This is a genomic window from Paracoccus contaminans (genome assembly GCF_002105555.1).
Taxonomy (GTDB): domain Bacteria; phylum Pseudomonadota; class Alphaproteobacteria; order Rhodobacterales; family Rhodobacteraceae; genus Paracoccus; species Paracoccus contaminans.
The window spans coordinates 694,401-750,596 of the sequence record NZ_CP020612.1 but is presented as its reverse complement, the minus strand read 5'-3'; the positions used below and the strand labels follow the sequence as shown (position 1 = coordinate 750,596).

The 56,196-nt window shown below is 68.3% G+C and carries 53 protein-coding genes and 2 tRNA genes (2 of these 55 running past the window's edge); 39 read left to right on the top strand and 16 right to left on the bottom strand.

Annotation, left to right across the window (positions count from 1 at the left end; all coding sequences use genetic code 11):
* The 4 genes from rfbC to rfbA all read left to right on the top strand — a co-directional run.
* On the top strand, positions 1–577 hold the 3' portion of the coding sequence (gene rfbC / locus B0A89_RS03605) for a dTDP-4-dehydrorhamnose 3,5-epimerase (protein WP_085376961.1). It extends 2 nt beyond the left edge of the window; the window shows 577 of its 579 coding nt (coding positions 3–579); the start codon is cut by the window's left edge — 1 of its three bases falls inside, at position 1; its stop codon occupies positions 575–577.
* A complete protein-coding gene (gene rfbB, locus B0A89_RS03600) occupies positions 574–1,611 on the top strand; it encodes a dTDP-glucose 4,6-dehydratase (protein WP_085376960.1) in 1,038 nt (345 codons plus the stop codon). Before rfbC ends, rfbB begins: the two co-directional genes overlap by 4 nt.
* 63 nt (positions 1,612–1,674) lie before the next feature.
* Positions 1,675–2,526, top strand: a complete 852-nt coding sequence (rfbD, locus tag B0A89_RS03595) for a dTDP-4-dehydrorhamnose reductase (protein WP_085376959.1) — start codon at positions 1,675–1,677, stop codon at positions 2,524–2,526.
* On the top strand, positions 2,523–3,398 hold the full coding sequence (rfbA, locus tag B0A89_RS03590) for a glucose-1-phosphate thymidylyltransferase RfbA (RefSeq protein ID WP_085376958.1): 876 nt from the start codon (positions 2,523–2,525) through the stop codon (positions 3,396–3,398). Before rfbD ends, rfbA begins: the two co-directional genes overlap by 4 nt.
* A 127-nt stretch (positions 3,399–3,525) precedes the next feature.
* Here rfbA and B0A89_RS03585 read toward each other — a convergent pair whose 3' ends face one another.
* Together B0A89_RS03585 and B0A89_RS03580 are read right to left on the bottom strand one after the other, a co-directional pair.
* Positions 3,526–4,245 carry a response regulator gene (locus tag B0A89_RS03585; protein WP_085376957.1) on the bottom strand — a complete coding sequence of 240 codons (720 nt, stop codon included), beginning with the start codon at positions 4,243–4,245 and terminating at the stop codon, positions 3,526–3,528.
* Positions 4,242–4,793 carry a MarR family winged helix-turn-helix transcriptional regulator gene (locus B0A89_RS03580; protein WP_085376956.1) on the bottom strand — a complete coding sequence of 184 codons (552 nt, stop codon included), beginning with the start codon at positions 4,791–4,793 and terminating at the stop codon, positions 4,242–4,244. Before B0A89_RS03580 ends, B0A89_RS03585 begins: the two co-directional genes overlap by 4 nt.
* A gap of 152 nt (positions 4,794–4,945) precedes the next feature.
* Between B0A89_RS03580 and B0A89_RS03575 the strand changes: the two genes are divergently transcribed.
* The 7 genes from B0A89_RS03575 to B0A89_RS03545 all read left to right on the top strand — a co-directional run bounded on the left by B0A89_RS03575 (position 4,946) and on the right by B0A89_RS03545 (position 12,697).
* A complete protein-coding gene (locus tag B0A89_RS03575) occupies positions 4,946–5,818 on the top strand; it encodes a branched-chain amino acid aminotransferase (protein ID WP_085376955.1) in 873 nt (290 codons plus the stop codon).
* A 113-nt stretch (positions 5,819–5,931) separates the two neighbouring features.
* Positions 5,932–7,080, top strand: a complete 1,149-nt coding sequence (locus B0A89_RS03570) for a GNAT family N-acetyltransferase (RefSeq protein WP_085376954.1) — start codon at positions 5,932–5,934, stop codon at positions 7,078–7,080.
* A gap of 97 nt (positions 7,081–7,177) precedes the next feature.
* Positions 7,178–8,089: a hypothetical protein gene (locus B0A89_RS03565; protein ID WP_157115230.1), complete on the top strand. Its 912-nt coding sequence runs from the start codon at positions 7,178–7,180 to the stop codon at positions 8,087–8,089.
* A gap of 32 nt (positions 8,090–8,121) precedes the next feature.
* The gene (locus B0A89_RS03560; protein ID WP_085376952.1) at positions 8,122–10,266 is read left to right on the top strand and encodes a calcium-binding protein; all 2,145 of its coding nucleotides are present in this window, start codon (positions 8,122–8,124) and stop codon (positions 10,264–10,266) included.
* 91 nt (positions 10,267–10,357) lie between these two features.
* The gene (gene argB, locus B0A89_RS03555; protein WP_085376951.1) at positions 10,358–11,257 is read left to right on the top strand and encodes an acetylglutamate kinase; all 900 of its coding nucleotides are present in this window, start codon (positions 10,358–10,360) and stop codon (positions 11,255–11,257) included.
* Between the two features lie 84 nt (positions 11,258–11,341).
* On the top strand, positions 11,342–11,860 hold the full coding sequence (locus tag B0A89_RS03550; protein ID WP_085376950.1) for a SixA phosphatase family protein: 519 nt from the start codon (positions 11,342–11,344) through the stop codon (positions 11,858–11,860).
* Between the two features lie 180 nt (positions 11,861–12,040).
* Positions 12,041–12,697, top strand: a complete 657-nt coding sequence (locus B0A89_RS03545) for a L,D-transpeptidase (protein ID WP_085376949.1) — start codon at positions 12,041–12,043, stop codon at positions 12,695–12,697.
* 327 nt (positions 12,698–13,024) lie between these two features.
* Here the strand turns inward: B0A89_RS03545 and B0A89_RS03540 are convergent, their stop codons facing one another.
* Positions 13,025–14,308 (bottom strand): PP2C family protein-serine/threonine phosphatase, encoded by a 1,284-nt coding sequence (locus tag B0A89_RS03540; protein WP_085376948.1) that lies wholly within the window; start codon positions 14,306–14,308, stop codon positions 13,025–13,027.
* 114 nt (positions 14,309–14,422) lie between these two features.
* Here B0A89_RS03540 and B0A89_RS03535 point away from each other — a divergent pair, with 114 nt between their 5' ends.
* A complete protein-coding gene (locus B0A89_RS03535; protein ID WP_085376947.1) occupies positions 14,423–14,794 on the top strand; it encodes an Hpt domain-containing protein in 372 nt (123 codons plus the stop codon).
* 8 nt (positions 14,795–14,802) lie between these two features.
* Here B0A89_RS03535 and ilvA read toward each other — a convergent pair whose 3' ends face one another.
* Positions 14,803–16,050 carry a threonine ammonia-lyase IlvA gene (gene ilvA / locus B0A89_RS03530; protein ID WP_085376946.1) on the bottom strand — a complete coding sequence of 416 codons (1,248 nt, stop codon included), beginning with the start codon at positions 16,048–16,050 and terminating at the stop codon, positions 14,803–14,805.
* A 193-nt stretch (positions 16,051–16,243) separates the two neighbouring features.
* On the opposite strand from ilvA, the gene B0A89_RS03525 reads away from it, so the two are divergent.
* The 8 genes from B0A89_RS03525 (at position 16,244) to ptsP (ending at position 24,248) form a co-directional block, all read left to right on the top strand.
* Positions 16,244–17,470, top strand: coding sequence for an argininosuccinate synthase (locus B0A89_RS03525; RefSeq protein ID WP_085376945.1), 1,227 nt, complete (start codon positions 16,244–16,246; stop codon positions 17,468–17,470).
* Positions 17,471–17,521: 51 nt separating this feature from the next.
* Positions 17,522–17,983: an OsmC family protein gene (locus B0A89_RS03520; RefSeq protein WP_085376944.1), complete on the top strand. Its 462-nt coding sequence runs from the start codon at positions 17,522–17,524 to the stop codon at positions 17,981–17,983.
* A gap of 106 nt (positions 17,984–18,089) precedes the next feature.
* Positions 18,090–18,163: transfer RNA gene (locus tag B0A89_RS03515), tRNA-Cys, on the top strand.
* A 742-nt stretch (positions 18,164–18,905) separates the two neighbouring features.
* Complete coding sequence (locus B0A89_RS15060; RefSeq protein WP_240558625.1) at positions 18,906–19,694, top strand: 3-deoxy-D-manno-octulosonic acid transferase; 789 nt, start codon at positions 18,906–18,908, stop codon at positions 19,692–19,694.
* Between the two features lie 20 nt (positions 19,695–19,714).
* A complete protein-coding gene (locus tag B0A89_RS15055; RefSeq protein ID WP_240558624.1) occupies positions 19,715–20,185 on the top strand; it encodes a hypothetical protein in 471 nt (156 codons plus the stop codon).
* Entirely contained in the window at positions 20,182–20,604 is a 423-nt protein-coding gene (locus B0A89_RS03505) for a DUF1178 family protein (protein WP_085376943.1), read from the top strand. The genes B0A89_RS15055 and B0A89_RS03505 overlap by 4 nt, the downstream gene beginning before the upstream one ends.
* Positions 20,605–20,689: 85 nt before the next feature.
* Entirely contained in the window at positions 20,690–21,946 is a 1,257-nt protein-coding gene (locus tag B0A89_RS03500; protein ID WP_085376942.1) for an aspartate kinase, read from the top strand.
* Between the two features lie 52 nt (positions 21,947–21,998).
* Positions 21,999–24,248 (top strand): phosphoenolpyruvate--protein phosphotransferase, encoded by a 2,250-nt coding sequence (gene ptsP, locus B0A89_RS03495; RefSeq protein WP_085376941.1) that lies wholly within the window; start codon positions 21,999–22,001, stop codon positions 24,246–24,248.
* 3 nt (positions 24,249–24,251) lie between these two features.
* Here the strand turns inward: ptsP and B0A89_RS03490 are convergent, their stop codons facing one another.
* Entirely contained in the window at positions 24,252–25,247 is a 996-nt protein-coding gene (locus B0A89_RS03490) for a zinc ABC transporter substrate-binding protein (RefSeq protein WP_085376940.1), read from the bottom strand.
* Between the two features lie 75 nt (positions 25,248–25,322).
* Between B0A89_RS03490 and B0A89_RS03485 the strand changes: the two genes are divergently transcribed.
* From B0A89_RS03485 to B0A89_RS14790, 13 genes are all read left to right on the top strand, one after another.
* Entirely contained in the window at positions 25,323–25,781 is a 459-nt protein-coding gene (locus tag B0A89_RS03485) for a Fur family transcriptional regulator (protein ID WP_085376939.1), read from the top strand.
* A complete protein-coding gene (locus tag B0A89_RS03480; RefSeq protein WP_085376938.1) occupies positions 25,778–26,533 on the top strand; it encodes an ATP-binding cassette domain-containing protein in 756 nt (251 codons plus the stop codon). Before B0A89_RS03485 ends, B0A89_RS03480 begins: the two co-directional genes overlap by 4 nt.
* Complete coding sequence (locus tag B0A89_RS03475) at positions 26,533–27,351, top strand: metal ABC transporter permease (RefSeq protein WP_085376937.1); 819 nt, start codon at positions 26,533–26,535, stop codon at positions 27,349–27,351. The genes B0A89_RS03480 and B0A89_RS03475 overlap by 1 nt, the downstream gene beginning before the upstream one ends.
* A 552-nt stretch (positions 27,352–27,903) precedes the next feature.
* Positions 27,904–28,374 (top strand): MarR family winged helix-turn-helix transcriptional regulator, encoded by a 471-nt coding sequence (locus B0A89_RS03470; RefSeq protein WP_085376936.1) that lies wholly within the window; start codon positions 27,904–27,906, stop codon positions 28,372–28,374.
* Between the two features lie 87 nt (positions 28,375–28,461).
* On the top strand, positions 28,462–29,817 hold the full coding sequence (gene hmgA / locus B0A89_RS03465; RefSeq protein ID WP_085376935.1) for a homogentisate 1,2-dioxygenase: 1,356 nt from the start codon (positions 28,462–28,464) through the stop codon (positions 29,815–29,817).
* A 31-nt stretch (positions 29,818–29,848) separates the two neighbouring features.
* Positions 29,849–30,778, top strand: coding sequence for a formylglycine-generating enzyme family protein (locus tag B0A89_RS03460; RefSeq protein WP_085376934.1), 930 nt, complete (start codon positions 29,849–29,851; stop codon positions 30,776–30,778).
* A gap of 35 nt (positions 30,779–30,813) precedes the next feature.
* Positions 30,814–32,520, top strand: a complete 1,707-nt coding sequence (locus B0A89_RS03455) for an arylsulfatase (protein WP_240558623.1) — start codon at positions 30,814–30,816, stop codon at positions 32,518–32,520.
* A gap of 60 nt (positions 32,521–32,580) precedes the next feature.
* Positions 32,581–33,795: a fumarylacetoacetase gene (fahA, locus tag B0A89_RS03450; protein WP_085376933.1), complete on the top strand. Its 1,215-nt coding sequence runs from the start codon at positions 32,581–32,583 to the stop codon at positions 33,793–33,795.
* Positions 33,762–36,824 carry a maleylacetoacetate isomerase gene (gene maiA, locus B0A89_RS15370; RefSeq protein WP_157115229.1) on the top strand — a complete coding sequence of 1,021 codons (3,063 nt, stop codon included), beginning with the start codon at positions 33,762–33,764 and terminating at the stop codon, positions 36,822–36,824. The genes fahA and maiA overlap by 34 nt, the downstream gene beginning before the upstream one ends.
* A gap of 23 nt (positions 36,825–36,847) precedes the next feature.
* On the top strand, positions 36,848–37,876 hold the full coding sequence (locus B0A89_RS03440) for a TRAP transporter substrate-binding protein (RefSeq protein ID WP_085376931.1): 1,029 nt from the start codon (positions 36,848–36,850) through the stop codon (positions 37,874–37,876).
* A 62-nt stretch (positions 37,877–37,938) separates the two neighbouring features.
* Positions 37,939–38,439, top strand: coding sequence for a TRAP transporter small permease (locus B0A89_RS03435; RefSeq protein WP_205949769.1), 501 nt, complete (start codon positions 37,939–37,941; stop codon positions 38,437–38,439).
* A 12-nt stretch (positions 38,440–38,451) separates the two neighbouring features.
* Positions 38,452–39,744 (top strand): TRAP transporter large permease, encoded by a 1,293-nt coding sequence (locus tag B0A89_RS03430; protein ID WP_085376930.1) that lies wholly within the window; start codon positions 38,452–38,454, stop codon positions 39,742–39,744.
* 306 nt (positions 39,745–40,050) lie between these two features.
* Positions 40,051–40,290 (top strand): alpha-hydroxy-acid oxidizing protein, encoded by a 240-nt coding sequence (locus B0A89_RS14790; RefSeq protein ID WP_169712128.1) that lies wholly within the window; start codon positions 40,051–40,053, stop codon positions 40,288–40,290.
* Positions 40,291–40,859: 569 nt separating this feature from the next.
* Here B0A89_RS14790 and B0A89_RS03420 read toward each other — a convergent pair.
* The 4 genes from B0A89_RS03420 to B0A89_RS03410 all read right to left on the bottom strand — a co-directional run bounded on the left by B0A89_RS03420 (position 40,860) and on the right by B0A89_RS03410 (position 44,624).
* Positions 40,860–41,183 carry a PDDEXK family nuclease gene (locus B0A89_RS03420; RefSeq protein ID WP_240558622.1) on the bottom strand — a complete coding sequence of 108 codons (324 nt, stop codon included), beginning with the start codon at positions 41,181–41,183 and terminating at the stop codon, positions 40,860–40,862.
* Positions 41,184–41,696: 513 nt separating this feature from the next.
* The gene (locus B0A89_RS14540) at positions 41,697–42,047 is read right to left on the bottom strand and encodes a DNA cytosine methyltransferase (protein WP_338045746.1); all 351 of its coding nucleotides are present in this window, start codon (positions 42,045–42,047) and stop codon (positions 41,697–41,699) included.
* A 1,013-nt stretch (positions 42,048–43,060) separates the two neighbouring features.
* A tRNA-Arg gene (locus B0A89_RS03415) sits at positions 43,061–43,137 on the bottom strand.
* Positions 43,138–43,220: 83 nt separating this feature from the next.
* Complete coding sequence (locus B0A89_RS03410; RefSeq protein ID WP_085376927.1) at positions 43,221–44,624, bottom strand: sensor histidine kinase; 1,404 nt, start codon at positions 44,622–44,624, stop codon at positions 43,221–43,223.
* A gap of 245 nt (positions 44,625–44,869) precedes the next feature.
* Between B0A89_RS03410 and rpmH the strand changes: the two genes are divergently transcribed.
* From rpmH to B0A89_RS03385, 5 genes are all read left to right on the top strand, one after another.
* Positions 44,870–45,004, top strand: a complete 135-nt coding sequence (gene rpmH / locus B0A89_RS03405; protein WP_085376926.1) for a 50S ribosomal protein L34 — start codon at positions 44,870–44,872, stop codon at positions 45,002–45,004.
* A gap of 13 nt (positions 45,005–45,017) precedes the next feature.
* A complete protein-coding gene (gene rnpA, locus B0A89_RS03400; protein ID WP_085376925.1) occupies positions 45,018–45,500 on the top strand; it encodes a ribonuclease P protein component in 483 nt (160 codons plus the stop codon).
* A 59-nt stretch (positions 45,501–45,559) separates the two neighbouring features.
* On the top strand, positions 45,560–45,799 hold the full coding sequence (gene yidD, locus B0A89_RS03395; protein ID WP_085376924.1) for a membrane protein insertion efficiency factor YidD: 240 nt from the start codon (positions 45,560–45,562) through the stop codon (positions 45,797–45,799).
* Between the two features lie 184 nt (positions 45,800–45,983).
* On the top strand, positions 45,984–46,895 hold the full coding sequence (gene ttcA, locus B0A89_RS03390; RefSeq protein WP_085376923.1) for a tRNA 2-thiocytidine(32) synthetase TtcA: 912 nt from the start codon (positions 45,984–45,986) through the stop codon (positions 46,893–46,895).
* A 165-nt stretch (positions 46,896–47,060) separates the two neighbouring features.
* Complete coding sequence (locus B0A89_RS03385; RefSeq protein ID WP_085376922.1) at positions 47,061–48,431, top strand: phosphohexomutase domain-containing protein; 1,371 nt, start codon at positions 47,061–47,063, stop codon at positions 48,429–48,431.
* On the opposite strand, the gene B0A89_RS03380 is transcribed toward B0A89_RS03385, so the two are convergent.
* Together B0A89_RS03380 and B0A89_RS03375 are read right to left on the bottom strand one after the other, a co-directional pair.
* A complete protein-coding gene (locus B0A89_RS03380; protein WP_085376921.1) occupies positions 48,428–49,102 on the bottom strand; it encodes an ABC transporter ATP-binding protein in 675 nt (224 codons plus the stop codon). The genes B0A89_RS03385 and B0A89_RS03380 overlap by 4 nt on opposite strands.
* An 18-nt stretch (positions 49,103–49,120) precedes the next feature.
* On the bottom strand, positions 49,121–50,233 hold the full coding sequence (locus tag B0A89_RS03375) for a KpsE/RkpR family capsule polysaccharide export protein (protein WP_169712127.1): 1,113 nt from the start codon (positions 50,231–50,233) through the stop codon (positions 49,121–49,123).
* 686 nt (positions 50,234–50,919) lie between these two features.
* Here B0A89_RS03375 and B0A89_RS03370 point away from each other — a divergent pair.
* The gene (locus tag B0A89_RS03370; RefSeq protein WP_085376919.1) at positions 50,920–51,681 is read left to right on the top strand and encodes an ABC transporter permease; all 762 of its coding nucleotides are present in this window, start codon (positions 50,920–50,922) and stop codon (positions 51,679–51,681) included.
* Between the two features lie 6 nt (positions 51,682–51,687).
* On the opposite strand, the gene yihA is transcribed toward B0A89_RS03370, so the two are convergent.
* The 5 genes from yihA to B0A89_RS03345 form a co-directional block, all read right to left on the bottom strand.
* Positions 51,688–52,344 carry a ribosome biogenesis GTP-binding protein YihA/YsxC gene (gene yihA / locus B0A89_RS03365; RefSeq protein WP_085376918.1) on the bottom strand — a complete coding sequence of 219 codons (657 nt, stop codon included), beginning with the start codon at positions 52,342–52,344 and terminating at the stop codon, positions 51,688–51,690.
* The gene (locus B0A89_RS03360; RefSeq protein ID WP_085376917.1) at positions 52,341–53,096 is read right to left on the bottom strand and encodes an MOSC domain-containing protein; all 756 of its coding nucleotides are present in this window, start codon (positions 53,094–53,096) and stop codon (positions 52,341–52,343) included. Before B0A89_RS03360 ends, yihA begins: the two co-directional genes overlap by 4 nt.
* On the bottom strand, positions 53,093–54,943 hold the full coding sequence (yidC, locus tag B0A89_RS03355) for a membrane protein insertase YidC (protein ID WP_085376916.1): 1,851 nt from the start codon (positions 54,941–54,943) through the stop codon (positions 53,093–53,095). Before yidC ends, B0A89_RS03360 begins: the two co-directional genes overlap by 4 nt.
* 138 nt (positions 54,944–55,081) lie before the next feature.
* Positions 55,082–56,083 (bottom strand): 1-phosphofructokinase family hexose kinase, encoded by a 1,002-nt coding sequence (locus B0A89_RS03350; RefSeq protein WP_085378726.1) that lies wholly within the window; start codon positions 56,081–56,083, stop codon positions 55,082–55,084.
* A protein-coding gene (locus B0A89_RS03345) for a metallopeptidase family protein (protein ID WP_085376915.1) crosses the window boundary here: on the bottom strand, positions 56,080–56,196 show its final stretch. It continues 291 nt past the right edge of the window; only the last 117 of its 408 coding nucleotides appear in the window; its start codon lies beyond the right edge, outside the window; it ends in the stop codon at positions 56,080–56,082. Before B0A89_RS03345 ends, B0A89_RS03350 begins: the two co-directional genes overlap by 4 nt.

Here is a 56,196-nt window from a genome sequence, read left to right as displayed (position 1 = left end):
GCAGATCCAACAGACCGCGCTGCCCGGCGTCCTGATCCTGATCCCGCCCCGGTTCGGCGATGATCGCGGGTTCTTTTCGGAAAGCTGGAACCGCCGCACGCTGGATGCGGCGGGGCTGAGCCTGCCGGACTTCGTGCAGGACAACCATTCGCTGTCGGCGAAAAGGGGCACGCTGCGCGGGCTGCATTATCAGGCGCCGCCCCATGCCCAAGGCAAGCTGGTGCGCTGCGGCCGGGGCAGCCTGTTCGACGTGGCCGTGGACGCCCGCAAGGGCAGCGCGACCTATGGTCAGTGGGTCGGGGTCGAGCTGAGCTTTGACAACGGCAGGCAGCTTTGGGTGCCGGCGGGGTTCCTGCACGGTTTCGTGACGCTGCAGGATGACACGGAGGTCGTCTATAAATGCACCGATCACTATGACCGGGCGGCCGATGGCGCCGTCCGCTGGGACAGCCTCGGGATCGACTGGGGCATCGCCGAGCCGATCCTGTCCGACAAGGACCGCGCCGCGCCGGCCTTTGCCGACTGGCAGTCGCCCTTCGACCTGGCCGATTTTCCCGCGCCTGCGGTGCGCGCATGAAGATCCTGGTGACGGGCGGGGCGGGCTTCATCGGCTCGGCGGTGGTGCGGCGGGCGATGGGCGACGGGCATCAGGTCGTCAACCTTGATGCGCTGACCTATGCGGCAAACCTTGAAAACGTGGCCGATGTGGCAAAGCTGCCCGGCTATGCCTTCGAGCATGCGGACATCCGCGACCGCGCCGCGCTCGACCGCGTATTCGCCCGGCACCGGCCCGACGCGGTGATGCATCTGGCCGCCGAAAGCCATGTGGACCGCTCCATCGACGGGCCCGGCGCCTTCATCGAGACGAATGTGAACGGCACCTACAACATGCTTGAGGCGGCGCGGACCTATTGGACCGGGGCGGGGCGCCCCGAGGGGTTCCGCTTTCACCACATCTCGACCGACGAGGTGTTCGGATCGCTGGGCGAGACGGGAAAGTTCACCGAGGACACCCCCTATGACCCGCGCAGCCCCTATTCCGCGTCCAAGGCCGCGTCCGACCATCTGGTGCGCGCCTGGCACGAGACTTATGGCCTGCCCGTCATCCTGACCAACTGTTCCAACAATTACGGCCCCTTCCATTTTCCCGAAAAGCTGGTTCCGGTGGTGATCCTGCGGGCGCTGGCCGGGCAGCCGATCCCGGTCTATGGCGATGGCGGCAATGTGCGCGACTGGCTGTATGTCGAGGATCATGCCGATGCGCTGCTGCTGTGCCTGCAACGCGGCCGCGTCGGGCGCAGCTACAACATCGGGGGCGAGAACGAGGCGCGCAACATCGACCTGGTGCGCACGATCTGCGCGCATCTGGACGCGCTGCGCCCCGAGGATGCGCCCCATGAGCGGCTGATCACCTTTGTGACCGACCGGCCCGGCCATGACCGCCGCTATGCCATCGACCCGGCCCGCATCCGCACCGAACTGGGCTGGCGCCCCTCGGTTACGCTCGAGGAAGGGCTGCGCCGGACGGTGGAATGGTATCTGGCCAACGAGGACTGGTGGCGCCCGCTGCTGGGGCGCGAGGGCGTCGGCAAGCGGCTGGGGCAGGGCTGAGTTGGGCGGCTGCATGGGTATTTGGGCCAGGAAGAAGCCCGCCGGAACACAAGGAACCGATGGATGAGCGATCTTCTGGTCTTTGGCCGGACGGGGCAGGTGGCGATGGAACTGGCGCGCCTGGTTCCCGAGGCGCGGTTTGTCGGCCGGGGCGAGGCAGACCTGGCCGATCCGGCGGCCTGCGCGGCGGTGATCGGGGCCGCGCGCCCCGCGGCCGTCATCAATGCGGCCGCCTATACGGCGGTGGACAGGGCCGAAAGCGATGAGGTGACCGCGCGGGCCGTGAATGCCCTGGCGCCGGGCGCGATGGCTGCGGCCTGCGCCGGGCTGGGCGTGCCCTTCGTCCATATCTCGACCGACTATGTCTTTGACGGATCAGGCGATGCGCCGCGCGCCGAGGATGCGCCGACCGGGCCGCTGGGCGTTTATGGCGCGACCAAGCTGGAAGGCGAGCGCGCCATCGCCGCGTCCGGCGGGCAGTGGGCTGTCCTGCGCACCAGCTGGGTCTTCAGCGCGCATGGCAACAACTTCGTCAAGACGATGCGCCGGCTGGGGGCTGAACGGCCGCGCCTGACCATCGTCGCCGATCAGGTCGGCGGGCCGACCTCCGCCGCGGCCATTGCCGCCGCCGTCGTGACGATGGCGCGGGCGATGCAGGCCGACCCGGCGCTGGGCGGCATCCATCATTTTGCAGGCGCCCCGGATGTCAGCTGGGCCGATTTCGCGCGCGTCATCTTTGCCCTTTCGGGAATGGCGACCGAGGTCGAGGAGATCCCGACCAGCGCCTATCCGACTCCGGCGCGCCGCCCGCTCAATTCGCGGCTGGACTGCACCGCCATCGCCCGGGACTTCGGCATCGCCCGCCCGGACTGGCGCGCGGATCTGGCTGCCGTCATCAAGGAACTGAACGCATGAGCAGCAGCCAGCGCAAGGGCATCATCCTGGCCGGGGGATCGGGGACGCGGCTTTATCCGATCACCATGGGCGTCAGCAAGCAGCTGCTGCCGGTCTATGACAAGCCGATGATCTATTATCCCATCTCGGTCCTGATGCTGGCCGGCATCCGCGACATCGCGATCATCACCACCGCCGAGGATCAGGCGCAGTTCCAGCGCCTTCTGGGCGACGGCGGCCAGTGGGGCATCCGTTTCACCTGGATCATCCAGCCCTCGCCCGACGGGCTGGCGCAGGCCTATATCCTGGCCGAGGATTTCCTGGACGGCGCGGCCTCGGCCATGGTGCTGGGGGACAACATCTTCTTCGGCCATGGCCTGACCGAGCTGCTGCGCACGGCCGATGCGCGCGCGGATGCGACGGTGTTCGGCTATCACGTCGCCGATCCCGAACGCTATGGCGTGGTCGCCTTCGACGATCAGGGCCGCGCACAGCAGATCATCGAAAAGCCCCAGGTGCCGCCTTCGAACTATGCGGTGACGGGCCTTTATTTCCTTGATGCCGACGCGCCCCGCCGGGCCCGGACGGTCGCGCCCTCGCCCCGCGGCGAGCTGGAGATAACGACCCTGCTGGAAACCTATCTGCACGAAGGGCGGCTGAACGTCGAAAGGATGGGCCGGGGCTATGCCTGGCTGGATACCGGAACCCATGCCAGCCTGCTGGATGCCGGCAATTTCGTGCGCACGCTGGAACGGCGGCAGGGGATGCAGTCCGGCTCGCCCGACGAGATCGCCTATGACCAGGGCTGGATCGACGCCGAGGCGCTGCGGGCGCAGGCCAGAAAATTCGGCAAGAACGATTACGGGCGCTATCTGGGGCGGCTGCTCGACTGACGCGGGCCGCGGGTGTTTCGCGCCCCGCCCAGAATGGCCCCGGCATGCGGAAGAACGCGCCCCCGCCCGGATCATTCTTCTGCATGGCAATATCCCGGGGTCCGGGGCAGGGCCCCGGTCCGGCGGCTCAGTCCGGGACCAGCATGTAGCCCGCCCCGCGCACCGTCTGAAGATAGCGCGGCTCGCGCGGGTCGGGTTCGATCTTGCGGCGCAGGCGGGTGATCTGCACGTCGATGGCCCGTTCCGAATTCTCGCCCCCCTCGTCGGGATCGCGGCCCAGCTCCTCGATCAGGGCGGGCCGGCCGACCGCCTCGCCGGGGGTTTCGGCCAGCCGGCGCATCAGCGTCTGTTCGCTGCCGGTCAGGCGGACCAGGGTTTCGCCCTGCCACAGCTCGCCCTTGGCGGTGTCATAGCGCATCGCGCCCAGCGTCAGGAACTTGGGGCCGCGCGGCTCGGCCGCGGGCACGCGGCGCAGGATCGCGGCGATCCTCAGCAGCAGCTCGCGCGGCTCGAACGGCTTGGGCAGATAGTCGTCCGCGCCCGATTCCAGCCCCGTGATGCGGTCGTCGGTGCCGCCCTTGGCCGTCAGCAGCAGCACCGGGGTCTCGCTGCGCCGCCGCAGATCGCGGGTCAGGGAAAACCCGTCCTCGCCCGGCATCATCACGTCCAGCACGATCAGGTCGAAATCCAGCCCCGCCAGCAGCCGCCGCGCCTGCGCCGCGTCACGGGCGGTGGTGACCAGATAGCCGCTGCGGACCAGAAAGCGGCGCAGCAGCGTGCGGATGCGGTCGTCGTCATCAACGATCAGCAGATGCGTTTCGGGGCCTTGCGCGGCATGAGCGGTCATCCGCGCACCCGCAGCGCGGTTCCCTCGGCCGCGACATCGCGCAGGGCCTGAAACTGGGCGCGCATGTCGCGGTCCATCATCGCCTCGAGTACCTGCCGGAAGCCCGCCACCGCCTGCGGCCCGGCGGCGCGGTAGGCAGCCTTCATCCGCGATCGCTGCGCCTCGGTCAGACGGCGTTCCAGCGCCGCGCCCCTGTCAGTCAGCGTCAGCAGCCGCTCGCGCCGGTCGCGCCGCCCGACACGGCTGTCCACCAGCCCGTCCTCGATCAGCGTGCGCAGGACGCGGTTCAGCGACTGCTTGGTCACCCCCAGCACGTCCAGCAGCGCCGTCACGGTCAGGCCGGGGTCGCGGCCGATGAAATGCAGCGCCCGGTGATGGGCGCGGCCATAGCCGATTTCCGCAAGGATCAGGTCGGGATCGGCGGTGAAGGCGCGATAGGCGAAATACATCGCCTCGATCCCCCGCCTGATCTGTTCGTCGGTCAGGAACAGCAGGCTCTCGCCCCCTGCCGGTCCTGTCAGGCCGTCTCTCGATCCGCTGCGCTGCATCCCGTCCCCGTCGTGGTCTGCGGCCAAGGATAGGGCAGGCATGTTGACTTTCCAAGAATCAATCTCTACCGCTGGGTTCGCCGGCGCAACTTTCTGACCGCTTGAGAGGATGCCGACGAAACATTCGAAATGAACGCGGCCAAGGGACTGTCATGGCACAGAGCTACGAGGATCGGGACGGCAAGATCTGGATGGATGGGGAACTGGTGGACTGGCGGGACGCGCGCGTGCACATCCTGACCCACGCCCTTCACTATGCCAGCGCCGTGTTCGAGGGCGAGCGCTGCTATGACGGCAAGATCTTCAAGACCCGCGAGCATGCCGAGCGGCTGCTGAAATCGGGCGAACTGATCGACATGGAGATCCCCTGGACGGCCGACCAGATCGTCGCCGCCAAGGAGGAGGTGCTGCGCGCCAACGGCTTCACCAACGCCTATGTGCGCGCCATCGCCTTTCGCGGCGCGGGGCCGGACATGGGGGTGGCGGCCAGCCACAACCCGGTGCGGCTGGCGATCTGCACCTGGGAATGGGGCAGCTATTACGGCGATGCCAAGTGGCAGGGCGCGAAACTTGACATCAGCAAGTGGAAGCGGCCCAGCCCCGAGACGATCCCGGCCGAGGCCAAGGCGGCGGGCCTTTACATGATCTGCACCATGTCCAAGCACGCGGCGGAAAAGAAGGGCTGCTCGGACGCGCTGTTCATGGACTATCGCGGCTATGTGGCCGAGGCGACGGGCGCCAACGTGTTCTTCGTCAAGGATGGCGAGATTCACACGCCGCTGGCCGACGCCTTCCTGAACGGCATCACCCGGCAGACGGTGATCCAGATGTGCAAGGACCAGGGGATGGTCGTGCATGAGCGCCATATCCTGCCCGAGGAGGTCGCGGAGTTCCAGGAATGTTTCCTGACCGGCTCGGCCGCCGAGGTCACGCCGGTCGCGCAGATCGGGGACGAGTGGCATTTCCAGGTCGGGGCCACCACCCGCGGGATCGCCGAAAGCTATGAGGCGCTGGTCCGGGCGTGACCGTTGCGGCGGGGGCTTCGCGCCCCCGCGCCCCCGCGGGATATTTTCATGCAGAAGAAGCACCCGCCGCCGCCCGCGTTGAACGGCGGCGGCGGGTGATTATCTAGGCGGACATGGCTGAAACAACCGTCTCTGTCCTGCCCTCGATCGCCTCGGTCCCCGCTGCCGAATGGGACGGATGCGGCGCGGGGGGCGATCCCTTCACCACGCACCGCTTTCTTGCGGCGCTTGAGGAATCGGGGTCAGTCGGCAAGGGCACCGGCTGGCATCCCAGCCATCTGGTCGCCCGCATCGGGGGGGCGGTCGCCGGCGTCGCGCCGCTCTATGTCAAGACGCACAGCCAGGGCGAATACATCTTTGACCATCCCTGGGCCGACGCCTATCAGCGGGCCGGCGGGCGCTATTACCCCAAGCTGCAATGCGCCGTGCCCTTCACCCCCGCCAGCGGCAGCCGCCTGATCGCGGCCGATCCCCAGGTGCAGGCGGCCCTGCTGGCGGCGATGGAGCATGTGGCGGGCAAGGCCGGGCTGTCCTCGGCCCATGTCACCTTCTGCACCGCGGCCGAACGCGCGCTGGGCGAGGAACAGGGCTGGCTGGGCCGGACGACGACGCAGTATCACTGGCAGAACGCCGGATATGGCAGCTATGACGATTTCCTCGCCGTCCTGTCCAGCCGCAAGCGCAAGGCGCTGCGCAAGGAACGCGAAAGGGCGAATGCCTTTGGCGGGCGCATCGTCAGCCTGCGCGGCGACGACATCCGCCCCGAACACTGGGACGCGATGTGGGCCTTTTATCAGGACACCGGCGGGCGCAAATGGGGGCGCCCCTATCTGACGCGCGCCTTTTTCGACGCGCTGCACCGGACCATGCGCAACGACTGCCTGCTGATCATGGCCGAACGCGGCGGCGTTCCCGTCGCGGGGGCGCTGAACCTGATCGGGCGCGATGCCCTCTATGGCCGCTATTGGGGCTGTATCGAGGACCATCCGTTCCTGCATTTCGAGCTGTGCTATCACCGCGCGATCGATTGGGCGATCGCGCATGGCCTTGGGCGCGTCGAGGCGGGCGCGCAGGGCGAACACAAGCTGGCGCGCGGCTATCTGCCGGCCCAGACCCATTCGATCCACTGGGTTGCCGATCCGGGCTTTCGCCGCGCCCTGAGCGGCTACCTTGACGAGGAGATCGCCGCGGTGGGCGACGACATGGCCGAGACGGCGGCCTTCGGCCCCTATCGGCGCGGGCCGCAGCAGATGGTATTTTAGATAAATGCCGGCCGGCTGACGGCACCGGGCTTACCAGCCGTTAATCCTTGGCCGGCAACAACGATCCGGGATGTGGCAGGGATCGGGCAGACAGCAGATGACAGCCTTCCAGTTCGTCGGGACGATCGTCCGGGGCCGTGTTGCCAATATGACCGACCTGACCCTTGGCCAGGTCGGGGGGCAGATCGTTCTGCTGGGCAGCACCGCCCATGGCGGCGGGATGAGCCGCTGGCGCGTGACGGATGCCGACTCGGCCGCAAGGCTGGTGGCGAATTACGACTACCCCGACCGCCTGACCCATATGGCAGAGCCGCAGGCGGTCCTGCTGTATCGGCCCGGGGGCGGGGTCACGATGATGGCTGCCGGTCTTTACGGCGCGGCCGAGCTTGCAAGCCAGATCAGGCCGAACAGCGGCATTGTCGAAAAGGATGTTCCCCTGATCCGGTCGCATCTGCCGCGCGACCTGCTGGATGCGGGCAGCCTTTCCAGCGCCGGCGGGCAGTCCTTCGTCTGGACGACCCGGCATGAGCGGGCAGAGCTGTCGCTGTGGAAGCAGGCCGCGGACGGCACGCTGGGCGCGCCGGTCACGGCCCCCGTCCTGCCGGGGCTGGTGCGCGGCGCGCAGATCGACAGCGTTTCGACCATCCGCATCGGCGCGACCGATCTGATCCTGTCGGCATCGACGCGCGGCAATTACATTGCCGCCCATGTCGTCGGCCCCGATGGCCAGCTCTCGCCCGGACGATTCGTCAGCGGGGCGCGGGGCACCGGCTTCAACGGGCCGCGTGACATCGCGGCCGTCGAGGTCGAGGGCAAATACTATGCCATCGTCAGTTCGGCCTTCAGTTCGTCCCTGACCACGGCCCGCATCGTGCCGGGGGGCGGGCTTGTCCCGGTGGATCATGTCGTCGACGAACGCACCACCCGCTTTCAGTCGGCTACGGTGATGGAGGTGGCGCAGGTCGCCGGGCGGACTTTCATCATCGTGGGGGGGCTGATGACGGGCTGAGCCTGTTCACGCTGACGCCCGACGGGCGGCTGGTGCATCTGGACAGCATTGCCGATGAACAGGGCAGGTCGCTTGCGGATGTATCGGCGCTGGCGGTGCGCGAGATCGGCGGCAAGATCGTCGTCTTTGCCGCCTCCGCCACCGAATCCGGGGTCAGCCAGTTCTGGATCGACCCCGGCCGCATCGGGGTGACGCGCCATGTCGCCGAAGGCGCCCATGTCGGCACGGACGGAAACGACCTGATTCAGGGCGGGCTGAACACGACGCGGATTGATGGCGGGCCGGGGGACGACATCCTGATCGGCGGAACGCGCCCGCTGTCGCTGGCGGGGGGGCGGGGGGCCGATGTCTTCATGCCGACGCCCGTGAAGGGCGTGGTGACGATCCGCGATTTCGAGGCGGGGACGGACCGGCTGGACCTGTCGATGATGGGCATGATCCGGTCCACCTATCAGCTGCGCTTTGTGCGCCAGTCCTGGGGCATCACCATCCAGGCCGGCGAAACCCGCATCGACGTGCACCGGAGCGGCGGCGGCAGGCTGAGCGCGGAGATGTTCACCGACGCGATGTTCCCCATCGCCCATTACCAGCCGCCGGACGTGCGCTCGACCATCCTGGGGACCGGGGTGGCCGATGTGCTGCGGGCCGACGAGGGCGGATCGTTCATCTATGGCTTCACCGGCAACGACACGATCTTCGGCAGCCAGCTTGAGGATTACGTCCTTGGCGGGGCGGGCCACGACCGGATCACCACCCAGGACGGCGAGGACACGATCTGGAGCGGGAACGGCAACGATTTCATCATGGCCGGCGGGATGAACGACACCGTCCTGGCCGGAAACGATCACGACACGGTCATGGGCGAGGGCGGGAACGACCTGATGGCCGGCCAGGCCGGCAATGACCTGATCATCGGCGGTGCGGGCGATGACCGGATCAATGCCGGGGCGGGCGATGACTTTCTGTCGGGCGACGACGGGAACGACCGCCTGTTCGGCTTTGCCGGCAATGACCGGATGGTCGGCGGCGCGGGCGACGACATCATGCTGGACCTGGACGGCGACAACGTCTTTCGGGATAGCAGCGGGAACAACATGATGTTCGGCGGCGCCGGCCGCGACCGGATGTTCGCCGGCACCGGCAGGGACACGATGCGATCGGGCGCGGGCGACGACTTTCTGGCGGGCGGTGCGGGAAACGACAACATGATGTCGGGCGCGGGCAACGATATCGTGCTGGGCGAGGCGGGCGATGACCTGATCCTGGGCGTCGGCGGCCGCGACTGGCTGCATGGCGGGGCCGGCAACGACACGATCTGGGGCGGGGACGAGGCCGACCGCCTGGCGGGTGGCGAGGGGCGCGACGTGCTGATGGGCGAGGCCGGCAACGATGTCGTGCTGGGCGGCGCCGGCAACGACACGGCCCGCGGCCACGGCGGCAACGACAAGCTGTTCATGGGCGATGGCGACGACCGGGCGCTGGGCGGGACCGGCGCGGACACGATCGTGGGGGACGAGGGCAACGACATCCTTCTGGGCGAAGGGGGCGCCGACATCATCGTGGGGGGCGGCGGGAACGACACCGTGGATGGCGGCTGGGACAATGATGATCTGTGGGGCAATGGCGGGAACGACTTTCTTTCCGGCGGCGGCGGCGCCGACCGCCTGCGCGGCGGGATGGGGCAGGACAGCCTGTCGGGGGGCGATGAGGCGGACAGTCTCAACGGGCAGGCAGGTGACGATCTGCTGGCGGGGGATGGGGGCGATGACCAGCTGATCGGCGACTGGGGCGCCGATACCCTGAACGGATGCGAGGGCAACGATGTCCTAGCGGGGGGCGGCGACGGCGACGTTCTGACGGGCGGCGTCGGGCTGGACCAGCTGATCGGGGGGGACGGGGCCGATGTCTTCGTGTTCCTGGGCGTGGGCGATGCCTCCGGCGGGGCCGACACGATCAGCGACTTCGTTCACGGGACAGACCGGATCGACCTGTCGGCGCTGGGGATCGCCGCGGTTGCCGGGGCCGGGCGGCTGACGGGCGTGCCGATGCAGCTCGCCTGGCTGGCGGACGGGGATGGCATGCGCGTCGTGGTGGACGCCGACGGCGATCGAAGGGCGGATCTCGTGATCCGCGTCGAGGGCGCCAAGGCCCTTGGGGCGGACGATTTCATTTTGTGAAACTGATGCTTGCGGCGCCTATGGACCTTGGCCCCCGCTTTGCCTAGCGTCCGTGCAGACCAGACGGACAGCCCCGATGAGACAGCAAAGCATGGACCGTGATTTCGTCAGCATCGCCAGCACCCTGACCGAGGCGCTGCCCTATATGCAGCGTTATGCGGGCGCGGTCGTGGTCGTCAAGTTCGGCGGCAACGCCATGGGCGACGACGAGGCGATGGCCGAATTCGCCCGCGACATCGTGTTGATGAAGCAGGTCGGCATCCACCCGGTCGTCGTCCACGGCGGGGGGCCGATGATCAACGAGCTGCTGGAGCGGCTGGGCATCGAAAGCCGCTTTGTCCGCGGCAAGCGCGTCACCACCAAGGAGGCCGTCCAGGTGGTCGAGATGGTCCTGTCGGGCCTTGTGAACAAGCGCATCGTGCAGGCCATCAACGACGCGGGCGGGCGCGCGATCGGGATTTCGGGCAAGGACGATGACCTGATGGTCTGCGAGGTGGACGACCCCGAACTGGGCTTTGTCGGCCGCCCGGTCGAGATGAATGTCCAGATCATCCGTGATCTTTACGCGGCGGGGCTGATCCCGGTGATCGCGCCGGTGGCGACGGGCATGGCCGACAACGAGACCTTCAACGTCAACGGCGACACGGCTGCGGGGGCGATCGCCGGGGCGTTGCGGGCCGATCGTCTGCTGCTGCTGACCGATGTGGCGGGGGTCAAGGATGGCTCGGGGCAGGTGATGACGCAGATCCATCCCGACCAGATCTGCGGCATGATCGAGGACGGCACGATTGCCGGCGGCATGATCCCCAAGACCGAAACGGCCCTCAAGGCGCTGGAGGAGGGGGTGCGCGCGGTGGTGATCCTGGATGGCCGGGTGCCGCATGCCGCCATGCTGGAACTGTTCACCGAACAAGGCGCGGGCAGCCTGATCCGCTCTACCGAGCCGCGCGTCAAGCCGCATGGGCTGCGGCAGGGGGATAGCGGGCTGTAACTGCTTTGGGCCTTGCCGATCGATGCTTGCCGGGCGCGAATCGCGGTGGCAGTCTGGGCGGGCATAGCCGCGGAAAGGACGAGGATGACACCGCCGGGATACTGCCGCCTGATTCTGACGCGCCATGCAAAGTCTGACTGGGACGATCCGTCCCTTCCTGACGAGGCCCGCCCCCTGAACGAACGCGGGCGGCGTTCGGCGCGCGCCTTGGGCGACTGGCTGGCAAGCCGCGGGCATGACCCCGAGGAGGTGCTCTGCTCGCCCGCCCGCCGCACGGTCGAGACCTGGGAAAGGATGGCGGGCGCCGTGTTCGAGACGCGCCCGGCGCTGCGGCTGGAACAGGCGCTCTATCATGCCACGCCCGAAACGATGCTTGAGGTCTTGCGCAGCGCAAGGGCGCCGACGGTGATGATGATCGGCCACAATCCCGGCATTGCCGCCTTTGCCGCGATGCTGCCGGCCAGGCCGCCGCTTTCCCCCGAATTCCGCCGCTTTCCCACCGCCGCGACGCTGGTCGTGGATTTCCAGGCCGATGGCTGGGCCGACATCCGGCCCGGACAGGGCAGCATGCTTGATTTCGTGCGCCTTGACGGCCGCGGCTGACCGCGGCCTTTTTGCGCTTTTCATGACCTGCCTGTGACCTGTTGATCGCAGCATCGCGCGATCTGCGGCGGTGACGCGGCTTTGAATTGCAAAGGGCGCAATCGCGCCTATCTGCTCGGCCCCATGACCACGCCGGTTGCCCAACAGCCGCTGACGGCCGACAGGACAGGAGACGACAGGATGACCCGCAACACCCCACGCGACCTCGGCAGGCGCCGCTTTCTGGCCGCCTCGGTCGGCCTGGGCGCAGCCTCGCTGGCCGGTGCCGCCGCCGCGCAGGCGACCGATCCCTATTCGGGCCAGACGCTTGAACGGACGGGTCCGGCAGGGGCGACGCCCGATGCGGGTGTGGTGCAATATGATACGTCGGACACCCGGCGCAACCAGTCGAGCTTTCGCATGCATGACTGGCAGCAGTATTTCGACAACCTGAACAACGGCGCGATCCTCGTCGATCTGACCTCGCGTGCGCTCAGCTTCTGGTCCGAGGACCAGTCGGTGTTCCGCTTGTATCCCACCTCGATCCCGGTCAGCGACGACCTGACCCGCCGCGGCCGCACCGAAATCATCAAGAAGGTCGAAGGCCCCACCTGGTCGCCCACGCCCGAGATGAAAAGGCGCAATCCCGACTGGCCCGATTTCGTCCCTGCCGGCCCGGACAATCCGCTGGGCACGCATGCCCTGTGGCTCAGCTGGCAATATTACCGCATCCACGGCACGCATGACACGCGCAAGATCGGGCGCAAGTCCTCGAACGGGTGCGTGGGGCTGTATAACGAGCATATCAAGGAACTCTATGGCCTGACCAAGATCGGCACGCAGGTGCTGCTGATCTGAGCGGCCGCAGAGGGGGCGCGCCGACCAGCCCCGGGGGCAGGGGCGGACGGGGCCGGCATGCCGGCCCGCACAAGGGCAGCGCCGCGCAGGCCGATCGGCACGGGCGCCGCGCCAGGCCGCCCCCAAGGCAGCGCCGCCCAGCCCAGGAGCAGCGCCGACGCCCACAGGGGCAAGCGCCGCCGAGCACAAGAGCAGCGCCGACGCTTACGGGGGCAGCGCCGCCCAGCACAAGAGCGAGGCAAGACGGGCCGGCCTTCCTGTTTGCACCGCGCGGGGCGACGCGTTGTCCGCCCCTTTTACCCAAGGCATGCGGACAGGGGGGATGACCTAGTCCGCTTTCCGCCCCTCGGGCCTGCCCGGTCCCGCAAGGACGGGGGCGGGGCGCAGATGCTCGACCAGCAGCGCCGAGACATCGTCCTGCCGCTCTCCGGACGAGAACTCGGACACCGACCAGCACATCGATTCCAGCAGGCCGAAGCCTGACAGGGGGGCATTCAGTTGCAGGATGGTGTTCAGCCCTTCCTCGCCCAGCAGCATGCCGCGGGCGCTGGCGGCATCCGTGATCCCGTCCGACACGATCAGCAGCCTGTCGCCGCTGCCCAGCGTCAGGGCGGTTTCCTCGAACCGGGCGTCGGGCAGCACGCCCACCGGCAGCCCGCCCTGGCCTACCGTCTCGATCGCGCCGCCCCGGCGCTGGACGACGGGGTGGGGATGGCCGGCTTGGACCAGTCGCACATGCCCGCTGGGCAGGTCGAGCCGCCCATAGACCAGGGTGACATAGCTGTCGGTATGGACAGCGTCGATCATCTGGTCGTTCAGCGCCCGCACCACCTGCGCCGGTGTCAGCGAGGTATCCTGCGACAGCGCCTCGATCTGGGTGACGACGCGCGCGGTCATCAGCGCGGCCGCGACCCCGTGCCCGGAGACGTCGATGGCGTGCAGCGCCACGGTGCGTTCGTCGATCTGGTGATAACCCACCAGGTCGCCCCCGATCAGCCCTGCCGGCCGCATCAGCAGCGATACGCGGATGGGACCGAAGCTGCGCTGTCTTTCGCGGATCATGGCCAGCTGCAGCTTGCGCGCCTCGCGCAGATCGGCGTTGATCTGGTCCTGCGCCGCGCTCAGCCGGTCGAGGGCGCTGCGCAGCTGGGCATTGGCCGCCGACAGCGTATCCTGCATGTCCAGCACGCGCTCGGCCGCGCTGAGCCGGGCCAGCAGTTCGGCCCCGGCGATGGGCTTGGTCAGGAAATCGTCCGCGCCGGCCTGCATGCCTTCGGTCACGTCGGCGCTGTCATGGCGGGGCGTCAGCAGGATGAAGAATCCATAGCTGTTGCGGGACAGGCCGCGATGGCCGCGGCACAGGTCAAGGCCGCTGATCCCGTCCAGCAGCCAGTCCGACAGGATGATGTCCGGCTCTGCCTCACGGCACAGGCGCAGGGCGGTAGTGCCGTCCGCCGCCTCGATCACCCGATAGCCGGCGCGTTCCAGCTGAAGGCGCAGCAACTGGCGATGCGCCCGGCTGCCATCGGCCAGCAGCACCAGGCGCGCCCGCGCCCGTGCGGGGGGCGCAGCATGCGGCTTGTCTGTCCGGGAACGATTCAGCTCGGGCATGACCGAGCCTTAGCGGGCGCGCATGAATGACGGGTTAACGCCGATCATTTGAACTGTTCAGGCTTTGTCAACGCGCCCGCGCTAGGCCACAGTCGTGCAAAGCTGGAGAGCGGGATGATCGACTGGAGGCGCGTGGCGGCCGTGCGCCACGAGGTCGGAGAGGCTGAGTTCCGGCCCATCATCGAAATGTTCCTTGATGAAATAGAAGGCGCGATCATGGGGATCGCCGCTTCAGACGCCGCCGGTGGGCTGGCCGGCGATGCTGCCAGCCTGCGCCACGCCCTGCAATTCATGAAGGGCTGCGCGCTCAATATCGGGCTGACCGCGCTGTGCCAGACCTGCGACGCGTGGGAGGCGATGCTGCTGCAGGGCAGGCAGGCATCGCTGCGGACCCAAACCCTGATGGAAAGCTATGCCGCGTCCAAGCGGGCACTGATGCGCGACATCGAGGCAAGGACGGCGCATCAGGACACGGGCGCCGCCTGACGGCGCGATCAGATCAGGAATTCGGACAGGACCGCGTCCCCGGTGATGTCGCGCCAGTCAAAGCCCGCGACCGCCAGCCGCGCGGACAGCGATTCCAGATGATCGGGGCTGGTCGTTTCGATCCCGATCAGGACCGAGCCGAAATTGCGCGCCGACTTCTTGAGATATTCGAACCGCGCGATATCGTCGTCGGGGCCGAGCAGGCCCAGGAATTCACGCAACGCGCCGGGCCGCTGGGGCAGGCGCAGGATGAAATATTTCTTCAGCCCGGCCCAGCGCTGGGCGCGTTCGCGCACCTCGGGCAGGCGCTCGAAATCGAAATTCCCGCCAGAGCAGACACAGACGACGCGCCGTCCCTCCAGCATGCCCCGCGCCGCCAGATCGCGCAGCGCGTCGATGGCCAGCGCCCCGGCCGGTTCCAGCACGATGCCTTCGACATTCAGCATCTGGATGATGGTCGCGCTGATCCGGTCCTCGGGCACGGCCAGCACATCGGCGGGGCTGAACCGCGACAGCTGGGCAAAGGGCAAGGCCCCGATCCGCGCCACCGCCGCCCCGTCCACGAAGCTGTCCACCCGCGGCAGGGTGACGGGCGCGCCCGCCTGCAGCGCCGCGGCCAGGCTGGCTCCGCCGGCCGGCTCGACAAAGGTGAATTCCGTCCGGGGCGCCAGATCGCCCAGGCAGCGTGTCACGCCCGCGGCCAGCCCGCCGCCCCCGACCGGCAGCACCACCCGGTCCGGCGCCCCGTCCATCTGCGCCAGCAGCTCGAGCGCCACCGTGGCCTGCCCCTCGATCACATGGGGATCGTCGAAGGGCGACAGGAACACCGCGCCCTGCTGGACGGTAAAGTCCTGCGCCGCCTTGAGGGTCTGGTCGAAATAATCCCCCGTCAGCACGATCTCGACCGCATCGCCCCCGAAGATCCGCGTCTTGTCGATCTTCTGGCGCGGCGTCGTCACCGGCATGAAGATCGTGCCCCGCGCGCCGAAATGGCGGCAGGCAAAGGCGACCCCCTGGGCATGGTTGCCCGCGCTGGCGCAGACGAAATGCGCGCCCGGACCAGCCTTTGCATGATGCATCGCGGTGAAGGCGCCGCGCAGCTTGTAGCTGCGCACGGGGGTCAGATCCTCGCGCTTGAGCCAGATATCCGCATCATACAGCGCAGACAGATGGTCGTTGCGCTGAAGCGGGGTCGGGTCGAACAGCGCGCGCAGCGCCGCACCGGCGGCGGCGACAGAGTCGGTGAATGCGGTCATGGGAACGACTTGGGCAAAACCGCGCCATTTGGCAAGCGCCGCCCGTCCCGCCCCGTCCGAAAGGCCGTCCGAAAGGCCGCCCCAAGCGCCCGCCCGCAGGCGCCCCCGCAGCCGCCGGGGCGCTGCGCCGCTTTCTCTTGTGAGCCTGCCCGAAAGGCCATAATCCGTCCCGGTCAAGGAAAGGGGACTGCAGATGACCGCCGCACCGAAAAAAGTCGTTCTCGCCTATTCCGGGGGGCTGGACACCTCGATCATCCTGAAATGGCTGCAGGCGGAATACGGCTGCGAGGTCATCACCTTCACCGCCGATCTCGGCCAGGGCGAGGAGCTGGAGCCCGCGCGGGCCAAGGCCGAGCTGCTGGGCATCAAGCCCGAGAACATCCATATCGAGGATGTGCGCGAGGAATTCGTGCGCGACTATGTCTTCCCGATGTTCCGCGCCAATGCCGTTTATGAGGGGCTGTATCTGCTGGGCACCTCGATCGCCCGCCCGCTGATCGCCAAGCGGCTGGTCGAGCTGGCGCACCAGCACGGCGCCGATGCTGTGGCCCACGGCGCGACCGGCAAGGGCAACGACCAGGTCCGGTTCGAGCTGTCTGCCTATGCGCTCGATCCGTCGATCAAGGTCATCGCGCCCTGGCGCCTGTGGGATCTGACCAGCCGCACCAAGCTGATCGAGTTCGCCGAAGCGAACCAGATCCCGATCGCCAAGGACAAGCGCGGCGAGGCGCCCTTCAGCGTGGACGCGAACCTGCTGCACACCTCGTCCGAGGGCAAGGCGCTGGAAAACCCCGCCGAGGAGGCGCCCGATTACGTCTATGCCCGCACCGTCAGCCCCGAGGACGCGCCCGACACGCCTGAATATATCGAGATCACCTTTGAAAAGGGCGACGCGGTGGCGATCAACGGGCAGGCGATGTCGCCCGCCACGCTGCTGACCGCGCTGAACGACCATGGCCGCAAGCACGGCATCGGGCGGCTGGATTTCGTGGAAAACCGGTTTGTCGGGATGAAGTCGCGCGGCATCTATGAAACGCCCGGCGGCACCATCCTGCTGGAAGCGCATCGGGGAATCGAGCAGATCACGCTGGACAGCGGCTCGGGCCATCTCAAGGACAGCCTGATGCCGCGCTATGCCGAGCTGATCTATAACGGCTTCTGGTTCAGCCCCGAACGCGAGATGCTGCAGGCGCTGATCGACAAGTCGCAGGACTATGTCTCGGGCACGGTGCGGCTCAAGCTATACAAGGGCAGCGCCAACACCGTCGGGCGCTGGTCTGACATGAGCCTTTATTCCGAGGCGCATGTGACGTTCGAGGATGACGCCGGCGCCTATGACCAGAAGGACGCCGCCGGCTTCATCCGTCTGAACGCGCTGCGGCTGAAGCTGATCGGCAACCGCAACGCGCGGGTGAAGTAGGCGCGGCTGCGGGCTGCGCGCCGGCGCCGCCCGCGACCCCGGGGGATCACGATGCACCAGCATGCCTCTGCCATCATCTGGACAGGCAACCGCGGGCAGGGGACGGCCAGTTATCGCGGCTATGACCGGACCTGGGACATCGCGGTGCCCGGCAAGCCGGTCATCCACTGTTCCAACGACCCGCTGCTGGGCGGTGACCCCGGCAAGATGAACCCCGAGGATCTGCTGTTGTCGGCCTTGTCGGCCTGCCACATGCTATGGTTCCTGCACTACGCCGCCGATGCCGCCATCGTGGTCACGGCCTATGAGGATTGCCCGCTGGGCATCGCCGAGGCCGGTCCCGGCGGCGCGGGCCGCTTTCTGGGCGCAACGCTGCGCCCGCGGATCACCGTCGCGGCCGGCACCGACATCGCCGCCGCCGCGGCGATCCACCACCGCATCCCCGAGGTATGCTTCATCGCGCGTTCGGTGAACTTCCCGGTCGATCACCAGCCCCGCTTCGTGATCGCCTGACCGCCGGCGCCGACCGCTTGCGGCGCACCCGAACGGGGCCGCCGGCCCGGCCGCTCGGTGCTTGCAGGACGGCGCGCGATGGCCTATCAACCCTTCACCTCACGGCGGCGGGTTGGCGGAGAGGTTACGCAGCGGATTGCAAATCCGTGAAGACCGGTTCGATTCCGGTACCCGCCTCCACATTCTCCCTTTCGCATGCGGCTGGATTTCGGCGCCCTTGGCGGCCCGCTTGGGGTTCATGTCTGCGCCGCGGGTCATGCGCGGGGCCTGCCATGCGCCATCAGCCCTCCTCGTTTGCGCCTGGGCATGATCGGCCCGCCCCATCCGGCTGGATTACTGTTGGCACGCCATATGCGCCAGCCAAGATGGGCCGTTCCGCTGCGATCGGAAGGGCAAGGCAAAAGGCATGGTCCCCTGACCGGATCATCGCGGCGGAGGCGGGCCGCTGCGGCATGGTGCTTGGCCAGGCACGCGCCCCCAGTGCCGCTGCGCCGCATGATGCGGCCGGGCAGTCCTGGCGCATTTGCCTTGGGCCGTGGGGCCAAGGCGGTGCTGTCAGCCTCGCCTTGATTCCTGCCGGGGCGCGGTTCAGCACGTCGGGCCAGAAAAACACAGGGGCCGAACCATCCGCTGCCTGAGGAATTGAGCGCCTGCCCTTGCGCAGGATCTCGGCTGCGGGTCCGGGCCGCGCTGCGCGGCATGGCATGGGCGCATGCGCCGCGCCGCCGGGTTTCCCGCGGCGGCATGGCGTGCCCGTGCCGGGTTTTCCGTTGTTCCGGGCCGGCCTTCCCGTCTAGACCGCATTGCGTGGCGGTTGATCTGCAAGAGGTTTCGGGCATGTGGAACGGTTTCATCTGTCGGCCTTGCCGCCCGGCCGGGGCTGCCCCCGGGGCGCTGGCCGCCACCATCCCTGCCTGATCCCGTGACGGATCGCGCCAGCCTGGTGCTGTATCGCAGCCTGACGCGCCTGGCCGGGGCCGCGGCCCGGCCCGCAGCCCCCCTTGATCCGGCCCTGCGCGAGCGGCTGGCGCTGGATGAGCTGCCCCGCATGCCGGGTGCGATCTGGGTTCATGCGGCCAGCGTGGGCGAGCTGAATTCGGCCCGGCTGATCATCACGGCGCTGGCCGCGGCGCGGCCGGTGCTGGTCACGGCGAACAGCCGCACGGGCCGGGCCTTGGCGCGCGGCTGGGGCCTGGCGGCGCGGCTGGCGCCCCTCGACGCGCCGCAGGCCGTGGCGCGGTTTCTGGATGCCCTTCGGCCGGTGCTGGCGGTGACGGTGGAAAACGAGATCTGGCCGAGCCGCAGCGCCGCCCTGCGCGCGCGAGGGATCGGGCAGGCGGTGATCGGCGCGCGGATGTCGGCGCGCTCGGCCCGGCGCTGGGCGCGCGCGCGCGGGCTGATCGCCCCGGTGCTGGGCGGGATCGACCTGCTGTCGGCCCAGGACGCGGCCACCGAAGGGCGGCTGATCGGGCTTGGCCTGCGGGCCGGGGCGCTGGCCCCGCGCACCAATCTCAAGCTGATGGGGCCCGCGCGGATGATCCCCCCCCTGACGGCCCGGAGAGGGGAGAGGTCTGGCTCGCCGCCTCGACCCATCCGGGCGAGGATGAGGCGGCGCTTGACGCCCATCTGGCGCTGCGGCAGCGCCGTCCGGGCGCAAGGCTGGTCCTGGCGCCGCGCCATCCGCGGCGGGCCGATGCGGTTGCGGCGATGATTGCAGCGCGCGGCCTGACGATGGCCCGGCGTGGCCAGGATCAGGGCGAGGGGTCTTGGGGCGGTGCGGCTGTCCTGCTGATCGACCGGCTGGGCGTGATGGAGCGCGCCTATGCGGCCGCCGGCATCTGCATGGTGGGCGGCTCGCTGACCGACCGCGGCGGGCATACCCCGTGGGAGCCTGCGGCCTTCCGCTGCGCCCTGCTCCATGGCCCCCATGTCGCCAATTTCGCCGATGACTATGCCGCGCTGGGCGCGGCCGGGGGGGCGGTGCAGGTTTCGGCGGACGGGCTGGCCGGGCAGGTGGGCGCGCTGATGGATGCGCCTGTGCGGCGCATGGCGATGGGCGCCGCCGCGCGCGCCGCGCTGATGGCCGCTGCCCCTGATCCGGGGGCGCTGGTCGCGGCGCTGCTGTCGCTGGCAGCGGAGGGGCCGCTTGAACCGGCGGCGGGCGGCCCCGATATTGGCGGGTCGAAGGGGGACGCCGGATGATCCGTTATGCGCTGCGTTGCAAGCTGGGGCACGATTTCGACGGCTGGTTCCGGTCGGCGGACGGGTTCGATTCCCTGTGCGCCGCCGGGCAGGTGCGCTGTTCGGTGTGCGGCTCGGCCCAGATCGCCAAGGCACCGATGGCCCCTGCCATTCCCGCGCGTGACGAGCCGGCGGCGCGGGCGCTGGACGCCCCGGCCAGCCCGGCCGAACAGGCGCTGGCGGAACTGCGCCGCCGGGTCGAGGCGAATTCGGATTATGTGGGCGACGCCTTTGCCGCGCAGGCCCGCGCCATGCACGAGGGCGATATGCCGCACCGGGCGATCCACGGCGAGGCCCGCGTCGAGGATGCCCGGCGCCTGATCGAGGACGGCGTTCCCGTCGCTCCGCTGCCGTTCATGCCGCGCCGCAAGCTGTCCTGACGGACGGGGGCGCAGGGCGCGCCCCTTGCCCCCGCGATGCGCCTGCCCTATCAGCCCCCGGTCAACCCGGCGCTGGAGGCTTGCCATGCCGCTTCTGGTCATGAAATTCGGCGGCACATCGGTGGCCGATCTGGACCGTATCGCCAACGCTGCCCGCAAGGTGCAGCGCGAGGTCGAACGCGGCTATCAGGTCATCGTCATCGTCAGCGCCATGTCGGGCCGCACCAACGAACTGGTCGGCTGGGTCGAGGGCACCTCGCGCCTTTATGACGCGCGCGAATATGATGCGGTCGTCGCCTCGGGCGAGAATGTCACCGCCGGGCTGATGGCGCTGCGCCTGCAGGAAATGGGCGTGCCCGCCCGCAGCTGGCAGGGCTGGCAGGTGCCCATCAACACCACCGCCCAGCACGGCAGCGCCCGGTTCGTGTCGATCCCGCGGGGCAACATCGACGCCAAATTCGCCGAAGGGATGAAGGTCGCGGTCGTCGCGGGGTTTCAGGGTGTCGCGCCGGACGGGCGCATCACCACGCTGGGCCGCGGCGGGTCGGACACCACCGCCGTCGCCTTTGCCGCCGCCTTCGGCGCCGAACGCTGCGACATCTATACCGATGTGGACGGCGTCTATACGACCGATCCGCGCATCAGCGGCAAGGCCCGCAAGCTGGACCGCATCGCCTTCGAGGAGATGCTGGAACTGGCCAGCCTCGGCGCCAAGGTGCTGCAGACGCGCTCGGTCGAACTGGCGATGCGCTATAACGTGCGCCTGCGGGTGCTGTCGTCCTTCGAGGACACCGACGATACCAGCGGCACGCTGGTCTGTGCTGAGGATGAGATCATGGAATCCAAGGTCGTTTCGGGCGTTGCCTATTCGCGCGACGAGGCCAAGATCACGCTGGTGACGGTCGAGGATCGGCCCGGCATTTCCGCCGCCATCTTTGCGCCCCTGGCCGAGGCGGGCGTCAACGTTGACATGATCGTCCAGAACATCTCGGAACGCGATTACGAGGATCACCCCGGCGCGGTCACCGACATGACCTTTTCCTGCCCGATCAACCAGGTCGAACGCGCCCGCAAGGCGATGGAGGATGCCCGCGCCGCCGGCCGCATCGCCTATGACGATCTTGCCGTGGATACCGAGGTGGCCAAGGTGTCGGTGGTCGGGATCGGGATGCGGTCCCATACGGGGGTCGCGGCACGCATGTTCCGCGCGCTGGCTGACGAGAACATCAACATCAAGGTCATCGCCACCAGCGAGATCAAGATTTCGGTCCTGATCGACCGCAAGTATATGGAACTGGCCGTGCAGGCGCTGCATGATGCCTTCGAGCTTGAGAAAGCCTGATCCGGGCGGCCCGCACCGGCATCGGTGAGGGCCGGGAAGGGGGCTGGGGATCATGCCGGAAAGCCTGGAAAGCGAATCGCGCAAGCTGCTGGGCCGGCTGCGTGACACGCTTGCCGCGCCGGGCGACGGACAGGCGCGGCTGGACCGCATCACCCATCACATCGCCGATTCGATGCGCTCGAATGTGTGTTCGGTCTATCTGTTCCGCGATCCCGACACGCTGGAGCTGTGCGCAAGCTGCGGCTTGCGCCCGGAATCGGTCCACCGCACCCGGCTGCGCCTGGGCGAGGGGCTGGTCGGCCGTGTCGCGCGCACGGGCCGGCCCATCAATACGGCCGATGCGCCCTCGCAGGCCGGTTTCCGCTACATGCCCGAAACGGGCGAGGAGGTGTTCCCCTCGTTCCTGGGCGTGCCGATCCGGCGCGTGGGCGAGCGGCTGGGCGTGCTGGTCGTGCAGTCGCGCGAGGCGCGCGAATATTCCGAGGACGAGATCTACGGGCTTGAGGTCGTGGCGATGGTCCTGGCCGAGATGGCCGAACTGGGCGCCTTCGTCGGCAACGAGGCCCATCCCCTGACCCACCGCTTTCCCGCCGTCTTTCGCGGCACCGGCGGGCAGGAGGGCGCGGCCGAAGGGCAGGTCTGGCTGCACGAGCCGCGCGTGGTCATCACCAATCCCGTCGGCGACGACCCGGCCAAGGAACGCGCGCGCCTGACCGAGGCCGTCGCCGTGCTGCGCGACACCGTCGAGCAGATGGTCGCCAGCGCCGAGATGGGCGGCGGCGAGGGCGAGGCGGTGCTGGAAGCCTACCGGATGTTCGCCAATTCGCGCAGCTGGCTGCGCCGGATGGAGGAAGACATCGACTTGGGCCTTTCGGCCGAGGCGGCGGTCGAGAAGGAACAGTCGCAGACCCGCGCGCGGCTGGAAAGCGCGGCCGATCCCTATCTGCGCGACCGGCTGCACGATCTGGACGATCTGTCCAACCGCCTGCTGCGCATCCTGACGGGGCAGGGCAAGGATACCGGCGGGACGATGCCGGCCAATCCGATCCTGGTGGCGCGCAATATCGGGCCGGCCGAGCTGCTGGATTATGGCCGCAGCCTGCGGGGCGTGGTGCTCGAGGACGGTTCGGTCGGCAGCCACGCGGCGGTGGTCGCGCGGGCGCTGGCGATCCCGCTGGTGATCCATGCCGCCCGCATCCGGTCCGAGGCGCTGAACGGCGATCCCATCCTGATCGATGGGGATGCCGGGATCGTCCATCTGCGTCCCGAGGATTCCGTTGCCGCCGCCTTTCGCGACAAGATCGCCATGCAGGCCGAGGCGCAGGAACGCTATGCCGGGCTGCGCGCCCTGCCGGCGACCGCGCAATGCGGCACGACGGTGCGGCTGTTCATGAATGCCGGGCTGATGGCCGACCTGCCCAGCATCGACAGCTCGGGCGCCGAAGGGGTGGGGCTGTTCCGCACCGAGCTGCAATTCCTGACCCGGCCCCGCGTTCCCCGGCGCAGCGAGCTGGCCGGCCTTTATGCGCGGGTGATCGAGAATGCGCGCGGCAAGCCCGTGGTGTTCCGCACGCTCGATATCGGATCGGACAAGGTCCTGCCCTACATGAAGCGCCTGGACGAGCCGAACCCGGCGATGGGCTGGCGCGCGATCCGCGTCGGGCTGGACAAGAAGGGCGTGCTTCAGATGCAGTTGCAGGCGCTGATCCGCGCCAGCGCCGGGCGTCCGCTCAACGTGATGTTCCCCTTCATCGCCGACCAGGACGAATTCGCCCAGGGGCGCGCCATGCTGGTCGAGCAGATCGGGCGCGAGGCGCAGATGGGCCGCCCGGTCCCCGCCGAGCTGCGCGTGGGCGCGATGCTGGAAACCCCTTCGCTGGCCTTCGCCCCGCCCGCCTTTTTCCGGCAATGCGATTTCGTGTCGATCGGGGGCAACGATCTCAAGCAGTTCTTCTATGCCGCGGACCGCGAGAACGAGCGTGTCCGCCGCCGCTATGACACGCTGTCCACGCCGTTCCTGGACCTGATCGGCATGATCGTGGACCGCTGCGGCCAGGCGGGCGTGCCGCTGAGCTTTTGCGGCGAGGATGCCGGCCGGCCGGTCGAGGCGGCGGTGTTCGCCGCCCTGGGCCTGCGGCAGCTGTCGATGCGGCCCGCCTCGATCGGGCCGGTCAAGTCGCTGATCCGCCGCATCGACCTAGCCGCCCTGCGCGTCGCGATCGACGCGGCGCGCGCGGAAGGGGCGACGAACCTGCGCCCGGCCGTGACCGCCTTCCTGGCCGCGTCGGGCGCGCAGGTCTGACGGTCAGTGACCCGTCCTGCCGCAGTCCTGCAGGGCCTTGCCCATCGCCCGGATCATCGCGGGATAGCGGCCCGGACCGGCGGGAACATCCCCGCCCAGCGGGTCGATGACGACCGTGGGGATCTTGTGCCCGCCAAGGGCGGCGCCCAGCAGGTCGGGATCGAACTGCGGCTCGGCCAGCACGCAGCTGACCTGGCGGGCATCCATGGCGTCGCGCAGCGTGGCGATCCGCCGCGGTCCGGGCGTGGCCGCATCGCTGGCCGACACCGATCCTGCCGCGCCGATCCCGAAGCGGTGTTCCAGATACTGGAACGCATCATGAAAGGCCAGGAACCGCACATCGCCCAGCGGGCGCAGCGCCGCTGCGGTGTCCGCCTCGGCGGCGTCGATCTCGGCCACCGCCGCATCGGCATTGGCCCGATAGCGGGCCGCATTCGCGGGGTCGATCCGGGACAGTTCGGCCGCCATCGCGCGCGTCCAGGCCTTGCCGTTCTCGGGGTCCAGCCAGGCATGGGGGTCGATGCCCCCAGGCTCGTGATGATGGCCGTGGTGATCGCCGCCGTGATCGCCGCCGTGATCCCCGCCATGATCCTCGTGGTCATCCCCGCCGCCGTGATGGTGGTCGTGATCCTCGTCCGGCAGTTCGAATGTCGCGCCCTCGCGGTTGGTCAGGGTCTGCGTTCCCGCCGCGCCCAGCAGCCTGACATGCACCGCCTTGGGCGCCAGCGTTTCCACCGGCCGCACCAGCCATGGCGACAGTTCGGGCCCGACGAAGAACACCACCTGCGCCTTTTCCAGCGCCGCCGCCTCCGAGGGCTTGAGCGCATATTCATGGGGCGACGCGCCCGGCCGGACCAGCAGCGCGGGTTCGCCCACGCCCTCCATCACCCGCGCGGCCAGGGCCTGCACGGGCAGGATGTCCGTCACGACCTGCGGCGCGCCCGCTGCCCCCAGGGTGGGAACCAGCGCGGCCAGCGCCGCGAGGAAAAGCCTTGCCATCGGATCTGCTCCTTTCCAAACTCTGCCGGGATCGTTATAGTATAACATCCCTGGCCGCAACCGGATCGAACGCCCATGCATGACCATGCCTGCTGCATCGCCGACGCGCTGTCGCATCTCGAGGCGCACTGCGCCGCGAACGGGCTTCAGCTTACCCCGGTGCGCCGGCGCGTGATGGACATCCTGCTTGAACAGCACCGCGCCCTCGGCGCCTACGACATCCTGGCGCGCCTGCGGGACGAAGGGCTGGGCAGCCAACCCCCTGTGGTCTATCGCGCCCTTGATTTCCTGGTCCGCGCCGGGTTCGTCCACCGGGTCGAGACGCTGAACGCCTTTGTCGCCTGCTCGCGCTCGGGCGCGGGGCATGCGCCGGCCTTTCTGATCTGCCGCAACTGCCGCACCGTCATCGAAACGCCGGCCGAGCCATCAGCCGGCGTTCTGGCCGGCGCCGCGCAAGAGGCCGGCTTTGCCATCGAAACCGCCGTCAGCGAGGCCGAGGGCCTGTGCGCGCAGTGCCTTGGCAGCGCGGCATGAGCGCGGGCGAGCTGCTGGTCAGCCTGCATGATGCAGGGGTGACGCTGGGCGGCCAGCGCATCCTGCACGGCATCGACCTTGTCGTCCGGCGCGGCGAGATCATCACCGTCCTGGGTCCGAACGGGTCGGGCAAGACGACCCTGATGCGCGTGATCCTGGGGGTGATCCGGCCCTCGGCGGGGCGGTTGGAGCGTGCCGCAGGGCTGCGCATGGCCTATGTGCCCCAGCGCCTGTCCGTGGACCCGCTGCTGCCGATCACGGCGGCGCGCTTTCTGGACCTGCCGCAGCGCCGGGGCAGGGGGGCGGTCGCGGCGGCGCTGGACCGGGCCGAACTGGGCGCGGCGGCTGACCGGCCCCTTGCCGCCCTGTCGGGCGGACAGATGCAGCGGCTGCTGCTGGCGCGGGCGCTGCTGGGCGCGCCCGATCTGCTGATCCTGGACGAGGGAACCGCCGGCCTCGACCAGCCGGGGATCGCCGCCTATTACGACCGTATCGCCCATGTGCGGGCGGAAACGGGCTGCGCTGTGCTGATGGTCAGCCACGACCTTCAGATCGTCATGCGCGCATCCGACCGCGTCATCTGCCTGAACGGGCACATCTGCTGCCAGGGCACGCCCGAATCGGTTTCGCTGTCCCCCGCCTATCGCGCCCTGTCGGGGCCGGCCGGGTCGGTTCTGGGGCTTTACCGCCATCACCACGATCACGTCCATGCCGACGGGATCGCCGAACCGGCCCAGGGGGGGCTGCGCTGATGCTGGACGGCTTCATGATCCGCGCGGCCTGTGCGGGGGTGGGGGTGGCGCTTGCCTGTGCGCCGCTGGGCTGCTTTGTCGCTTGGCGGCGGATGGCCTATTACGGCGATGCGACGGCGCATGCCGCGCTGCTGGGCGTGGCGCTGTCGCTGGCGCTGGACCTGCCGCTGACGCCCGCGATCGTGGGGGTGGCCCTGACGATGGCCGCCGCCGTCTCGGGGCTGAGCGGGCGCCAATCGGCCGACGCCATGCTGGGGGTGCTGTCCCATGCGGCGCTGGCCGCCGGATTGGTGGCGGTGTCCTTCCTGCAGGGCGTGCGCAGCGACCTGAGCGCCTGGCTGTTCGGCGATCTGCTGTCCGTCACCCGGTCCGATCTGGTGGTGATCTGGCTGGGGGCAGGCGCTGTGATCCTGCTGATCGGCTGGCGCTGGTCGCGGCTGATCCTGGCGACGCTTTCGCCCGAAATGGCCGTCGCCGACCGGATCGACCCCCGGCGCGAGCAATGGGCGCTGAACATCGCGCTTGCGCTGGTCGTCGCGGTCGGCATCCGCATCGTCGGCGCGCTGCTGATCAGCGCCATGCTCATCATCCCCGCCGCGGCCGCGCGGCCCCTGTCGCGCAGCCCCGAGGCGATGGTTGCGCTGACCGCCCTGGCCGGCGTTGCCGCGACCCTGGGCGGCCTTGGCGCCGCCTGGCGCCTTGATACGCCCTCAGGGCCGACGATCATCTGCGCCGCGGCGGCGCTGTTCGCGCTGGGCACGGCGGCAGGCGCGATCCGGCAGGCCGTGCAGCGCGGCGCCCGCGCCGGGCAGGGCTGAAGGGCCGCAAAGGACCGGAAGGCAAGGCGCAGGGCCAACCCTTGGCAAATCGGCAGCAGGGCTTGGAGAAAAGGCCGCCGAGGACGGGCTTGCCCATCCCGCCGCCCGATGCCCCCATCGCGCCGTGGGCCGTGGCTGCACGCAAGGGGGATAATGGCGGACCCGGCGCGCATGGAGCAGGCAAGCCAAATCGACCGCTTGCGCTGTCAAGCTGCCCTGGCGAGGCTACCGATCCTCCCACACCCGCGCTACCCCGTGCGGGATCGTGTCGAAAAAAGGGCGGGCGGTGCCGATGGGGCATCCCCATGCAAAGCGCCTGCGCGGCCCGATAATGCGGGCCGGCTTGCGCATCCCGACGGGCGATCACCGGGCGCATCACGGCGGCCCGGCCAGGTGCGCGGGGTGATGCACCCGCAATCCAGATGCGTTTCCTGCAAGCTGGGGCCGCTGTGCTGATCTGAGGCGGATCAGCCTCGACCGGGTTTGACGCAGTCCGGCACTTGCTGATAACCAACGGCGCCCGGCCCATGCCGCGCGATGCCGGGATGATCCATGCAGATCGAGACCTTCTTTCCCTATCGCCTGGCCGTCACGGCCGAGACGTTCTCGCGCCAGCTGATCGGTGTCTATCGCCAGAAATACGGCCTGACGCGCGAGGAATGGCGGATGCTGTTCCTGCTGGACGATGCCGGCGTGATCGACTCCGTCACGCTGGCGCAGCGCACCTCGCTGGACAAGGTGCAGGTCAGCCGCGCCGCCTCGCGGCTTGAGGAAAAGGGCCTGCTGACCCGCGACGTGCTGGACGCCGACCGGCGCCTGCGCCGCTATGCCATCACCCCCGCCGGGCGCGAGACGTTCCGCGCCGCATTCGCCGAGGTCGAGGCTCGGGCCGAGCTGGTGCTGGGCAAGCTGTCGCCCGAGCAAAGGGCGGGCCTGATCAGCGCCATCGAGGCGCTGAGCGAGGCTGTCACGGCGCTGGGACAGCCCGAGGATTGCAGCGCCGAGGACGACGAGGCCTGCTGATCGCCCCAACGCCGCTTGACGTCGTTTCCGATGAAACGTTAAGTTTCTTATGCAACGAATCGGCAGTCAGGGGAGGGGGGAACTCGCATGACGACGCATGAGATGCCCAGGGGCATGGTTCGCGCGGCCACGACGCAAGGCACGACCGAAGGCTATATGCCCGGCTTCGGCAATGATTTCGAAACCGAGGCCCTGCCCGGCGCGCTGCCGCAGGGGCAGAACAGCCCGCAGCGCATCAACTATGGCCTTTACGCCGAACAGCTGTCCGGCACCGCATTCACCGCCAACCCGCCCGAGCGGACATGGTGCTATCGCATCCGCCCGTCCGTGAAACATGCGGGCCGCTTTGCCAAGATCGACGTGCCGCACTGGAAATCGGCGCCGAACATCGTCCCCGATGTCATCAGCCTGGGCCAGTATCGCTGGGACCCGGTGCCCCATTCCGACCAGCCGCTGACCTGGATCACCGGCATGCGCACCGTCACCACGGCGGGCGATGTCCACACCCAGGTCGGCATGGCGAGCCACATCTACCTCGTCACCCGGTCGATGGAGGATGAATACTTCTTCTCGGCCGACAGCGAACTGCTGGTGGTTCCGCAGGAAGGGCGGCTGCGCTTCGCGACCGAGCTGGGCATCATCGACCTTGCGCCGCAGGAAATCGCGATCCTGCCCCGCGGACTGGTCTACCGGGTCGAGCTGCTGGACGGCCCGGCACGGGGCTTTGTCTGCGAAAACTACGGCGAAAAGTTCAAGATGCCCGGCCGCGGCCCGATCGGCGCCAACTGCCTGGCCAACCCGCGCGATTTCAAATGCCCGGTCGCGGCCTTCGAGGACCGCGAGGTCCGCTCGCGCATCGTGATCAAGTGGTGCGGCGAGTTTCACGAGACGTTCACCGAGCAAAGCCCGTTGGACGTGGTCGCATGGCACGGCAACTATTGCCCCTACAAATACGACCTGCGGACCTATTCGCCGGTCGGGGCGATCCTGTTCGACCACCCGGACCCGTCGATCTTCACCGTGCTGACCGCGCCGTCCGCGCATGAGGGGACGGCCAACATCGACTTTGTCCTGTTCCGCGACCGCTGGATGGTGGCCGAAAACACCTTCCGCCCGCCATGGTACCACAAGAACGTCATGTCCGAGCTGATGGGCAACATCCACGGCGTCTATGACGCCAAGCCCCAGGGCTTCGTGCCGGGCGGGGTCAGCCTGCACAACATGATGCTGCCGCACGGGCCGGACCGCAACGCGTTCGAACATGGCTCGACCGAGCCGATGGTTCCGGTGCGCCAGACCGAAACGATGCAGTTCATGTTCGAGACGCGCTTTCCCCAGCAGCTGACCGAATGGGCCGCCAGGGAAATGCCGATCCAGGACGATTACGTGGATTGCTGGCAGAGCCTTGAGAAGAAGTTCGACGGCACGCCCGGCGAAAAGTGACCCCGGCGTGATCGCGGCGGGGAGGCCGGCGATGGGGCATGCAGCGCCGGACCTGCGCGGGCCGCAGATGGTCCGCGTGCCGGGGGGCGAGTTCCTCATGGGATCGGATCGCCATTACCCGGAGGAGGCGCCCGCCCACCGGGTGCGCGTGGGCGCGTTCCTTATGGACAAAACGGCGGTCAAAAACCGCCAATTCGCGGCCTTCGTCGCGGATACGGGCCATGTCACCGTCGCCGAACGACCGCTGGACCCGGCGCTGTATCCGTGCGTGCCGGCCGACCGTCTGCAGCCGGGCAGCGCGGTGTTCCGCATGACGCGCGGGCCGGTCGATCTGCGCGACGTGCGGCAATGGTGGGTCTGGACCGCCGGCGCCTGCTGGCGCCACCCCGAGGGGCCAGGCAGCAGCATCAAGGCGCGCAAGGATCACCCCGTGGTCCATGTCGCCTATGAGGACGCCGCCGCCTTCGCCGCCTGGGCCGGCAAGGCCCTGCCGACCGAGGCGGAATGGGAATTCGCGGCGCGCGGCGGTCTGGAGGCTGCCGAGTTCGCCTGGGGGGACGAGCTGGCCCCGCGCGGCCGCCACCGTGCCAACACCTGGCAGGGGGCGTTCCCGTGGCAGGACCTGGCCGAGGATGGCCACGCCGGCACCTGCCCGGTGCAAAGCTATCCGCCCAACGGATACGGGCTTTACGAGGTCTGCGGCAATGTCTGGGAATGGACGACCGACTGGTATGCGGACCGCCACACGCCCGCGAACGCGGACCGGCCGACCTGCTGCACGCTGGACAACCCGCGCGGTCCTGCCGCTCAGGGCGACGCGGTGCCGCGACGGGTGATCAAGGGCGGCTCGTTCCTGTGCGCGCCGTCCTATTGCCGGCGCTATCGCCCGGCGGCGCGGCATCCGCAGGCGGTCGACACCGGCACCAGCCATATCGGCTTTCGCTGCATCATCCGGGGGTGAGGCCGGATGATGAAAACAAAAGGGGAGGGGACGCAATGAACCAACTGAACAGGCGCATCTTCATGGCGGCCCTTGGCGCCACCGCGCTGGCCAGCGGCGTGGCGGGCCGCGCGCTGGCGCAGGCAACCGGCAGTGCTGCCCCGGCGGGCGGCGCGGCGCGGCCGAACATCCTGCTGATCCTGGCCGACGACATGGGCTGGTCCGACATCGCCCCCTTCGGCGCGGCCGAGATCGCGACGCCGACCCTCGACGCGCTGGCGGCGGACGGCACGCGGCTGACGAACTTTCACGTCTCGCCCTTCTGCTCGCCAACGCGGGCGATGCTGCTGACGGGGCAGGACAATCACCAGATCGGCCTTGGCAACATGATCGAGCTGATCGCCCCCGAACAGAAGGGCCAGCCGGGATACGAGGGCCATCTGAACGACCGCGCCGTGACGATCGCGCAGCGCCTGAAAGAGGCCGGCTATCGCACGATGATGGCGGGCAAGTGGCACCTTGGCTTGGACGAGGCGCATTCGCCCGCCGCCTGGGGGTTCGACCGGTCCTTCGCGATGATGCGGGGCGAGGCGAACCACTATCCCTATCAGGGCAAGGCCCCCAGCCCCGACGGGCCCGATCTTTACCGCGAGGACGGGAAGGAAACCGGGCTGCCGGCTGACTTCTATTCCACCGACGGCTTTGTCGGGCACCTCAACGCCTATCTGGACGAGGTGCCGCAGGGCACGCCGTTCTTCGCCTATCTCGCCTTCACCGCGCCCCATTCCCCGCTGCAGGCCCCGGCCGCGCTGATCGCGAAATACAAGGGCCGCTATGACGCGGGCCCCGCCGCGCTGGCCGAGGCGCGCATGGCGCGGATGAAGGAGCTGGGCCTGATCCCCACGGACGCCAAGCCCCACGCGATGATCGAGCAGAAGGACTGGGCCGCCCTGCCGGCCGAGGACCGCGCCGCCTGGTCGCGCCGGATGGAGATTTACGCAGCCATGATCGACAGCATGGATGCCGGCATCGGCCGCGTCATGGACAAGCTGCGCGAGAAGGGCGCGGCGGACAACACGCTGGTCGTGTTCCTGTCCGACAACGGCGCGGCCGGCGCGCTGCGCGAGGGCAACCCGAAATGGGGTCCGTGGATCAAGGACAATTTCGACAACAGCCTGGACAACATGGGCACCGGGACCAGCTATCTCTCGACCGGCTCGGACTGGGCGCAGGCATCGATGGCGCCCTTCGCGCTGTTCAAGGGCTTCACGACCGAGGGCGGCACGCTGTCCCCGGTCATCATGGCCGGCCCCGGCATCGCCAAGGGCGGCATCTCGGGCCGCTTTGGCGAGGTCAAGGACATCGCGCCGACCCTGCTGACGCTCGCCGGTGTCGATCCGGCGGCCCCAGCGGGCAAGGCGCCGGTCACCGGCGCCGACATGCTGCCTGCGCTGGCCAGGCCGGACGCGACTCAGGTCGGCCCTGACAGGCCGATGGTGATGGAACTGGTCGGCGGCCGGGCCGTCCACAAGGGCGACTGGAAGGCGGTCCTGATCACCTCGCGCCCCAGCGGCCTCAAGCCCGAGGGCGTCGCGACGCGCAAATGGCAGCTTTACAACCTGGCCAATGACCCCGGCGAGACGACCGACCTGGCCGCCGAGCAGCCGCAGGTGCTGGCCGAACTGGCGCAGGCTTATGACGCCTGGGCCAAGGAGAACGGTGTCATCAGCCTGCCGGGCATGTTCGAGGACATCATCCGCTGACCCCCTGTCCGGGCCGCCGCCCCGCGCGGCCCGGACGCCCATCACCGACAGGAGACGATCATGTCCGCCACCATCGCCCGCAGCTGGGTCGCCAGCGCCAACGATCCCGACAGCGACTTTCCGCTGCAGAACCTGCCCTATGGAGTGTTCTCGGTGGGCGGTCACGCGCCGCGCTGCGGGGCGGCGATCGGCGACATGATCCTTGACCTTGCCGCCGCCGAGGCAGCGGGCGCCATCGAGGCGCAGGGAACCTTCGCGCGCCCCTTCATGAACGACTTCATCGCGCTGGGCCGCGATACCTGGGCAAGCACCCGCGCGCGGCTGACCGAACTGCTGGCCGAGGACGGCGGCAACCGCGATCTGCCGCTGGTGCCGATGGCGGATGCGACGCTGCATCTGCCGATCCGCGTGACCGAATTCACCGATTTCTATGCCTCGAAAAACCATGCCTTCAACGTGGGCGTGCTGTTCCGCGGCCCGGAAAACGCCCTGCCGCCGCAGTGGACGCACATGCCCATCGGTTATAACGGCCGCGCCTCGTCCGTCGTTGTCTCGGGCACCGACATCATCCGCCCGATGGGCCAGCTGAAGGGCGAGGACGGCCCGATCTGGTCCCCGACCCGCCGGCTGGACCTGGAGCTTGAACTCGGCGCCATCGTCGGCGCGGATTCCGCCATGGGCACCCGCGTCAGCGTCGAAGAGGCCGAGGAGATGATCTTCGGCTATGTCCTGCTGAACGACTGGTCGGCGCGCGACGTGCAGGCGTGGGAATACCAGCCGCTTGGCCCGTTCCAGTCCAAGGCGCTGGGCACCACCATCAGCCCGTGGATCGTAACCGTCGCCGCGCTGGAACCCTTCCGCCGCGAAGGGGCGCCGCGCGACAACCCGCTGCTGCCCTATCTGCAGGAACAGCGGCCGGGCTTCTTTGACCTGCAGCTGGGCTGGTCGATGAACGGGCAGATGATGGCGCGCACGAACTACAACGTGATGTATTATTCGTCCGCCCAGCAGCTGGCGCATCACACCGAAAGCGGCTGCCCGATGCGGGTCGGCGATCTGCTGGGAACCGGCACCATTTCCGGCCCCAGCCGCGATCAGACCGGCGCGCTGCTGGAAATGACGATGGGCGGGAAAGAGCCGGTGACCGTGAACGGCGAGACGCGGACCTTCATCCAGGACGGCGACACCATTGCGCTGCACGGGCATGCCCAGGGCGCGGGCTACCGCATCGGCTTTGGCCCGTGCACCGGCACCATCCTGCCGGCGCGGGAATGACGGCGGTGGAACGGCCGGTCCTGCATGATTACTGGCGCTCATCCGCATCCTATCGGGTGCGGATCGCGCTGGCGCTGAAGGGCATCGCCTATGACCGCGTGCCGGTCGATCTGCTGGCGGGCGAGCAGCGGGGGGCGGCCAACATGGCCGTCAACCCGCAGGGGCTGGTCCCGACGCTGGAGATCGACGGGCTGGTGCTGACGCAGTCGCTGGCGATCATCGGCTATCTGGACGAGACCCGACCCGATCCCGCCCTGCTGCCCGCGGACCCCGCCGGCCGCGCCCGCGTGCGCGCCCTCGCGCTGGCCGTCGCCTGCGAGATCCATCCGCTGTCCAACCCCTCGGTCCTGTCGCGGGTCGAGGCGCTGGGCGGGCCGGACGCCCGCGTCCGCTGGAACCGCGAGAACATCGCCCGCGGGCTCGAGTCGGTCGAAAGGCTGCTGGACCATCCCGGCTTCACCGGCCGGTTCTGCCACGGCGATGCGCCGGGGCTGGCCGACTGCACACTGATCCCGCAGCTTTACAATGCCGCGCGCTGGGGCGTGGATTACACGCATCTGACCCGCATCCGCGCGGTCGAAGCGGCCTGCGAAATCCATCCCGCCTTTGCCGCCGCACACCCGGATCGCTTTGCACCGGACGGCGCACCGGCGCAGGTCGCCGGGCGGGGAAAAGTCTGTTGCAACAGAAACGAAAAATGGCACAGTCGGGCACGGCGCGACGAAGGGGGCGATGCGGTGATGGACGGCGCGGCACAGCCGACCCCTTTTGCCTGTCCCTTCCACGGTAGCGAGGCAGGGCGCAGCTTTGATCCCTTCGGCCCGGCCTATCAGGCCGACCCGGCCGAGGCGCTGCGCTGGTCGCGGGAATCCGAGCCGGTGTTCTTCAGCGAGCCGCTGGGATACTGGGTCGTCAGCCGCTATGACGACATCAAGGCGATCTTCCGCGACCCGATCCTGTTTTCCCCGGCCAACGCGCTGGAAAAGATCACCCCGCCCTCGCCCGAGGCGGTCGAGGTGCTGGCCCGCGCCAACTATGCCATGAACCGCACCTTGGTGAATGAGGACGAGCCGGCCCACATGGCCCGCCGCCGCGTCCTGCTGGACGCCTTCACCCCCCATGCGCTGGCGGCCCATCGCCCGATGGTGCGCGATCTGGTGCGCGGCAGGCTGGACGCGATTGTGGACAAGGGCCGGTCCGATCTGGTCGCGGACATGCTGTGGGACGTGCCGCTGACGGTCGCGCTGCATTTCCTGGGCGTGCCGCCGGACGACATGGACAAGCTGCGCAGCTTTTCGGTCGCCCATACCGTGAACACCTGGGGCCGTCCTTCGCCCGATCAGCAGGTCGCCGTGGCCGAGGGCGTCGCCGCCTTCTGGACCTATTCGGGCGAGGTGCTGGCCCGCATGGCCGCGCGCGTCGATGCGGGCGAACATCCGCACGGCTGGATGTATGACATGATCGCGAAGAACCGCGTCATGCCGGACATCGTGACCGACAACTACCTGCATTCCATGATGATGGCGATCATCGTGGCCGCGCATGAAACGACGGCGCTCGCCTCGGCCAACATGTTCCGCCGCCTGCTGGAAGACCGCGCCCAGTGGGACGCGATCTGCGCCGATCCCGCGCTGATCCCGGCGGCGGTCGAGGAATGCCTGCGCCATTCGGGCAGCGTCGTGGCGTGGCGCCGCGTGGCGACGGCCGATGCGCAGGTCGCGGGCGTGACGATCCCGGCGGGCGGCAAGATCCTGATGGTCACCGCCTCGGCCAACCATGATCCGCGCCAGTTCGACAACCCCGACGCGCTGGACATATGGCGCGACAATGCGGCCGATCACCTGACCTTCGGCTATGGCGCGCATCAGTGCATGGGCAAGAACCTCGGCCGGATGGAAATGGCCGTGATGCTCGAGGAAGTGTCGCGACGCTTGCCGCATCTGCGGCTGGAGGATCAGGCGTTCACCTATCTGCCCAACATCTCGTTCCGCGGGCCCGAGGCGGTCTGGGTCCACTGGAACCCGGCGCTGAACCCCGCGCAGACCGCGCCGGCGCGCGACTTTCCCGTGGGCGCGCCGGACCGCAAGGCGATCCAGCGGCAGCTGACAGTGACCGAGGCGCGGCCGCTGGCGGACGGCGTGCTGGGGATCACACTGTCCGATCCCTCGGGGCGGGCGCTGCCCGACTGGACCCCCGGCGCGCATCTGGAAATCGTGCTGCCGGACGGCGAAGGGCGGCGCTATTCGCTGTGCGGCCGCCCCGGCGGCGATTGGCAGATCGCGGTGCTGCGCGAGGATGCGGGCCGCGGCGGGTCGCGCTGGATGCACGAAAACGCCCGCCCTGGCGCCACGCTGTCCGTGCGCGGGCCGCGCAATCATTTCCGGCTGGACGAGACGGCGCCCGCGCATATCCTGATTGCGGGCGGCATCGGAATCACCCCGATCCTGGCGATGGCCGACCGGCTGAAGGCGGCGGGACTGCCCTATCAGCTGCATTATGCCGGCCGGTTTGCCGCGCATATGGCGTTCCTGGATCGCGCCCGCGCCGATCATGGGGACGCGCTGCATCTGCACATCGCCGCCGATGGCGGGCGCGCCGACCTGCCGGCGCTGGTCGCCGAAGCGGCTCCCGGCACGCGCCTTTCCGCCTGCGGCCCGGCGCGGCTGCTTGAGGAGCTGGACCGGCTGGTCGCGGCGCGTCCCGACCTGACGCTCGCCTTCGAACATTTCACCGGCGGCGGCGATGCGGGTGCGCTGGGGCAAGGCCAGCCCTTCAACGCCGTCTGCGCCGACAGCGGCCTGACGCTGGAGGTGCCGGACGGGCGCACGCTGCTGGACGTGCTGCGCGGCGCGGGGCTGGACGTGCCGTCCGACTGCGAGGAAGGGCTGTGCGGCAGCTGCGAGATCGGCGTGCAGTCCGGCGAGATCGAGCACCGCGACCGCGTCCTGACCGCCGCCGAACGCGCGGCGGGCGACCGCATCATCACCTGCTGTTCGCGGGCGCGCGGACGGCTGGTCCTGTCCATCTGAAGAATGATCCAACGGGAGGAATCATGAAGACCATCACCACCATCGCCACAGCAGTCGCCGCGCTTGCCTCGGCCGTCCCCGCCTCGGCCGAGACCGTGCTGAAGCTGTCGCACTATCTGCCGGCGGTGCACGGCATCCAGACCGACTTCATCCTGCCCTGGACCGAACAGGTCACCCAGTGCACGGGCGGCGAGGTCAAGTTCGAGATCTCGCCCGGCGGCACGCAGCTGGGCAACGTCGCCAAGCAGCAGGAACAGGTGCTGGCCGGCGTCGTGGATATCGCCCACGGCCTGACCGGCACGCCGCGCGGCCGCTTTCCGCGTACCTCGCTGATCGAGATGCCGTTCCTGTCGCGCAACGCGGCCGAGGCGACCTATGCGCTGTGGTCGCTGTATCCGACGCAACTCAAGGACGAATACAAGGGGCTGAAGGTGCTGGCCCTGCACGCCCATAACGGCGGTCTGCTGCACACCAACGGCAAGCATGTCGAGACGATGGAGGACATGAAGGGCCTGCGCATCCGCACCCCTTCGCCCGCCGTGTCGGAAATGCTGACCTATCTGGGCGCGACGCCCCAGGCCCTGCCGCCGGGCGAGGTGTATGAAAACCTGCAACGCCACGTCATCGACGGCACCGTGTTCCCTTGGGACCCGGTAAAAAGCTTTGGCCTGAACGAGGTGCTGACCGACCACCTGGACGCGGGCTTTTACACCGTCTCGTTCTTCTTCGTGATGAACCAGAAGAAATACGACAGCCTGCCGGACAACGTGCGCAAGTGCATCGACGACGCCTCGGGCGACAATCTGGTGCCCAAGTTCGGCGACTGGTGGAGCAAGTGGGACGCCGCCGGCAAGGCCGAGGCCGAGGCTGCGGGCCACAAGATCACCATGGTCTCGGACGAGGAACGCGCCCGCTGGCGCGAGGCGCTGGCGCCGATGCTGACCAAGTATCTGGAAACGGCCAAGGGCGAGGGCGTCGCCGACGCCGATGCGCTGTACAGGGCGTTCCAGGACAAGATCGCGGAATACCAGGCCGCGCATCCGGCCAAATGATGCAGCCCGCCCGTGCGGATCATTCGCGCGGGCCGTTCAGCCCTTTTGGGGGAGGGGGAGTGATGGAATCTCTGTTGCGCGGCATCGACCGCCTGATGGAAGTTCTGGGCGCGATCGGGGTGCTGTCCTATTGCGCCGCCGCCGCGGTCAGCGTGGCGGACGTGATCGGCCGGCGGTTCGGGATGCCCGTGGTGGGCGTCGTCGATCTGGTGCAGCTGTTCGTCATGGCCGGGGCGTGGCTGTGCATCCCCTGGGGCTTTTCCGCCGGCGCCCATGTCGGGGTCGATTTCCTGCTGGAACGGATGCCCGCAGGCGCGGCGCGGGCTTTGCAGGCCGCGGCGGCGGTGATCGCCGCGGGGCTGATGGCCATGATCCTGTGGAAATGCTTTGGCGCCTGGCAGATGCAGGCCCTGCTGGGGGACAAGTCCCAGCAGCTGGGCATCCCGATGAGCTATTTCTGGGTGCCGCTGCTGGTCGGGGCCGCCGCCTCGATCCTGGCGGCGCTGGCGGTCGTGATCCGGCTGACCAGCGGGCGCACCGTCATCTCCACGCAAGCGCATTGAAGGGGGCCGAACATGTCGATGCCGACAATGGGAATCGTAGGCTTCATCCTGACGCTGGTGCTGATCGCCTTCGGCCTGCCGGTCGCGGTGGCCATGGCCGTCGTGGGGCTGGGGGGCGTCTGGCTGGCCGGCGGCTGGGACCAGATGGTCTATGTTCTGGGCACCTCGCCGTTCGAATCCATCTTCCCCTATTCGTTCAGCGTCATCCCGCTGTTCGTGCTGATGGGCGTGTTTGCCGCCCGCGCCGGCCTGTCTCGGTCTTTGTTCGAGCTGGTGAACGGCTTTTTCGGCCACTGGCGCGGAGGCTTGGCCGTGTCCACCATCGGCGCCTGCGCAATCTTCGGCGCGATCTGCGGATCGTCGCTGGCGACCGTCGCGACCATCGGCCGGGTCGCGATGCCGGAAATGCGCCGCTATGGCTATGACGACAGCCTGTCATCCGCCTCGGTCGCGGCAGGGGGCACGCTGGGCGTGCTGATTCCGCCGTCGATCATCCTGGTGATCTTTGGCCTGCTGACCCAGACCTCGATCGGCAAGCTGTTCGTCGCGGCCATCATCCCCGGCATCCTCGGGACCGTGCTTTACGCCGGCGCGGTGATGATCCGCGCGCGGATGCGCCCCGAGCTTGCCCCGCGGGCCGAGCGGATGGGCTGGGCCGCCCGCGCGTCGCTGTTCGGGCGGGTCTGGCCGGTGCTGGGGCTGTTCTTCGTCGTGATCGGCGGCATCCAGTTCGGCTGGTTCTCGCCGACCGAGGCGGCGGCCGTCGGCGCCTTCGGCGCCTTCGTCCTGGCACTGATCGCGGGCAGCATCACCGGCGCGACCTTGCGCGAAATCGCGCGCGAGACGGCGGCGCTGACGGGAATGATCTTCCTCATCATCATCGGCGCGTCGTTCTTCAACTTCTTCCTGGAAACGACCGGCCTGCCGCGGATGCTGGCGGGGGCGATCGCCAGTTCGGGCCTCAGCCCGACCGTGGTGATGGTGCTGATCCTGCTGTTCTACATCGTGCTGGGCTGCTTCATGGATTCGATGTCCATGGTGCTGCTGACCGTGCCGCTGCTGGCGCCGGTCGCGGTGGCGCTGAACTTTGACATGATCTGGTTCGGCGTGCTTGTCGTCACGGTGGCCGAGATCGGGCTGATCACCCCGCCGGTCGGCATGAACCTGTTCGTCGTGCAGGCGACGGTGCCGGGGCTGAAACAGGCGACCGTGGTGCGGGGCATCATGCCGTTCATCCTGGCCGACTTCGTTCGCCTCGCATTGCTCGTGGCATTCCCGGCAATCACGCTTTGGATGGTCAGCTGACCTGATACGGGGTGTTGCGCCGCAGGCCGGGAACCAGCGTCCCCGGCCTGCGGGTTGCTCGCTGCCTTCGCAACGAATGCTGGGGCGCTGCATCGCGTAGCGCTCCGCGCTGAGCTGACATGGAGGCGAGCCGCCGCAATCTCTTGCGCGACCGCCTTTGACTGGGCGCGCTACCCTCCGCCGCATCGGCCGCCGCGCAGACTGCCATATGCGCTGCCTTTCCAGCCGGCGCCTCGATCGCTGAAAGGCCGATCGAGATCGTCAGCCTCGAGCGCGTGCAGGAAGCCGCAAAGAGGGTTTGCCCAAGTGCGTCATTCCTTTGTCGCAGGCGCGGCCGGCACGGAATGGACCCTGCCTGAAAATCGCCGCGCCCTTGACGATTTGCACGTCCTGCCCCAGGGCCTGTGCGGCACCTCGCCCGATATGGGCTTGCCGGTCGATCTGCCGGGCCGCAAGCTGCCCCTCCCGGTATGCACCGCGCCGATGGGCGCGCTTGGCATGGTGCAAGACGAAGCCAAGGTCGCGACCCCGCTCAGAACCGGCTGATTGCGAACGGGCTGGGGTGCAGTCTGCCTTGGCGGATCCAGGCCATGCGATTGCCCTTCCGCGGCGATCCATTCGGAACAATACCGTTGGCAACTAAGGAAATGCTGTGCCCCCTCTTCTGGCCCGTTAGCTAAGCCCTATGGGTCGGCCAGCTCGCCCGGCGGCCCTTGGATGGCCGGAACGATTGTGCGCATTGTCCGCCTTTGCAACAAGGCGGCGATGCGCCCGCCCAAGCGGCTCAGCGCGCGGGTATGCCGCCTGCCCGCACCTGTCACTGCCGCCTAGATAACTTGTGCCTGTCTGTCGAAATTAAATGCCCTCGTCATAAAGCGCGCTAAGGGCCATGACGAACCAAAATAGCTGATCTTCGTTGAAGTCTTGGTGCACCCAATGCGGCAGTATGTTTCGGCGAAACTGAAGCTTTCGCAGTGCATCTGGCAAGAGCAACACCTTTCTGTTGGCACGTTCCTCAATGCTGCTGTTTTCAACCCCTTGGGCCAAAGCCCTCGCCAATCCAAACAATATTTCCGGAAAAACGAAATCAGTGGACGCCGGATCGTCCGGCTGGCCTATGAAGGCCAATAAATCACGGCCGATCCGGCGATAAACCCGGATCGTTCTCGTCTCCTGGTCGACAAGAACGCCGGCTTGTTTTCCCGATCTTCCTCGATAAAACCGTGTTCCAGCAGTTTTACGAGGATTTGTTTTTCCTTGTTGTTCGTTGTTTTGTCGGTTCCGTGGGTGAGCCCAAGAACAACGTCCAGCGAGTCCGTTTCGGAGTAGTTGATCTTGGTCTGATAAGCCCAGGCTCTGATATTGTCCCGTATGGCAGCGGTCATGCCCTGGGCCTGCGTATCGTTGATCGTGTTAGGCCCGCTTTTGATCGAGGTCATATAGCGCCGTGAGCCAACAACGCAACTGCGGTCAATTTCTCGCCAGACAGAACTGGTGCGCTGCCGGGACTTCTCCTCTTGCGTCAGTCCGGCAATGACGGTAAATTCTGCGATCTTTTCGGGCGGGTCTGACTATTTCACCATCGAACGGATCGGATACTGACCACGAACGTTGCTTCAATGGACTTTCCGAAGGAAGTCTCCAGCGCCATGTAAAGCTTGCTGTTGAAAAGGAAGCGGGCGAAGTCGTCGGGTTCGTCCAGATTTGTGACACTAGCCGCCGTCATCAGGACATACGGATTGGTGCGGTAATCGGAAAGGCCCCCTCGCTTTTCAAGCGCGGCCGGGACGTTGGATCCGATATGCCGCGTTAATTTCTCACACAGCGTGTAAAGCCTGTCTTTGTCAATCTTCTGGAATAGCTTGACGAATTACTTTTGGTCGAATGTGTGCCACTGTTTCTTCAGGGTTTTAAAGAATGGGTTTGATCACTTGCCTTTTACCATCTAAATCTTACCTGATTGCCCGACTGCGACGCAGCGTCTGGGGTGCCTCATACGATTTCTTGGAATTATCCGCCGCATCTTCCCAAACAAAAGTTTTTCCGGCCTTGAATAATTGTCGGGTCCAAACGTGCGACTGGATGTAAATGACCCTGTAGTCGGCCGGGGCCCGCGAAAGACGACTTTCGGTTCCGTTCAGACGGTCCAGGGCATCTGCAATCACCCCGCCCGCGACCATGCCAAGCCGCACGGGAACGGCATTCCCAATCCTGGCATAACCCTGCGCAACGGTTCCCCCAAGATGCCAGCCGGGTGGAAATTCCTGGATTGCGGCATACTCCCGCAATGTGAGGGCGCGCACTTCCAAGGGATGGCACAGAGCCGTGCTGGCATGGTTTGGCATTGTGACGAGGGTAGGGCAAGGCAGGTCATAACTTAACCGGCGCCACCAGGCCGAGCGCCCTCCTTTGGCGTGCCATACCCGTCCTATCGACTTCTGCTGCAAGGCTACGGGTAGGCTGCGCGGACAAACGTAACATTCCCGCCCATCTGCCCGGCGGCCTTGGCGGCGGCGTGCCGCGCCCGTTCTGCCCGCCTGCATGGCCTGGTGCTGGGCTGCGGCTGCTTGGGGCGGAGGGAGCGCTGCGCCCTGATAAGTCCGCTGTCTCCGTCCCGTTTTCCAGCTTGTTGGTTAGCCCCGGCCGAGTGCGGGAAGGCTGGCGGGCCGGTCTGTCCGTGCATCGCTTACCTGGCCTGCGGCGGGGCCGCGGCACAGCTGCCCCGCCCGTGGTTCGCCCTTTTAGTCTCGCGCCCCATCTGCAGCCCTTTCGCTGTTGCGCCATGCCGCACCCGCCTGCCGCCGATGGTCCTACGGCCCGCATGTCCTGCGGTGCGTCGAGGCAGCAACGTCGCCGCTGCGATCCAAAACCCGCTTGACCCTGCCAGCCCGCGCGCGCGGCCGCCAAGCGGCCTGCCAAACCGCCGCACCGATACTGCCGAGCCGTGCTGCCCTTGCAATCTGCAGGACGGCGCCGCTGCGACATCGCGCTCTAACGGATCGGCGCCGGCTTGTCCCCGGCCTGCCTGCGCCTATCAACGTCGGCCCCATGCGAGGCATTGGCCCGGCAGCCCGCATGGGGCCGCGCCCTGCACCGCGCCGCAGGCTGACAGCCCGGCCCAATGGACACCCGGTCGGGTTATCCCCGGCTGGCCTGAAGACCCCACGCCTGTCCGCGGCGCCGCGACCCGCCGACAGTATTACCCGTCCGCTTCAAAACCCCAGCGCACGACGTCAAAATGTCATTCGGTGGTAACCCAGTGGTAGCCCGAAAGAAAAAAGGGCCGAGGCAGAGATGCCTAAGCCCTTGTTTTAAATGGCGGACCCGGAGCGATTCGAACGCCCGACCCCCAGATTCGTAGTCTGGTGCTCTATCCAGCTGAGCTACGGGTCCGTCGTAGGGCGGGTTCCTAGGCTTCCGGGCGGGGGGATGCAAGCGAAAAACGGTGCGCTGCTGTAAAAAGAAACCGGCAGGGGTCAGAACGGGCAGATGTCGCGCGGAAGACAGATCAGGAACTCGGTTCCGGCGTCATCGCTGCGCACCAGGTCCAGCGATCCGCCGTGACCGCGCACCAGATCGGCGGCGATCGCCAGCCCCAGGCCCGTGCCGCCCTTGCGAATTCCGCCGGTGAACGGCTCGAACAGGTGATCGCGCGCCTTCTGCGGCAGGCCGGGGCCGGTATCGCCGACGCGGATGCACCAGTGGGTCTCGTCCTCGGCGCCCGACATCTCGATGGTGCCGGGGCGGCGGGTGGCGGCGATCGCCTGGCGGGCGTTCCGGGCAAGGTTGGAAAGCACGCGGTAAAGCTGCTCGCGGTCGGCCCGGATCCGCAACCCGGCAGGCATGTCGATCACGAAATCCACGGCGCCGCCGTCCCCGGCCGCCTCGGCGGCCAGACTCTCGGCCTCGACCACCTCGGCGACCAAGGGCGCGAGATTGAAGATCGACAAAGTCGGCTGCGGCTCTTCGGCCTTGCCGAAAGCCAGCGTCGTTTCGCACAGATTGACCGCCCGGCTGATCGCGCCGACCAGCTTGGGCGCTGCGCGGCGCACGGCGGGATCGGCGCTGCTTTCCAGCCGGTCTGCAAGGATCTGCCCGGTTGCCAGCACGTTGCGCAGGTCATGGCTGATCTTGGCTACTGCCTGACCCAGCTGCGCCAGCCGTTCCCGCTGCTTGAGCGAGGCGGTGACGGTCCGCTGCATTTCGGCCAGGGCGGTTTCGGCCGCCCGCACCTCGCCCATCCGGGCGGAGGGGGTGATGATGGTGCGCATGTCGCCGGGCGAGGCGGCATAGGCGGTCATGTGGCCGATCACGCGGCGGATCGGGCCGACGATCAGCCGCTGTGTGGCAAGGTTGAGCAGCAGCGCTGTCAGCACCGAAAACGCCGCCGACAAGGCCAGCATGCGCACCGCGAACTCGATCATCTCCTCGCGCATGGGGGCGGTATTCATGGTGATCTCGATCAGCTGCCCGGCCTGCCGGACGGGCTGGCCGATCACGCGGATCACCTCGGCCTTGTCGTGGATCAGGTCGCGCAGCGTCTGGCGGACGCTGTCGCCATAGGTCGTCTCGCGCAGGTCATAGGTTGCCGAGATCGGCTGGGGCAGGGGGGAAGACAGCACCAGCTGCCGCACGTCGTTGCGCCGCAGCACGACGTTGTAGACGCCGGCGTTTTCCAGCAGTTCGCTTTCCAGATCGGCCGCGATCGATTCGTCGGTCGCCAGCAGGGCGAGGCTGGCGATCTGCGCCCGTTCAAGCCGCGTTTCCAGATAGTCGCGGCGATAGTTGGTCACGCTGGGCACCAGGATCAGCAACTCGGCCAGCACCACGAAGGCGATCGTCAACAGCGCGAAGCGGCCGGAGATGGTGTTGAGAGTCATGCCTGCTCGTGTCGTCGCGCAAATCCTGCCGCATGATTGCCGGACGGGCCGCAGCCATCATCAAACAAACGTGATGTCCACCGGGTTCCCGCAGATGCCACAACCTGTTCTTGTCACCTGGCCCGATGCGCATCAAACGGTTGACTCAGCGCCCGCGTCTGCCTATCAGACGGGCTTCGCATTATCGGCGCATTCTGCGCGGGGCCATTCCCCGCAGGCCGCGTCCTGTCTGTTGGAGCACGACGATGAAACGCACCTTCCAGCCGTCGAACCTGGTTCGCGCGCGCCGGCACGGGTTCCGCGCCCGCATGGCCACCAAGGGCGGCCGCAAGGTTCTGGCCGCGCGCCGCGCGCGGGGCCGCAAGGTTCTGTCCGCCTGACAAGGCGGCGGGCGTGTCCGCGGCGCTGACCGAAACGGCCGAGGCGCATTTGCCTGTCGCGGCCCGGTCCGTGCCGCCGCGTTCAGCCAGTCCCGCCCTTGTCCTGCGCCGCCGGGCTGACTTCCTGCGGGCCGCATCCGCCCGCCGTCAGGGAACGGCGGGCTTTCTGCTGCAGGCGCGCTGTCGCCGGCCCGACGAGCAGGCCCCGGCCGATGCGATCCGGATCGGCTTCACCTGTTCAAAAAAGCTGGGCAACGCCGTTGCCCGTAATCGGGCCAAGCGGCGCCTGCGGGCCCTCGCGCGCGAGATCCTGCCCCGATCGGCCCGTCCCGGATGGGATTATGTCCTGGTCGGCCGGCCCGAGGCGACCGCGACCCGCGATTTTGCCCTGCTCAAGGCGGACCTTCTGTCCGCGCTGGAGCGCGTGCACGCGGCGCGCATGCCGCAGGACAGCGGGGCGGCCGATCCCGCGCCAAGGCGGCGGGGCGGACGATGAGCGGGCTGCCGCCGCTGCACGGCGCGCGCTGCCCTGCGCGGCCGACAGCGGCTCCGCGCATGAGCCTTGCCGCGCAGCTTGTCGCCCTGCCGGTGCGGGCCTACCGGCTGCTGCTCAGCCCTTGGATCGGGCATGCCTGCCGCTTTCAGCCGACCTGTTCGGTCTATGCGCTCGATGCGCTTGCGCGCCATGGCGCATGGCGCGGCACCGCGCTGATGCTGCGCCGGCTGGGCCGCTGTCATCCCTGGGGCGGATCGGGCTTTGATCCGGTGCCGCCCGTCAAGGGTGATCCGCGATGAGCCGGCCGCGGCATGTTCCTGCGGGGCTTGTCCTTGTCGCCGCTGCGGCTGTCGCGCTGGTGGCATGGCTGGCCTTTGTTTTCAGGGCTGCCTTGCCGTTCACCGGCCCCTGAGCCGGCCGTGAAGAGGGCGGCCTTCCGGATGATCCGCCCCTCCTCATCCCCCCTTGCCTGCGAGGTTCCCGATGCGCGACGACCTGTCCGACCTGCCTGAACCCGATGCCGACGAGGGCGAGATCCATCCGCTGTTCCGCGGCGCGCCCGGCTCGACCGAATTTCGCAAGCTGCGCAAGCGCCTTGTGCGCGAGGTGCGGGCGGCGATCGAAACCTATCACATGATCCGGCCCGGCGATCGCTGGCTCGTCTGCCTGTCCGGCGGCAAGGACAGCTATACCCTTCTGGCCGTGCTGCACGAGCTGCAATGGCGGGGGCTGCTGCCGGTCGATCTGCTGGCCTGCAACCTCGATCAGGGGCAGCCGGGCTTTCCCGCCACGGTGCTGCCGCAGTTCCTGACCGAACGCGGGGTGCCGCACCGGATCGAATATCAGGACACCTATTCCGTGGTGAAGGCCAAGGTGCCCGAGGGACGCACCTATTGCAGCCTGTGTTCGCGGCTGCGGCGCGGCAACCTGTATCGCATCGCACGCGAGGAAGGATGCAGCGCCGTGGTGCTCGGCCATCACCGCGACGACATTCTGGAAACCTTTTTCATGAACCTGTTTCACGGCGGGCGGCTGGCGTCGATGCCGCCCAAGCTGGTGAACGAGGAGGGCGATCTGATGGTGCTGCGCCCGCTTGCCTTCGTGGCCGAGGCTGATTGCGACCGCTTTGCCCGTGCCATGCAATATCCGGTCATCCCCTGCGATCTGTGCGGCAGCCAGGAGGGCTTGCAGCGCATGCAGGTCAAGAAGCTGCTGGATGAATGGGAGGCGCGCAGCCCCGGCCGCCGCCAGGTCATGTTCCGCGCCCTGACCAATATGCGCCCGTCCCATTTGCCCGACCCTGCACTGTTCGATTTTGCGGCGCTCTGGCCCGCTGGGGACGGCGCGCCCGAACCGATCCGGGGCGACGGCGCCGGGGTTCCGCTGCTGCGCTGAACGCAGGGGCGCGCCAGGCGCGCGGGCGTGGCGGCTCATCGCCCGATGGCCGGGCCGGGCGCGCCCGGCAAGGCCCCGGCGCGCCCTGCCTGCCCATCGCTGCCGACGGTTGCGCCCCGCCACTGCGGCGCTATCCATGGCCTGCCGACCCACCGGAGAGATGCCATGCCCCCGCCGCGCCCCATCACCTGCTTCAAGGCCTATGACCTGCGCGGCCGGCTGGGGGCCGAGCTGGACGAGGATGTGGCCTGGCGGGTCGGGCGCGCCTTTGCTGCGCGCCCCGGCGCGCGCCAGGTGGTGGTCGGGCGGGACGGGCGCGAAAGCTCGCCCGCGCTGGCGGCGGCGCTGATGCGCGGGCTGACCGAAGGGGGCGCCGATGTCCTGGACATCGGCCTTGCCGGCACCGAGGAGATGTATTTCGCCACCGACCATCTGGAGGCTGATGGCGGGATCGAGGTGACAGCCTCGCACAACCCCATCGACTATAACGGGATGAAGCTGGTTGGGCGCGGCGCCGCGCCGCTGGACCCCGATACCGAATTGGCCACACTGGCCGCGCTTGCGCAGGCCGGCTCGTTCCCGGACGCCCCGATGGGGCGCGTGAGCGACGCCGCGGCTGTCCGGGCCGACTATGCGCGGCGGGTGTGCGATTTCGTGGATGCGGCGTTGCTGCGGGGCCGTCTGCTGGTCAATGCGGGCAATGGCGTCGCAGGGCCGGCGCTTGACGCGATCGCGGCGGAACTGGGCCGGCGCGGGGCAAGGCTGGACATCATCCGCATCAACCACGATCCCGACCCCGCCTTTCCGAACGGCATCCCCAACCCGCTGCTGCCCGAAAACCGGCCCGTCACGGCCGATGCGGTCAGGGCCTGCGGCGCGGATCTGGGCGTGGCCTGGGATGGCGATTTCGACCGCTGCTTCCTGTTCGATGAAACCGGCCGCTTCATCCCCGGCGAATATGTGGTCGGGCTGCTGGCCGCGGCCTTCCTGGACCGCCATCCGGGCGCGCGGATCGTCCATGATCCGCGGGTCGTCCTGAACACCCGCGACGTGATCGCGGCGGCGGGGGGCGAGGCGGTGCAGTCCCGGACGGGCCATGCCTTCGTCAAGCAGCAGATGCGCCGGTCGGGCGCGGTCTATGGGGGCGAGATGTCGGCCCACCATTATTTCCGCGACTTCGCCTTTGCCGACAGCGGCATGATTCCCTGGCTGATGGTGGCCGAGCTGATGGCCCGCACCGGGCAATCCCTGTCGCAGCTGGTGAGCGCGCGCATGGCGGCCTTCCCCTCGTCAGGCGAGATCAATTTCCGCCTGGATGACCCCGATGCCGCCATCGGGCGGGTGCTGGCGGCCTGCGCGGCGGGCGCGACGGCGCGCGACGACACGGACGGGATCAGCCTCGAATATCCATGCTGGCGCTTCAACCTGCGCCGGTCCAATACCGAGCCGCTGGTCAGGCTGAATGTGGAAAGCCGGGGGGACAGCGCGCTGGTCGCCGCGATGGTGGACAGGATCAGCGCGCTGCTGGCCGGCTAGTCGCCCACCGTGTCCGGCACGCCCATGATGTATTCGTGATAGGCGATCGCATCATTCACATTGTCGAAGACCTCGATGCGGCCCTTTTCCAGCACCGCGCCCATGGTGCAGAGCCGCCGGATCATCGGCATCGAATGGCTGACCACGATGGATGAGGCGTTCATCATGCGGTCCGCGAACACCACCTGCGACTTTTCGCGGAATTCGGCATCGCCCACGCTGGTCACCTCGTCCACCAAATAGGTGTCAAAGCGGATGCCCATGCTGCACCCCATCGCCAGGCGCGAACGCATACCCGACGAATAGCTGCCGAAGGGCAGGTGATACTTGGCGCCCAGCCCGGCGAATTCGTCGACGTAGTCGACCAGCTCATCGGTATCGACGCCATAGATGCGGGCCACGAACCGCACATTCTGCGCACCGGTCAGATCCTGGTGAAAGCTGCCGGCGAAACCCACCGGCCATGAGATCGTGCCATCCGACACGATCCGCCCCGAAGTGGGCAGCGCGGTGCCCGCGATCATCCGCAGCAGCGTGGATTTGCCCGCCCCGTTGCGCCCCAGCAGCCCGACCGACTGCCCCGTGGGGAATACCGCATTCAGCCGGTCGGCCACCACGTTCCGCCGCCCGTCGGCGTAATAGATCTTGGTCAGGTTCTCGAGCCGGATCATCGCCGCCTGCCCGCCCCCTCAGCGCCGGTCGCGCACGCTGTAATAGACCAGCGTCAGGATCGACCACAGCACAAAGGCCAGCGCCGCGCCGATCCCCAGCAGCCATGGCCGGTCAGGCTCGAGCGACCGCTGCGCCTCGGTCGGGGTGATATGGGCGGCAAGATAGCGCGTCTGCCGCTGTGCGGCCGCCAGCGATGCTTCATAGGCGGCGCGGGCCGTCTGATGGGCGCCCTCGGCGAATTCCAGGTCGACCCTCAGCCGTTCGTAATCGGCCATCAGCTGGGCATAATTGGCCCCCTCGGGCGATTCGCCGCCGAATTTCTGGCGCTGGGCCTCGATCTGGGATTGCAGGGACGTGATCCGCTTTTGCGCCTGAAGCACGCGCTGATCCTGGGCGCGGGCGTTCTGGCGCAGCGTGTCGAGCTGCACCTGCGCCTCGGCCAGCTGGCTTTGCAGGCTGGTCATGATCGACATCTGCGCCCCGATATCGGCGGTGGGGTCGAGGATGCGGGTCTTGACGCGGAAGGCGGTCATGGCCTGGCGCGCTTCGGTCAGCACGCCGCGGGCTTTTTCCAGTTCGTGCTCGGCCTGCCGGGTTGCGTCGGCGCGGGCCTGATCGGACAGCCCGTTCACCACATGTTCGCTTTCCCGGAAGATTTCATCGGCGATCGCCTTGGCGTCGGCGGGCGAGAATGCCGCCGTGCGCACGGTGATGATACCCGACTTGTCGTCGTAATAGATCTTGACCTGACGCCGCCAATATTCGGTCAGATCTTCGATCGTGCCGGAGGGATCGAAGGCAAAGACGAAATCGCGCGGCCATTCGCGCGAGAACATCCCCCGAATCCCCAGCGCCGTGTCGGCCTTGGCGACCACGTCGGGCGAGCGGATGAAGTCATAGAGAATGTCGGTGTCCGACGCGGTGCTGGACGCGCTGCCGAACAGCCCGCCGAACATGTCCATCGACGGGGCGCCCTCCTCCTTGCGGACCGAAAAGCCCACGGTCGAGGTGTATTGGTCGGCCGCGCGCGTCCACAGATACCAGGCCCAGACGCTCGTGGGGATGATGACCAGCAGCAAAAAGCTGGCCATCAGCGCCCAGTGCCGCCGCCGGGGCGAGGCTTCGGCCACCGGGGGGCGGGGGGCGGACGCCGTGACGGGACGGCCGGGCGGAAGGGCGGGCGGCCCGCCGGCCCCGCGCGGGGCGGGGGCTGGGCAGGGCGCGCGGCTGCCGGCGGGCTGGCCTGGGCGGGTGCGGGCACGGAAACCGCCTGCCCGGCACGGGCCGCGGCCGCGGCGGTGGCCGCGTCGGCGGGAATCAGCCGCCCCTGCGGCGGCGCTGCGGCGGCCGGCGCGGCAGGGCGGGCCGGCTGCTCGCCGCCGGGCGGCTGCGCCTGCGGCTTGGCCGCTGCCTGGGGTTGAGGCTTTGCCTGAGGCTGAGGCTGGGGCGCCGTCTTTGGCTGGGACGGCGGGGCATCACCTGCGGGTGGCCGCGCGCCGTCCTGCGCCGCGGGGGCCGCGGCGGGACGAGGCGGGGCCGCTGCCGCCATCGGCGGCGCGGAAAACACCTCGCTTGGACGGGGGGCGGGCCGATCATGCTCAACCGGGTCGGGGTTCGATGCCGGAGAGGGTGCCGGTTTGGCAGGGTCGCTGGCCATGCGGGCTTTCGCTGGTTCCAATTTTGGTGCAGTTGTTACATAGCCATCTGCTGTAAGACCAGCCTTGGCGGTAACATGTCCGATACCCGCGCCAGCCTTCCCCCTTTGGGCATCTCGCCCCCCCGCCCTCCCGCCCGGCGCAGCGGGGGGCTGCGCCGCATGTTCCGCACCATTGTGGCGCTGATGCTGCGCGAGGTGTCCACGACCTATGGCCGCTCGCCCGGCGGCTATGTCTGGGCGCTGGCCGACCCGATCCTGGGCATCGCGCTGCTGACGGCGGTGTTCCAGGGGGCGATGGGCCATACCCGGCCGCTGATCGGATCAAATTTTCCGCTGTTCTATGCCAGCGGCTATCTGGTCTTTCAGATGTATCACGACATCGCGGGCAAGGTTGCGGCCAGCCTGCGCTATTCCCGCCCGCTGCTTGCCTATCCGGCGGTGACGTTCGTGGATGCGCTGCTGGCCCGGATGGTGCTGAACACGGTCACGCATCTCATCGTCTTTGCGGTGGTGATCGGCGGCATCGCGCTGATCTATGATCTGCCGCTGGTGATGGATGTGGCGACGGTGCTGCAGGCCTTTGGCCTGACGGCGCTGTTCGGCGCCTCGCTGGGGACGCTGAACTGCTTTCTCTACATGCGCTTTCCGGTGTGGGAACGGGCCTGGTCGATCCTCAGCCGGCCGCTGTTCCTGATGTCGGGGGTGTTCTACACCTATGAGCTGATGCCCCATGGGGTGCGGGCCGTGCTGTGGTGGAACCCGGTCCTGCAGCTGATCGGGCTGATGCGGCGCGGCATCTATGGCGTCTATCCGGCCGATTATGTGAACGAAGGCTATATCATCGCCCTCTCGCTGCTCCTGCTGTGCGCCGGGCTGCTGCTGATCTGGCGCCGCTACCGCGACCTGCTTGAAATGGTCTGACGGCTTTCAGCCGTCCACCAGCCCCTCGATGATCGCGCGCAGCGTGGCGACGCCCTCGCCCTTTTCGGACGAGGTGACCACCAATTGCGGAAAGGCCGCCGGGTGCCTTTGCAGCTCGCCCTCGATCTGCGCCAGTGTCTGCGCCAGCGTTCCCGCGCCGATCTTGTCGGCCTTGGTCACGATGACCTGAAACGGCACCGCCGATCGGTCGAGCAGGGCCATGATCTCGTGATCGACGGGCTTGACGCCGTGGCGGGCATCGATCAGCGCAAAGGCCCGCCGCAGGTTGGGCCGCCCGGCCAGATAACGTTTCAGCAGCGCCTGCCATTTCTGCACTACGGCCACCGGCGCCTGGGCAAAGCCATAGCCGGGCAGATCCACCAGATAGCCGCGCCCGGCCAGGGCGAAGAAGTTCACCTCCTGCGTGCGGCCGGGCGTGTTCGAGGCGCGAGCGATGCCCTTGCGGCCGGTCAGCGCATTGATGAGGCTGGACTTGCCGACATTGGACCGGCCGGCAAAGCAGACCTCGGGGCGGTCCGGCGCAGGCAGGCCGTCCATGGAGACCACGCCCTTGACGAAATCCACCGGCCCCGCGAACAGCAGCCGGCCGCGTTCGGCCACATCCTCCGACGGCTCGGGCGCCTGGGGAAAGGCAACCTTCACAGCAGCTCCACCCGGTCGCCGGGGCGAATGGTGCCGCCGGTGCGCACCTCGGCATAGATGCCGAAATTGCGGTGCCCCAAGGCCCGCTCGAGCGCCGCCGGCATGTCGCAATCAAGATTGCCCGTCAGGGTATCGGCGCTGGTCGCGACGCAGCGGCCGATATGTTCGGTCAGCTTCAGCTCGACCGCGCCGATCCGCAGGCGGTGCAGGCGCAGGCCGCTTTCCGCAAAGGGTTCCCACCCGTCGATCCACAGGTTCCCGCGCCAGCGGTCGGTGCCCAGCGGCCGGCCCATTTTCTCTTCAAGCGCAGCCAGCGAGGACAGCGACAGGATCGAAACCCAGGGCTGCTTGACATCGCTCAGCGCCTGCGGCCCCTCGACCAGCCGCGCGGCGGGGGCCTTGCCCGAGGAAGCCCAGAGGGGCTGGACCCAGGCGACGATGGCATCGGGTTCGGCCAGCGGATCGACGCTGAGCGGCGGCAGATCGGGATGGGTCAGCACCAGCCGCTCCCCCTGCCAGCCGCCCCGCACGGCCTGAAGCGCCGCCGCGGCAGCCCCCCGCGCGAAGGCGGATTTGGGCAGCCATTTGCGCAGCGCCCCCTCCTCGAGATGGTGCAGCGCGCTTTCATGCAGCACGGCAAAGCGGCGGTCGCCCGGCATCGGGGCGCCTGCGGCGAGCGTCACCTCGGCCAGCTCCTCGCCGCCGATCGACTTGACCGGATAGCGAAGGATATGAGCCAGGCTCGCGGTCACTTGCGCCCGAGCCTCACGCTGTCGCGGATATTGCCGAACAGCTGCGGCGGGTGCCCGTGCATGGACATGATGGTGTATTGCTGGACGATGGTGATGAGGTTGTTCGTGATCCAGTAAAGCACCAGCCCCGAGGCAAAGCCCCCCAGCATGAACATGAAGATCCAGGGCATCCAGGCAAAGATCATCTTCTGCGCCGGATCGGCCGGGGCGGGGTTCAGCTTCTGCTGGAGCCACATGGTGATGCCCAGCACGATCGCCAGCAGCGGCAGCGACAGGCTGTGCAGGGCCGATCCGGCCGCCGGCGGCGCATAGGGCAGCAGCCCGAACAGGTTCAGCAGCGACGAGGGATCGGGCGCGGACAGGTCGCGGATCCAGCCGATCCACGGTGCATGGCGCAGCTCCAGCGTGACGAAGATCACCTTGTAGAGCGAGAAGAAGATCGGGATCTGCAGCAGCATCGGCAGACAACCCGCGGCCGGGTTGACCTTCTGCGTGCGATACAGCGCCATCACCTCTTTCTGATAGGCCATCTTGTCGTCGCCGGTGCGGGCCTTGATCGCCTCCATCTCGGGCTGCAGCTCGCGCATGCGGGCCATCGAAACATAGGATTTGCGCGCCAGCGGGAAGACCAGCAGTTTCAGCACGAAGGTCAGCGCGATGATCGACCAGCCCATGTTGCCGATCAGCCCGTGCAGCCAGTGCAGCACGCGGAAGATCGGCTTGGTCAGGAAATAGAACCAGCCCCAGTCGATGGAATCGACGAAGCGGTCGATGCCCTTGTCGCGCTGATAGGCGTTGATGGTTTCCCATTCCTTGGCGCCGGCGAACAGATAGCTGGAGGACGACAGCGTTGTGCCGGGGCCGACGGTCTGCACCGGCAGGCGCGTTTCGGCCTGATAGATGTCGGCGCCCGGCGCGTATTTCACCACGCTGGTGAAGGCCTGCCCCGGCGCGGGGATCAGCGTCGTCATCCAGTATTTGTCGGTGAACCCGATCCAGCCGTCCGTCGCGACGCTGGCGATCTCGGCCGGACCTTCGCCGGGGGCGGGGTCAAGCTTGACCATGTCCTTGTATTTCCGCTCGACCAGCTTGCCGTCATTCATGCCGACCGCGCCTTCATGCAGGACGAAATAGTTCTGCGTATCGGGCTTTCCGTGGCGGGCGAGGATGCCGTAGGGCGCGGCGGCAAAGGGCGCGGCGGCGGTGTTTTCCAGGCTCTGGGTGACGGTGAACAGGAACTTGTCGTCCAGCTCGAACATGCGGCGGAAGATCTGGCCGGCGCCGTTGTTCCAGGCCAGCGTCACCGGCTGGCCGGGGGCGAGCGTGGTGCCGCTTTCCACCGTCCAGACCGTCGCGGGCGAGGGGACCAGCGCCGGATCGACACCCGGTCCGGGCATCCAGCCGTAAACGGCATAATAGGGTTTCTGCACCACGACATCGACCTGCGCGCCCGGCGCTGCCGGCGTGCCGGTGGTTTCGATCCGCGGCTGCGCGGTGGGCGAGAGCAGGCGCACGAAGGGCGAGGCGGGATCAAGCGTTTCGCGGTATCCCGTCAGCAGCAGATCGTCGATGCGGCCGCCCGCCAGCGAGATCGACCCCTTGAGCGCCGGGGATTCGATCGCCACGCGCGGCGCGGCCAGCACGGGATCGTCTGCCGCGCCGATCAGCGTCGGCGTTGCCCCGGCCTGCGCCGCGGGGGCAGCGGGGGTTGCTGTCTGCGCTGCCGTCGTGTCGGCCGCAGGCGCGGTCGCAACAGGTGGCGGGGGGGCGAAGAAGGCATACCATCCGATCAGCACAAGCGCAGACAGCACCATGGCGAGGATGAGATTGCGGTTGTTGTCTTCCATCCGTCGCCACCCCGGCTCTTGCAGGCAAAATACGCCGTGCTTTGACCGGAGGCCCCTGCAAAGGTCAAGCGGATTGCGCCGCGCCCCTGCCGCGGCAGCATTTTCGCCCCATCCTGCGCCCCGCTGACGCAATCAAGACTAAAGCGCCGAAACCGCCCGCTGATCGTAAAGACGGGCGATGTCGTCGGGGCGGCACAGTTCGGTGGCGGGCGTCATGCAGGTGGCCGCCGCCGCCGCCGCCCCGAGCGCCAGCGCATCGGGTGCCCCCAGGCCCCGAGCCACGCCCAGCGCATAGCCTGCCAGGAAGCTGTCGCCCGCGCCCACCTTGCTGATGACACGAACGGGCGGCGCCGCCGCGTGCCAGCGCCCTTCGGGCCCCGCGATGATGTTGCCGTCGGCCCCGCGCGCAACGATCACCGATCGCGCCGCCCCCGCCGCGACCAGCGCGCCGGCGAAATCGGCGGTATCGGTGCGGGCCGGCAGGGGGCGGCCGGCCAGGCTTTCGGCCTCGGCATCGTCCATGCGCAGCACCTCGACAGCCGCGCCCGCCCCTGCGGCGATCGCGGCAAGCGCCGTGCCCGATGTGTCCACGAACAGGCGGGCCGCGCCGCCCGCAAGCTGCCGCGCCAGCATCGCGGCCAGAGTGTCGGGCACGCCGGGCGGGTTCGATCCGGACAGCACGACGATCCCGCCGCGCGGCGCCGCGGCCCCGACCGCCTCCAGCGCCGCCCCCACATCCGCGGCGGACCATTCCGGCCCCGGCAGGACAAAGCGGAACTGCGCCCCCGTGCCGCGGTCGATCACCGACAGCGACTGGCGCGTGTCGCCCGGCGCCTTCAGCCGCAAAACCGGCAGGCCGGCATCCTCGAGCAGCCCGGCCAGCCTGTCGCCCGCCGCGCCGCCCAGCGCGACAAGCGCGGTGGACTGCCCGCCCATCCGCGCGATGGCGCGGCTGACATTGATGCCGCCCCCGCCCGGATCGGTCACGGGCGCCTCGCAGCGCAGCTTGAGTTCCGGCACCACCGCCGCCGCGCTGGTCGCCACGTCCAGCGCCGGGTTCAGCGTGACGGTCAGGATGGGGGCCTGCGCGCCGCTGCCCAGGGGGATGGCGCCCGCGGGAACGCTGCCGGGGGCGATCATGTCCACCACGCGTCGATGCGGGCGATATCGGCGTCGGACCAGCCGAAGTGATGTGCGAATTCGTGGATGACCACGTTGCGCACCAGCGCGCCCAGCGTCACGTCGCCGCGTTC

Bases quoted from the DNA above. Each gene is read 5' to 3' on its own strand.
- B0A89_RS03420 (WP_240558622.1), bottom strand. From the start codon at position 41,183: ATGACCTCGATCAAAAGCGGGCCTAACACGATCAACGATACGCAGGCC.
- B0A89_RS03380 (WP_085376921.1), bottom strand. From the start codon at position 49,102: ATGATCCGGCTCGAGAACCTGACCAAGATCTATTACGCCGACGGGCGG.
- B0A89_RS03575 (WP_085376955.1), top strand. From the start codon at position 4,946: ATGGCACAGAGCTACGAGGATCGGGACGGCAAGATCTGGATGGATGGG.
- B0A89_RS03490 (WP_085376940.1), bottom strand. From the start codon at position 25,247: ATGGCAAGGCTTTTCCTCGCGGCGCTGGCCGCGCTGGTTCCCACCCTG.
- B0A89_RS15055 (WP_240558624.1), top strand. From the start codon at position 19,715: ATGGCCCGGCGTGGCCAGGATCAGGGCGAGGGGTCTTGGGGCGGTGCG.
- B0A89_RS03370 (WP_085376919.1), top strand. From the start codon at position 50,920: ATGTTCCGCACCATTGTGGCGCTGATGCTGCGCGAGGTGTCCACGACC.
- rfbA (WP_085376958.1), top strand. From the start codon at position 2,523: ATGAGCAGCAGCCAGCGCAAGGGCATCATCCTGGCCGGGGGATCGGGG.
- B0A89_RS03460 (WP_085376934.1), top strand. From the start codon at position 29,849: ATGGGGCATGCAGCGCCGGACCTGCGCGGGCCGCAGATGGTCCGCGTG.
- argB (WP_085376951.1), top strand. From the start codon at position 10,358: ATGGACCGTGATTTCGTCAGCATCGCCAGCACCCTGACCGAGGCGCTG.
- B0A89_RS03455 (WP_240558623.1), top strand. From the start codon at position 30,814: ATGAACCAACTGAACAGGCGCATCTTCATGGCGGCCCTTGGCGCCACC.
- B0A89_RS03540 (WP_085376948.1), bottom strand. From the start codon at position 14,308: ATGCCCGAGCTGAATCGTTCCCGGACAGACAAGCCGCATGCTGCGCCC.
- B0A89_RS03485 (WP_085376939.1), top strand. From the start codon at position 25,323: ATGCATGACCATGCCTGCTGCATCGCCGACGCGCTGTCGCATCTCGAG.
- B0A89_RS03585 (WP_085376957.1), bottom strand. From the start codon at position 4,245: ATGACCGCTCATGCCGCGCAAGGCCCCGAAACGCATCTGCTGATCGTT.
- B0A89_RS03500 (WP_085376942.1), top strand. From the start codon at position 20,690: ATGCCGCTTCTGGTCATGAAATTCGGCGGCACATCGGTGGCCGATCTG.
- B0A89_RS03480 (WP_085376938.1), top strand. From the start codon at position 25,778: ATGAGCGCGGGCGAGCTGCTGGTCAGCCTGCATGATGCAGGGGTGACG.
- B0A89_RS03520 (WP_085376944.1), top strand. From the start codon at position 17,522: ATGCACCAGCATGCCTCTGCCATCATCTGGACAGGCAACCGCGGGCAG.
- B0A89_RS03470 (WP_085376936.1), top strand. From the start codon at position 27,904: ATGCAGATCGAGACCTTCTTTCCCTATCGCCTGGCCGTCACGGCCGAG.
- fahA (WP_085376933.1), top strand. From the start codon at position 32,581: ATGTCCGCCACCATCGCCCGCAGCTGGGTCGCCAGCGCCAACGATCCC.
- B0A89_RS03430 (WP_085376930.1), top strand. From the start codon at position 38,452: ATGTCGATGCCGACAATGGGAATCGTAGGCTTCATCCTGACGCTGGTG.
- B0A89_RS03565 (WP_157115230.1), top strand. From the start codon at position 7,178: ATGACAGCCTTCCAGTTCGTCGGGACGATCGTCCGGGGCCGTGTTGCC.
- B0A89_RS03545 (WP_085376949.1), top strand. From the start codon at position 12,041: ATGACCCGCAACACCCCACGCGACCTCGGCAGGCGCCGCTTTCTGGCC.
- ptsP (WP_085376941.1), top strand. From the start codon at position 21,999: ATGCCGGAAAGCCTGGAAAGCGAATCGCGCAAGCTGCTGGGCCGGCTG.
- B0A89_RS03475 (WP_085376937.1), top strand. From the start codon at position 26,533: ATGCTGGACGGCTTCATGATCCGCGCGGCCTGTGCGGGGGTGGGGGTG.
- ttcA (WP_085376923.1), top strand. From the start codon at position 45,984: ATGCGCGACGACCTGTCCGACCTGCCTGAACCCGATGCCGACGAGGGC.
- B0A89_RS03505 (WP_085376943.1), top strand. From the start codon at position 20,182: ATGATCCGTTATGCGCTGCGTTGCAAGCTGGGGCACGATTTCGACGGC.
- ilvA (WP_085376946.1), bottom strand. From the start codon at position 16,050: ATGACCGCATTCACCGACTCTGTCGCCGCCGCCGGTGCGGCGCTGCGC.
- B0A89_RS03525 (WP_085376945.1), top strand. From the start codon at position 16,244: ATGACCGCCGCACCGAAAAAAGTCGTTCTCGCCTATTCCGGGGGGCTG.
- hmgA (WP_085376935.1), top strand. From the start codon at position 28,462: ATGACGACGCATGAGATGCCCAGGGGCATGGTTCGCGCGGCCACGACG.
- B0A89_RS03580 (WP_085376956.1), bottom strand. From the start codon at position 4,793: ATGCAGCGCAGCGGATCGAGAGACGGCCTGACAGGACCGGCAGGGGGC.
- rpmH (WP_085376926.1), top strand. From the start codon at position 44,870: ATGAAACGCACCTTCCAGCCGTCGAACCTGGTTCGCGCGCGCCGGCAC.
- B0A89_RS03410 (WP_085376927.1), bottom strand. From the start codon at position 44,624: ATGACTCTCAACACCATCTCCGGCCGCTTCGCGCTGTTGACGATCGCC.
- B0A89_RS03385 (WP_085376922.1), top strand. From the start codon at position 47,061: ATGCCCCCGCCGCGCCCCATCACCTGCTTCAAGGCCTATGACCTGCGC.
- B0A89_RS03350 (WP_085378726.1), bottom strand. From the start codon at position 56,083: ATGATCGCCCCCGGCAGCGTTCCCGCGGGCGCCATCCCCCTGGGCAGC.
- rfbB (WP_085376960.1), top strand. From the start codon at position 574: ATGAAGATCCTGGTGACGGGCGGGGCGGGCTTCATCGGCTCGGCGGTG.
- yidC (WP_085376916.1), bottom strand. From the start codon at position 54,943: ATGGAAGACAACAACCGCAATCTCATCCTCGCCATGGTGCTGTCTGCG.
- yidD (WP_085376924.1), top strand. From the start codon at position 45,560: ATGAGCCTTGCCGCGCAGCTTGTCGCCCTGCCGGTGCGGGCCTACCGG.
- B0A89_RS03440 (WP_085376931.1), top strand. From the start codon at position 36,848: ATGAAGACCATCACCACCATCGCCACAGCAGTCGCCGCGCTTGCCTCG.
- B0A89_RS03535 (WP_085376947.1), top strand. From the start codon at position 14,423: ATGATCGACTGGAGGCGCGTGGCGGCCGTGCGCCACGAGGTCGGAGAG.
- B0A89_RS03435 (WP_205949769.1), top strand. From the start codon at position 37,939: ATGGAATCTCTGTTGCGCGGCATCGACCGCCTGATGGAAGTTCTGGGC.
- B0A89_RS03570 (WP_085376954.1), top strand. From the start codon at position 5,932: ATGGCTGAAACAACCGTCTCTGTCCTGCCCTCGATCGCCTCGGTCCCC.
- rfbD (WP_085376959.1), top strand. From the start codon at position 1,675: ATGAGCGATCTTCTGGTCTTTGGCCGGACGGGGCAGGTGGCGATGGAA.
- B0A89_RS03550 (WP_085376950.1), top strand. From the start codon at position 11,342: ATGACACCGCCGGGATACTGCCGCCTGATTCTGACGCGCCATGCAAAG.